Origin of the sequence: Acinetobacter silvestris (assembly GCF_002135235.1) — a bacterium.
GTDB lineage: Bacteria > Pseudomonadota > Gammaproteobacteria > Pseudomonadales > Moraxellaceae > Acinetobacter > Acinetobacter silvestris.
Genome location: NZ_NEGB01000007.1, coordinates 1 through 57,671 on the forward strand (window position 1 = coordinate 1; position 57,671 = coordinate 57,671).

48 protein-coding genes, 1 tRNA gene and 1 riboswitch are annotated in these 57,671 nt (G+C 39.8%); of the genes, 14 read left to right on the forward strand and 35 right to left on the reverse strand.

Annotated elements, in window-relative coordinates:
* Positions 1 to 195, reverse strand: a 195-nt coding sequence (locus tag B9T28_RS11685; RefSeq protein ID WP_143222616.1) for a transposase, incomplete at its 3' end; no start/stop codon positions are given.
* Between the two features lie 431 nt (positions 196 to 626).
* Here B9T28_RS11685 and B9T28_RS11690 point away from each other — a divergent pair.
* A tRNA-Thr gene (locus B9T28_RS11690) sits at positions 627 to 702 on the forward strand.
* A gap of 82 nt (positions 703 to 784) precedes the next feature.
* Here the strand turns inward: B9T28_RS11690 and B9T28_RS11695 are convergent.
* The 3 genes from B9T28_RS11695 to B9T28_RS11705 all read right to left on the reverse strand — a co-directional run bounded on the left by B9T28_RS11695 (position 785) and on the right by B9T28_RS11705 (position 4,304).
* Positions 785 to 1,612, reverse strand: a complete 828-nt coding sequence (locus tag B9T28_RS11695; protein ID WP_086204169.1) for an SAM-dependent methyltransferase — start codon at positions 1,610 to 1,612, stop codon at positions 785 to 787.
* A gap of 6 nt (positions 1,613 to 1,618) precedes the next feature.
* Positions 1,619 to 2,917 carry an FAD-dependent oxidoreductase gene (locus B9T28_RS11700; RefSeq protein ID WP_213032975.1) on the reverse strand — a complete coding sequence of 433 codons (1,299 nt, stop codon included), beginning with the start codon at positions 2,915 to 2,917 and terminating at the stop codon, positions 1,619 to 1,621.
* Positions 2,918 to 3,425: 508 nt separating this feature from the next.
* Entirely contained in the window at positions 3,426 to 4,304 is an 879-nt protein-coding gene (locus B9T28_RS11705; RefSeq protein ID WP_086204171.1) for a pirin family protein, read from the reverse strand.
* 342 nt (positions 4,305 to 4,646) lie between these two features.
* On the opposite strand from B9T28_RS11705, the gene ycaC reads away from it, so the two are divergent.
* Both ycaC and B9T28_RS11715 read left to right on the forward strand, forming a co-directional pair.
* Complete coding sequence (gene ycaC, locus B9T28_RS11710; protein ID WP_086204172.1) at positions 4,647 to 5,273, forward strand: isochorismate family cysteine hydrolase YcaC; 627 nt, start codon at positions 4,647 to 4,649, stop codon at positions 5,271 to 5,273.
* A 113-nt stretch (positions 5,274 to 5,386) separates the two neighbouring features.
* Entirely contained in the window at positions 5,387 to 6,310 is a 924-nt protein-coding gene (locus B9T28_RS11715) for a LysR substrate-binding domain-containing protein (RefSeq protein WP_086204173.1), read from the forward strand.
* Between the two features lie 60 nt (positions 6,311 to 6,370).
* Here the strand turns inward: B9T28_RS11715 and ahpC are convergent, their stop codons facing one another.
* From ahpC to B9T28_RS11730, 3 genes are all read right to left on the reverse strand, one after another.
* Positions 6,371 to 6,934, reverse strand: a complete 564-nt coding sequence (gene ahpC, locus B9T28_RS11720; RefSeq protein ID WP_086204174.1) for an alkyl hydroperoxide reductase subunit C — start codon at positions 6,932 to 6,934, stop codon at positions 6,371 to 6,373.
* Positions 6,935 to 7,363: 429 nt separating this feature from the next.
* Positions 7,364 to 9,199: a DUF1302 domain-containing protein gene (locus B9T28_RS11725; protein ID WP_086204175.1), complete on the reverse strand. Its 1,836-nt coding sequence runs from the start codon at positions 9,197 to 9,199 to the stop codon at positions 7,364 to 7,366.
* A 212-nt stretch (positions 9,200 to 9,411) separates the two neighbouring features.
* Complete coding sequence (locus tag B9T28_RS11730) at positions 9,412 to 10,005, reverse strand: RBBP9/YdeN family alpha/beta hydrolase (RefSeq protein WP_086204176.1); 594 nt, start codon at positions 10,003 to 10,005, stop codon at positions 9,412 to 9,414.
* 303 nt (positions 10,006 to 10,308) lie between these two features.
* Here B9T28_RS11730 and B9T28_RS11735 point away from each other — a divergent pair, with 303 nt between their 5' ends.
* The gene (locus B9T28_RS11735; protein WP_086204177.1) at positions 10,309 to 11,319 is read left to right on the forward strand and encodes an AraC family transcriptional regulator; all 1,011 of its coding nucleotides are present in this window, start codon (positions 10,309 to 10,311) and stop codon (positions 11,317 to 11,319) included.
* 177 nt (positions 11,320 to 11,496) lie between these two features.
* On the opposite strand, the gene B9T28_RS11740 is transcribed toward B9T28_RS11735, so the two are convergent.
* The 10 genes from B9T28_RS11740 to B9T28_RS11785 form a co-directional block, all read right to left on the reverse strand.
* Positions 11,497 to 12,507, reverse strand: coding sequence for a YeiH family protein (locus tag B9T28_RS11740; RefSeq protein WP_086204178.1), 1,011 nt, complete (start codon positions 12,505 to 12,507; stop codon positions 11,497 to 11,499).
* Position 12,508: 1 nt separating this feature from the next.
* Complete coding sequence (locus tag B9T28_RS11745; RefSeq protein WP_086204302.1) at positions 12,509 to 12,808, reverse strand: Rieske (2Fe-2S) protein; 300 nt, start codon at positions 12,806 to 12,808, stop codon at positions 12,509 to 12,511.
* 14 nt (positions 12,809 to 12,822) lie between these two features.
* A complete protein-coding gene (locus B9T28_RS11750) occupies positions 12,823 to 13,467 on the reverse strand; it encodes a DsbA family oxidoreductase (protein WP_086204179.1) in 645 nt (214 codons plus the stop codon).
* A gap of 2 nt (positions 13,468 to 13,469) precedes the next feature.
* Positions 13,470 to 14,798 (reverse strand): MFS transporter, encoded by a 1,329-nt coding sequence (locus B9T28_RS11755; protein WP_086204180.1) that lies wholly within the window; start codon positions 14,796 to 14,798, stop codon positions 13,470 to 13,472.
* 176 nt (positions 14,799 to 14,974) lie between these two features.
* Positions 14,975 to 16,069, reverse strand: a complete 1,095-nt coding sequence (locus tag B9T28_RS11760; protein WP_086204181.1) for a beta-keto acid cleavage family enzyme — start codon at positions 16,067 to 16,069, stop codon at positions 14,975 to 14,977.
* Between the two features lie 61 nt (positions 16,070 to 16,130).
* The gene (locus tag B9T28_RS11765; RefSeq protein ID WP_086204182.1) at positions 16,131 to 16,979 is read right to left on the reverse strand and encodes a TauD/TfdA dioxygenase family protein; all 849 of its coding nucleotides are present in this window, start codon (positions 16,977 to 16,979) and stop codon (positions 16,131 to 16,133) included.
* A gap of 80 nt (positions 16,980 to 17,059) precedes the next feature.
* Complete coding sequence (locus B9T28_RS11770; RefSeq protein ID WP_086204183.1) at positions 17,060 to 18,046, reverse strand: quinone oxidoreductase family protein; 987 nt, start codon at positions 18,044 to 18,046, stop codon at positions 17,060 to 17,062.
* Positions 18,047 to 18,759: 713 nt separating this feature from the next.
* On the reverse strand, positions 18,760 to 19,344 hold the full coding sequence (gene ssb, locus B9T28_RS11775; RefSeq protein ID WP_086204184.1) for a single-stranded DNA-binding protein: 585 nt from the start codon (positions 19,342 to 19,344) through the stop codon (positions 18,760 to 18,762).
* A gap of 51 nt (positions 19,345 to 19,395) precedes the next feature.
* Complete coding sequence (locus tag B9T28_RS11780; RefSeq protein ID WP_086204185.1) at positions 19,396 to 20,760, reverse strand: MFS transporter; 1,365 nt, start codon at positions 20,758 to 20,760, stop codon at positions 19,396 to 19,398.
* A gap of 139 nt (positions 20,761 to 20,899) precedes the next feature.
* On the reverse strand, positions 20,900 to 21,982 hold the full coding sequence (locus B9T28_RS11785; protein WP_086204186.1) for a DUF475 domain-containing protein: 1,083 nt from the start codon (positions 21,980 to 21,982) through the stop codon (positions 20,900 to 20,902).
* Positions 21,983 to 22,221: 239 nt separating this feature from the next.
* Between B9T28_RS11785 and tenA the strand changes: the two genes are divergently transcribed.
* Entirely contained in the window at positions 22,222 to 22,896 is a 675-nt protein-coding gene (gene tenA, locus B9T28_RS11790; RefSeq protein WP_086204187.1) for a thiaminase II, read from the forward strand.
* Positions 22,897 to 22,957: 61 nt separating this feature from the next.
* Here tenA and B9T28_RS11795 read toward each other — a convergent pair whose 3' ends face one another.
* Positions 22,958 to 23,299 carry a GlpM family protein gene (locus B9T28_RS11795; RefSeq protein ID WP_086204188.1) on the reverse strand — a complete coding sequence of 114 codons (342 nt, stop codon included), beginning with the start codon at positions 23,297 to 23,299 and terminating at the stop codon, positions 22,958 to 22,960.
* Between the two features lie 199 nt (positions 23,300 to 23,498).
* Here B9T28_RS11795 and B9T28_RS11800 point away from each other — a divergent pair, with 199 nt between their 5' ends.
* Positions 23,499 to 23,873, forward strand: a complete 375-nt coding sequence (locus B9T28_RS11800) for a hypothetical protein (RefSeq protein ID WP_086204189.1) — start codon at positions 23,499 to 23,501, stop codon at positions 23,871 to 23,873.
* Between the two features lie 55 nt (positions 23,874 to 23,928).
* On the opposite strand, the gene B9T28_RS11805 is transcribed toward B9T28_RS11800, so the two are convergent.
* A complete protein-coding gene (locus B9T28_RS11805) occupies positions 23,929 to 24,285 on the reverse strand; it encodes a DUF1304 domain-containing protein (RefSeq protein ID WP_086204303.1) in 357 nt (118 codons plus the stop codon).
* A gap of 245 nt (positions 24,286 to 24,530) precedes the next feature.
* Here B9T28_RS11805 and uvrA point away from each other — a divergent pair, with 245 nt between their 5' ends.
* The gene (gene uvrA / locus B9T28_RS11810) at positions 24,531 to 27,362 is read left to right on the forward strand and encodes an excinuclease ABC subunit UvrA (protein WP_086204190.1); all 2,832 of its coding nucleotides are present in this window, start codon (positions 24,531 to 24,533) and stop codon (positions 27,360 to 27,362) included.
* 410 nt (positions 27,363 to 27,772) lie between these two features.
* Positions 27,773 to 28,588: a toxin-antitoxin system YwqK family antitoxin gene (locus tag B9T28_RS11815; RefSeq protein WP_086204191.1), complete on the forward strand. Its 816-nt coding sequence runs from the start codon at positions 27,773 to 27,775 to the stop codon at positions 28,586 to 28,588.
* 178 nt (positions 28,589 to 28,766) lie between these two features.
* Here B9T28_RS11815 and blaOXA read toward each other — a convergent pair whose 3' ends face one another.
* A complete protein-coding gene (gene blaOXA / locus B9T28_RS11820) occupies positions 28,767 to 29,618 on the reverse strand; it encodes a class D beta-lactamase (protein ID WP_086204192.1) in 852 nt (283 codons plus the stop codon).
* A 1,135-nt stretch (positions 29,619 to 30,753) separates the two neighbouring features.
* Here blaOXA and omp33-36 point away from each other — a divergent pair.
* Positions 30,754 to 31,641 carry a porin Omp33-36 gene (gene omp33-36 / locus B9T28_RS11825; protein WP_086204193.1) on the forward strand — a complete coding sequence of 296 codons (888 nt, stop codon included), beginning with the start codon at positions 30,754 to 30,756 and terminating at the stop codon, positions 31,639 to 31,641.
* Positions 31,642 to 32,002: 361 nt separating this feature from the next.
* Here omp33-36 and B9T28_RS11830 read toward each other — a convergent pair whose 3' ends face one another.
* Both B9T28_RS11830 and B9T28_RS11835 read right to left on the reverse strand, forming a co-directional pair.
* A complete protein-coding gene (locus B9T28_RS11830) occupies positions 32,003 to 33,718 on the reverse strand; it encodes a cation acetate symporter (protein ID WP_086204194.1) in 1,716 nt (571 codons plus the stop codon).
* 1 nt (position 33,719) lies between these two features.
* Entirely contained in the window at positions 33,720 to 34,052 is a 333-nt protein-coding gene (locus B9T28_RS11835) for a DUF485 domain-containing protein (protein ID WP_086204195.1), read from the reverse strand.
* 185 nt (positions 34,053 to 34,237) lie between these two features.
* Here B9T28_RS11835 and B9T28_RS11840 point away from each other — a divergent pair, with 185 nt between their 5' ends.
* On the forward strand, positions 34,238 to 37,729 hold the full coding sequence (locus tag B9T28_RS11840) for a hybrid sensor histidine kinase/response regulator (protein ID WP_086204196.1): 3,492 nt from the start codon (positions 34,238 to 34,240) through the stop codon (positions 37,727 to 37,729).
* 408 nt (positions 37,730 to 38,137) lie between these two features.
* Positions 38,138 to 38,905, forward strand: a complete 768-nt coding sequence (locus B9T28_RS11845; protein WP_086204197.1) for a hypothetical protein — start codon at positions 38,138 to 38,140, stop codon at positions 38,903 to 38,905.
* An 80-nt stretch (positions 38,906 to 38,985) separates the two neighbouring features.
* On the opposite strand, the gene B9T28_RS11850 is transcribed toward B9T28_RS11845, so the two are convergent.
* Positions 38,986 to 39,636 (reverse strand): response regulator, encoded by a 651-nt coding sequence (locus tag B9T28_RS11850; RefSeq protein WP_086204198.1) that lies wholly within the window; start codon positions 39,634 to 39,636, stop codon positions 38,986 to 38,988.
* Positions 39,637 to 39,894: 258 nt separating this feature from the next.
* Entirely contained in the window at positions 39,895 to 41,838 is a 1,944-nt protein-coding gene (gene acs / locus B9T28_RS11855) for an acetate--CoA ligase (protein WP_086204199.1), read from the reverse strand.
* A gap of 367 nt (positions 41,839 to 42,205) precedes the next feature.
* On the opposite strand from acs, the gene B9T28_RS11860 reads away from it, so the two are divergent.
* The gene (locus B9T28_RS11860) at positions 42,206 to 43,183 is read left to right on the forward strand and encodes a mechanosensitive ion channel family protein (RefSeq protein ID WP_086204200.1); all 978 of its coding nucleotides are present in this window, start codon (positions 42,206 to 42,208) and stop codon (positions 43,181 to 43,183) included.
* Here the strand turns inward: B9T28_RS11860 and B9T28_RS11865 are convergent.
* From B9T28_RS11865 to prfB, 5 genes are all read right to left on the reverse strand, one after another.
* Entirely contained in the window at positions 43,166 to 43,879 is a 714-nt protein-coding gene (locus tag B9T28_RS11865; protein ID WP_086204201.1) for a 16S rRNA (uracil(1498)-N(3))-methyltransferase, read from the reverse strand. The two genes, B9T28_RS11860 and B9T28_RS11865, sit on opposite strands and share 18 nt — an antisense overlap.
* Positions 43,880 to 43,906: 27 nt before the next feature.
* The gene (locus B9T28_RS11870) at positions 43,907 to 45,187 is read right to left on the reverse strand and encodes a 3-deoxy-D-manno-octulosonic acid transferase (protein ID WP_086204202.1); all 1,281 of its coding nucleotides are present in this window, start codon (positions 45,185 to 45,187) and stop codon (positions 43,907 to 43,909) included.
* 94 nt (positions 45,188 to 45,281) lie between these two features.
* Complete coding sequence (locus B9T28_RS11875) at positions 45,282 to 46,361, reverse strand: alkene reductase (RefSeq protein WP_086204203.1); 1,080 nt, start codon at positions 46,359 to 46,361, stop codon at positions 45,282 to 45,284.
* Between the two features lie 58 nt (positions 46,362 to 46,419).
* On the reverse strand, positions 46,420 to 46,719 hold the full coding sequence (locus tag B9T28_RS11880; protein WP_086204204.1) for an ArsR/SmtB family transcription factor: 300 nt from the start codon (positions 46,717 to 46,719) through the stop codon (positions 46,420 to 46,422).
* A gap of 158 nt (positions 46,720 to 46,877) precedes the next feature.
* Positions 46,878 to 47,988, reverse strand: a protein-coding gene (gene prfB, locus B9T28_RS11885; RefSeq protein ID WP_143222617.1) for a peptide chain release factor 2 whose coding sequence is annotated in 2 segments (ribosomal slippage) — positions 46,878 to 47,900 and positions 47,902 to 47,988 — 1,110 coding nt in all. Because the reading frame shifts where the segments join, the coding sequence is not laid out codon by codon here.
* 168 nt (positions 47,989 to 48,156) lie between these two features.
* Here prfB and B9T28_RS11890 point away from each other — a divergent pair.
* Together B9T28_RS11890 and B9T28_RS11895 are read left to right on the forward strand one after the other, a co-directional pair.
* Positions 48,157 to 49,026, forward strand: coding sequence for a putative porin (locus tag B9T28_RS11890; RefSeq protein ID WP_086204206.1), 870 nt, complete (start codon positions 48,157 to 48,159; stop codon positions 49,024 to 49,026).
* Positions 49,027 to 49,337: 311 nt separating this feature from the next.
* Positions 49,338 to 50,105, forward strand: coding sequence for a putative porin (locus tag B9T28_RS11895; RefSeq protein ID WP_086204207.1), 768 nt, complete (start codon positions 49,338 to 49,340; stop codon positions 50,103 to 50,105).
* Positions 50,106 to 50,161: 56 nt separating this feature from the next.
* Here B9T28_RS11895 and recJ read toward each other — a convergent pair whose 3' ends face one another.
* The 6 genes from recJ to B9T28_RS11925 all read right to left on the reverse strand — a co-directional run bounded on the left by recJ (position 50,162) and on the right by B9T28_RS11925 (position 57,324).
* Positions 50,162 to 51,868, reverse strand: coding sequence for a single-stranded-DNA-specific exonuclease RecJ (gene recJ / locus B9T28_RS11900; RefSeq protein WP_086204208.1), 1,707 nt, complete (start codon positions 51,866 to 51,868; stop codon positions 50,162 to 50,164).
* Positions 51,869 to 52,525, reverse strand: a complete 657-nt coding sequence (gene pdxH, locus B9T28_RS11905; RefSeq protein WP_086204209.1) for a pyridoxamine 5'-phosphate oxidase — start codon at positions 52,523 to 52,525, stop codon at positions 51,869 to 51,871.
* Positions 52,526 to 52,545: 20 nt separating this feature from the next.
* Complete coding sequence (gene glmM / locus B9T28_RS11910; protein ID WP_086204210.1) at positions 52,546 to 53,880, reverse strand: phosphoglucosamine mutase; 1,335 nt, start codon at positions 53,878 to 53,880, stop codon at positions 52,546 to 52,548.
* Between the two features lie 107 nt (positions 53,881 to 53,987).
* Entirely contained in the window at positions 53,988 to 55,454 is a 1,467-nt protein-coding gene (guaB, locus tag B9T28_RS11915) for an IMP dehydrogenase (RefSeq protein ID WP_086204211.1), read from the reverse strand.
* Between the two features lie 326 nt (positions 55,455 to 55,780).
* On the reverse strand, positions 55,781 to 56,578 hold the full coding sequence (locus tag B9T28_RS11920; protein WP_086204212.1) for an oxygen-binding di-iron domain-containing protein: 798 nt from the start codon (positions 56,576 to 56,578) through the stop codon (positions 55,781 to 55,783).
* 170 nt (positions 56,579 to 56,748) lie between these two features.
* Positions 56,749 to 57,324 (reverse strand): TMEM165/GDT1 family protein, encoded by a 576-nt coding sequence (locus B9T28_RS11925; RefSeq protein WP_086204213.1) that lies wholly within the window; start codon positions 57,322 to 57,324, stop codon positions 56,749 to 56,751.
* 90 nt (positions 57,325 to 57,414) lie between these two features.
* Positions 57,415 to 57,558, reverse strand: a riboswitch (yybP-ykoY riboswitch).
* Positions 57,559 to 57,671 lie beyond the last annotated feature (113 nt).

Sequence of the window (57,671 nt, forward strand, 5' to 3'; positions counted from 1 at the left end):
AGCAGCAAGTTCAGGGGAATATTGTTGTGTTCCAACTAATGTTCCAGATTTAGCTTTGCTGTACCAATTGGAAAGCGTTTGCATGGATATGCCAAGCTGTCTTGCTGTTTCCGAAACATTGCCTTTATTTTCTTCAATCTGTTTTATAGCTTCAGCTTTGAATTCCGCTGTATAAAACTTTGGTTTTTTGCTCATGGTAAACTCCTGATGAGTACGTTTAGTTTACCAAGTGAAAGCTTCCGTTTTTATCAGCACACATCAAATTGGGGGTAAGTTAAAAAATAATAATCAAGCTTATAGTTTAAATTCAATTATTTAAATTAAAAATATGAATCCCTCTTTCGCCAAATTCGAAAGAACTGCAATCCAAGCAGTTAAAAGGCTTGAATCTTAAAATTTCAAGCCTTTTTTATGCCATAAACAAAAGTTACTCAACGTGATAATCCATCAAAGCCATACAACGATTGCTTATTCTCAAATCAGTTTTATTTAAAAAATACATTAGAAAGCACCCAAGCAAACTGCTAACCAATTTTTTATTTAGAAGACCAAAACGATCACCTGAATCAACTGCTTGTTTTTTGGCTTGTGTTTTTACAGATTTTCTGTAAAATTCTCACCAAGTTGCCGGCATAGCTCAGTTGGTAGAGCAACTGACTTGTAATCAGTAGGTCCACAGTTCGAATCCGTGTGCCGGCACCAACTTATACTTAGGTTCACTTGTTAGTGAGCCTTTGTTGTTTTTGAAAATTATAAATATCAGTCTACTCAAAAATTGATTCTTTTATTTCTTCACCGCACTTATTTGTACATAACGCACGATTCCATCTTGATATAACTTTTTACAAAGCCAAGCCGTCATTCGTATTTTTAAAAAATCCATCTGGTTATTTTGTCCAGAATTCATAATAGTCTGAAAATAATCAGAAAATCCATCCAAAACATGTTGCGAAATATCAATGATTTCAATCTGCTCAAAATCATGCTGCATTAAAGTTGTCACATATTTATGCTGTCGTGCTAAATTCAACACATTCACATCGGCTGCTTTTAATAAATATTGATATTTTTTCTGCTGCATCCAATTTAAATTTTGTGCTTGTTCAGACCACATTAAATAATGAAAACCCAAACGACCTTTTACATTTAAAACGGTACTCACCGAACTTAAAAAAGAATTTAACCTGCTGTGATATGCAGCATCGATGCACAGTACAACATCGAATTCACCGTGAAATGGCATCAAGTTTAAATTTAAAAAAGATTGCTGATAGATGGATACTGAGTCTGAAAAGTACGTTTGAATGTGCTCTACACACTCAAACTGTAATTCAACAGCAGATAGCGTTTGAATATGATAGTGCTCAAGCCAATATTTTAAACTTGCTCCTTGCCCACAACCCAAGTCCAGCAACTGGTCATTTGAGTTTAAGGCAACCGCCTGTGCTAATTGGTCAGCTAATTGCTGACAGGCTTGTGGATAGGACACTGTTGCAGCATCCCAAAAGCCCAAATTACTCCAAGCACATTCGGCAGAATCACCTAACAATTTTGCATTAATCGCATACTTATGTGTAGGAAGCTTTTTCCGAAAAGCTTGAAGCCATTTCATCGTAATTTAATAACCCAGTTCTGGAGCGACTTCAACTTTAGGTTTTAAGCCAACAAAGGGCAAGGGTGCACCAAAAATTTCTGCAATGTGCATCGCTGATGTGACTGCCGACTCTAAAATAGGCAAGCCATCACATGACCACGAACCACAATAGAAAACTTTACGATTTGCACTTTTATGACGCTCTTGTAACTCTTTATTTAAAGCCAGCGTTTTTGAATCGACCACGGCGCGCGTTAAAGTCACAGATGCAATGACTTTTTTAGGGTCAATTGCTATGACTGGACGCCAAGTTTGAAATACTGGGGTTTTACCCACTAAACTTGGCTCAACCGAATTTAACCACACCGTAAATTGTTGACGGGTAAATTGACGATCCATCATATAACTGAGGACTGCCCAGTCTTTACGTTTGGGTGGCATTACAATTGAGTCAGTATGAATAACCAATTCGCCTTGTTCAAATTTGAACTGTTTTAATAATTCCAAATCATCTTTAAATTGTTGTTGATTTAAGAATTCTTCAATTTTGTGAGTTGGCGTTGCGACTACAACGCGGTCAAACTTAAATTGTTCAGCATGTGCATTCTCAACCAAAACATGATCTGCTTGCTCTTCTATTTTCTGGATGGCCACACCGCTACGAATATCAATCCCTTCAATGAGCTTATCCACCAGTGCAGGTGTACCGCCCTGAAGACGCAATAAAGCATCACCATCCGTCAATTGTCTTAAGAAAATCAATAACGGTTTTGCTGGCCATTCACCAATTGTTTTTGGATCACAGGTACAAATGGTATACAACACCGGCATCACTGCACCATGCCAAAACACTTCTTCAATCTGATTATGATTCATAAATTCAGCTAAAGAAATTTCTTGATTATTTGATTTAAAGAACTTATGGATGGCTGTTTTCAGTTGCAACATCCCTTTAACTAAGCGCCAACCATATTGCTGAACGCCTTTCCGATTATTAATAATTGGAAAGTTACCAATGCGGGTACGCGTGGTGGTGAGCCATGTTTCCGTCTTATCTTCAAACAACCAACTACATGCCATAAAAGTGCGCACAGGAAAAGTTGGAATATTGAGATAAGCAGCAAGGCTCAAGGTATTTTTCCATAAATGTGGATTCATGACACGTAATGGCGCATCAATTAAACCACCTTCAAACTCAATACTATGACTATCCATTCCACGCCCTGGAAGCGCTTCGAAAATAGTGATGTTATGCCCTGCATCTTTAAGAATTCTTGCTGTAGCGAGCCCAGCCATGCCACTACCAATTACTGCAATATCCAAAGTTATTTTCCATGCGTCGACTATTTTTCTCATTATGAATGAAGATTTTTTAAAACACCGTATTAAAAAGTTCCAGTTTTACTATTTTTTCACCAATATTTTAAAGCAAACGATTATGCTCGACTTTTATTTTTAGGCGACCAAAAATCAAACAATTAAATACAATACAAATGTATAAAAAATGACTATTTATTATATATTTATAAAATTTCCTTTAAAAACAATATAGATAATTTCACCATTTCCGTATAAACCACATTTACAAACCAAGCTGTTTTTATTATTATTTAGGCTATAAAAGCTAAAAACATCATAAAATAACAAGAAAAATAGATAAAAATAATCTCTAAAAAAAAGAAATTACAGCGTAAAGGATCTCTATTGTGTAGATAGAGATCCTTTTATTTTGCGAATCGATCTTCTAGTTTTGTTCAATTTAAACGCTAAAATACTAATCTTATGCGAATTCAGCCCATAAAAAAGCGGATCTAACGATCCGCTTTTTTGATTATGCAGGGTTCGCAATTTCACCAAATTTACCACTGTTAAAATCATTAAACGCTTGAACAATTTCATCTTTAGTGTTCATGACAAATGGGCCATAGCCTTGAATTGGTTCATCTAGTGGCTGACCTGTGAGCACTAAAAATTTTGCATCACGTACGGCTTCTAGTTGAATTTCAGAATCGCCATCTTTATCAAACATCACAATTGAACTGTCCAACACTTGTTGGGTTCCATTCAACAACATTTCACCTTCTAGCACCACAACAAGCGCATTATGCCCCACAGGAACGTGGACATATTCAGCGGTATGGCCTGCTTTTAAAACACCATCCCAAACATTCACTGGACTAAAGGTATTGGCTGGGCCACGATGATCTGCATATTTACCGGCAATAATACGCAAATGACCTGCATCATCATCAAACTGAATAACGGGTATATCTTGGGCTTGAATACCTTGATATTGGGGCGCAGTCATTTTGTCTTTAGCCGGCAAATTGACCCACAGTTGCACCATTTCAAACAAGCCACCCGCTTGCGCGAATGCTGCAGAATGAAACTCTTCGTGAACCAAACCTGCACCCGCAGTCATCCACTGCACATCACCTGCTTGAATGGTTCCGCCACCGCCTGCAGAATCTTGATGCGTCACTTCACCTTGATACGCCAGTGTGACTGTTTCAAAACCGCGGTGCGGATGCGAACCCACACCATGCTGTTCGGTGGTCGGTTTAAACTGATACGGCGCAGCATAATCTAACAATAAAAATGGGCTAATGGCCTGTCCTAATCGATCATAAGAAAATAGATTTTTTACAGGAAAACCATCTCCGACCCAATGCATACTTTGATTACGGTAAACACCAATGACTTTTTTCATCTCTTAACTCCTATCTCTCATAGGATGAATATGAAATAAATATTATGCTTTTAAGCGCTCATCGCATAGAGGCAAAGTAATATTGTAAATCTCATAAACGAGACAATAAGCAATTCAAATTGAATCTAATGATTAAAAAAAGAAGAACCACCTCTAAATCAAAATAACATCCCATTGAATTCAAAAATATCTCATATTTGAGATTAATATTCTCGTTAAAATGACTAACTTTATCTCATTTTTAAAACTATCATCATTACTGCAATTCATGATCAATCCAGACTTTCAAGCCATGGATTGTCAATCAATCGTATTTTTTAATAGCATCATGAGGGAAATAAAATGGGTAAACCATACGTTCGTTTAGATAAAGACAATGCAGCCGTCCTCTTGGTCGACCATCAAATAGGTCTACTTTCGCTCGTCCGTGATATTGATCCTGACAAGTTTAAAAATAATGTATTGGCTCTTGCCGCCGCTGCAAAATATTTTAATCTTCCAACCATTTTAACCACAAGCTTTGAAGATGGCCCAAATGGCCCTTTGGTTCCTGAACTTAAAAATATGTTCCCAGATGCGCCTTATATTGCCCGCCCAGGTCAAATCAATGCATGGGACAATGAAGACTTTGTAAAAGCCGTCAAAGCGACAGGTAAAAAGCAATTAATCATTGCAGGCGTTGTCACTGAAGTCTGTGTGGCCTTCCCAACGCTTTCTGCATTAGCAGAAGATTTCGATGTCTTCGTTATTACAGATGCTTCGGGCACTTTCAACCCTTTAACACGTGACTCTGCATGGGATCGTATGTCTCAAGCAGGTGCTCAATTGATGACTTGGTTCGGTGCATCTTGTGAATTACACCGCGACTGGCGTAATGATATTGAAGGTTTAGGTGCATTATTTGGCGCGCATATTCCTGACTACAGTAACTTAATTCAAAGTTATATTAAAAACACTGAAAAGAAATAAGTTTATTGCACTACAGAAAGCGATCTTTGGGTCGCTTTTTGCATTTTATAGCATCTTATATTCACGTATGATCGAACACAGAAAAGAAACTCGCATTGCTATTTAGGTGATCTATGCATTCATTTGACGACTACTATTATTTTTATCTCGTGGTAAAGCATGGTGGGTTTAGCGCTGCAAGTGAAGCCTCGAACATTACCAAATCTAAATTAAGTCGACGTATTTTAGATTTAGAAACCCAATACAATATCACCCTCATTCAACGTTCAACGCGGCATTTTAAAGTCACCCCCTTAGGCCAAGAGTTTTTTGAAGCCTGTAGTAAAGTGATTGAGCAAGCTGATAGTGCTCAAAATGTGTTATTAAAACAAAAAAATGAACCTCAAGGACTGGTTAAAATTAGTTGCCCACCGGTCATGATGGAACACCAAATTCGTCCTTTACTGACCCAATTTCTAAAAGATTACCCTCAAGTGACTGTTGAAATGGAACTGTCCAGTCGCCGCATCGATGTATTGCATGATGATATCGACCTTGCCATTCGAACCAATTTCAGCGCCAATGAGGATTCCAGTATTATTGTTCGCGACATTATTAAAACCACTCATTGCTTGGTCGCTAGTCCTGAACTATTACAAGGCCGTACCCTTGAACATATTACTGAATTATATGAATTTCCAAGCATTGTCCTGAGTACTCAAAAGCAGCAATACCGTTGGCATTTACACAACTTAAAACAACAAGAAGAAATTGATATTCCCCTACAGCCCCGGATTAAAAGTAATGATTTAATGGGCGCATATTTTGCGGTACTTGATGGTTTAGGTATTGCAGATTTACCTTATTTGACTGTAGAGCATGACATTCAGTCAGGTAAATTGGTTCACCTATTTCCCGATTGGTGTTCCAATGTCGGTACGGTACAACTCGTTTATGCGTCTAGAAAAGGCCAACGTCTGGTGATGGAAAAATTAATTGATGTATTAATTGAAGGTCTGCGTAGCTTTGCAGCTAAAAGCGATGGATATTTAAATTAGACAAAAAAACCCAGCAATCAAATGCTGGGTTTTGTAGATTAAAAAATCGTATGTTTTAAATTAAATTTTACCGACAAGGTCAATTGAAGGTGCAAGTGTTGCATCCCCTTCTTTCCATTTCGCTGGGCAAACTTCACCTGGGTGTGCATGCACATATTGCGCCGCTTTTACTTTACGAAGCAGTTCAGATGCATCACGGCCAATACCACCTGCGTTAATTTCAACAATTTGGATTTTACCTTCTGGATCAATCACAAAAGTCCCACGGTCTGCTAAACCATCTGCTTCAATTAACACATCAAAGTTTTTCGCCAAAGTCCATGTTGGGTCACCCACCATTGGATATTGAATTTTTTTAATTTCATCAGAAGAATCATGCCAAGCTTTGTGCGTGAAATGCGTATCTGTTGAAACAGAATAGATTTCAACACCCATGTTTTGGAATTCAGCATAATGATCTGCAAGATCGCCTAATTCAGTTGGACATACAAAAGTGAAATCGGCTGGATAGAAAAATACTACGGACCATTGACCTTGGAAATCTTTTTCAGAGATTTCGATAAATTCACCATTTTTATATGCTGTAGCATTGAATGGTTTGATTGCTGTATTGATTAAACTCATGAGATATTCCTCTAGCTCGTTTCTGGGATTGCTTAAGTTATGAAGCTAGAATACACAACCTTTTAGAATTGGTAAAACCGTACTTTTTCATAAAAACAATCGAAAAAATAGATTAAATATTTCACTTACTTTTACCAAGTTAATCGTAAAACTCAATTCACCTACCCATTAAACCGAAGGCAATACATTGATAAATCATAGGAAATCTGAGCTTTATTTTATCAATGAGCATGAATCAAGCATTTAATAAAAACGCCATCTGACTGAGTATCAATAAAATTGAAAGAATTTTCTGAGAAGTGTCATGATCGTCCAAGATCTAATGCAAAAGTGTTTACAAAATGGGGGGAACCGTTCAAGGTGACTTTGATTCGCGACATTCATATGTCTAAATCAAAGTCACCTCACATTGAAAGTATGCTATTTAAATTAAAAATTAACTTTGAATACCAATGAAGCAAAGTCCCGGTCATCTAAAATAGAAAATTCATTTGAACCAAAGAAATTAGTATATGAAAGTTCTGTCACATACTTCTTTTGATATATTGCAGAGACTCCTGCGCTAATCGCCATTTGCCCTTGCTGAAAGTTTGGACCGTAGCCTTTGACATCATGACGGAACATCAAACTTGGGGAAACCGTTGTTTGTGCCAGTAAGTTGTTATAACTCAATGCACCACGTAAACGATAACCTAATGACCACTCTTCATAGAAGCCCTGATCATTACAGTATTTTGCATTCAAATCACGGATTTCTTGATCCGATAATTGTCCCGTTTTAGGAGCAGTACAATAGATTGCCAATTTTGATGGATCATAAGCACCAGTCGATAAGCCACTGCGACCGAACGCACCACTCCGACCAAAATGATAATTACCTAAGTCACCAATATGATTGATGCCAAATTCACCCACTAAAGATAAAGCGCTTGCCCCCAATATATTCGGAATTGTATTTGCAGCACCAAGCGTAAACTGAGTTACAGGCACGCGAGCAAAACCATTAATTCGCTCACCTAATGCTAAGGTTTCACTAGGTTTAGTCAACGGCGTATCAGGATATAGAGCCTGCGCATAGACCATATCAGTACTGTTAAAGTGCAGTGGCATATTCGGCTTATAATTTAACTCACTAAAAATAGCGGTCTTACCCACTTTACCCGTTAAACTTAAACCATACATTTCAATATTTTCAGGATAAACTGAAACAATTCTAGCGGTATGATAGTTTGTCGCACCCGGTGCAGAAACAACAACACCGTCAAAATGTAAAATACGACTATGATAATTTGCATAGTACGCCCCAAGTTCAGCATTATTTAAACTTGGAATGATTTGCTTAATGGCAATACCATATTGACCACTATTTTTTGCATATTCACTGGGTAAACGCGCCACTGTAAAATCCAATGGACCATTCATCGCTTGATCTGTTGTAAAGCCTGGACCACCAATTAAAAGTGGCCCACAATTTTCTGAAAAAACATCGGATACTTCAAAGAAAGTACCGCAACCATCAATCACCGAAGGTCTGAATTTAAATTGATAAAAACCTTCAACTTTAAGTTTGTCATTTAATCCCGCAACAAAAGAGAACATTTCCACGGGAATGATGCGTTCTTTAACATCTCCCCCTGGACGGTTCATTGCAGCATAATCAAAGGCACTAACCGAATTTAAACCATTTTGGAAGAATTGCGATTTCCCCCAATTCAATGCATGTTTACCTAATTTCAACTCTAAACTTTTTGAATTTTCAAACTTAAAATTTTTCCAAATATAGGCATCCCAAAGGTCGATGCCTTTAAATTGAACTAAGCGCGGCCATGTTGAATCATCAAAGCTTGTAAAATCACCTGTTCCAGTTTCATAGGCATGGTCATACCAATATTTAGCGCTAATCACTGCACCTTGTTGTTGACCATTTAAACGAACTTCCGTTAGACCTTTAATGATCTGAGAAATTGGATCCCCTTTATCAAAGTTGGCACGACCATTATCACCATTAATGTCGATGCTTGATCCTTCTTTACCAATGCTGAGTGCATCTGGTTTATACAGCAATGCAGCATCAGGATTTTGTGTACTCCAACTTTGACCAAGACTTAAACTGGTATTTGTTTCAAACTTCCAATCGTCATTGATATCGAAGCCAACTGCTGTCGCATTTGAAATTGATAGGATTAAGCCCAAAGAGACACCAACGCGTTGAACAAATAAAATACGACTGTTTTTCTGATTTAAATATAGGTACTTATTCACCATATCATCTCCATATAGATATGATTTATTTTGATTAACTTGCTACATCCATAATTCATTGGATGAATAGAAGCGTGAATTATTGTTTTATAAAATCTATTTACAGCTAATATCGCTAACCAATGAGCAAAAGCTGAAAACGAAGAGATTACAAAATTAAGGCTTAAACCAATGTCATACTTGACTTTAAAACCTTGAAAAATCTATCTACTTAATCACGATGCAGACATCACACAATCATCAACCAAATCGAGCTGTTGAATAAACTGTTCAGCCTGTGGCCAAGGACCAAAACCAGCAGCAGGATTAAGATGACCAACAGCACCTAAGTTAACCAATTGACTGCCCCATGTTTTTGCCATATCCGCAACAGCAGCATAACCAGCTAAAGGGTCATTGGTACTAGCAGCAAGAATACTTGGGAAAGGCAGCACTTGGCTTGGCAAGGGACTCCAGCCCTCTTGTCGAAGTGTGTCAGAGCTTGGATAATTTTCTGGCCAGCTTTGTGTCAGATCAGGAGGAGCAACCAGCAATGCACCTTTAATGGCGTGCTGATACTTGGCTGCCCAATGAATCGTCATCAAGACACCAGCACTGTGTGCAACCAAAATCACAGGCCCTTCTATTTTTTCCAGTTCCGCCTGAATCCGAGCAACTCGTTTCGCACAATTCAATTTGTCCGTTTCTACAGGGGGTACAGAGCGCACCTTAACCAAACGTGTCTCGAGTATTGTTTGCCAATGTTCGGCAACGTGATCACGTAAGCCTGGAATAATTAAAACAGTCGCCTTGGTCAGTATTTTTTCCATCTCTACGCCTTTGAACTGAATGCTCGCTGAGGATAATGAGTGATATAAATTTCATATCCACAATAAGGTGTCGGTTTTTCAAATGATGCACTTTAGGTGACATGCTCTTTTCATTTGATGACAAATCGTTTAAAACTATCTCCTATACAGCAAAAGGTTTTTGAGTACTCAAAGAAGTTAAAAACAAATCAATAAAGATAGATCATTACCTGACTAGAAAAAGGCACTTATTGAGTACTTAACATCTTGCTGATAAATAAAGACTGACCGGGAAGGTTCATTTAAAAACAGGGAGATAAAAAAGTGGTTCCTCTAGCGTATACCGCTGTTCTAAAAAACTATTTGGACGTTACCCAACAATTAGACATTAATCCTTATCCGTTATTAGCGAGTGTTGGGCTCAGCCAAAATCAGTTAACGGATACTAAACAGCGTATCTCAGTAAACAAAGCGATTACGTTGTTGGAGAAGTCTGCCCAAATCAGCGGTTGTGAGACATTCGGTTTACATATGGCAGAACAACGTAAGCTCTCAGATTTTGGAGAAATTAGCTTATTGCTGAGTTATCAACATACCTTACGCGATGCTTTGCAAACACTGGTGCGATACCGGAACTTACTCAATAATTCACTGGCGATTTATATCGAGGAGGTTGGCCATACCGTCATCATTCGCGAAGAAGTGATCACCACTGCCTCTCTGTACAGCCGTCAGGCAACTGAACTTGCGCTTGGAATCATGCACCGTTTCTGCGCCGCACTATTGTCTCAGAAATGGCGTCCATTAAGTATACATTTCACCCATAGTGCACCGCATGACCTCTCGGTGCATCGACGCATTTTTGGATGCCCATTAGAGTTTGGCAGCGAATTTAACGGCATCGTCTGCACAGCGGCAGAACTTGATACCGCGAATCCGCAAGCCAATACAGCGATGGCCGATCATGCACAGCGTTATCTAGATATTTTACAAAATGATAATGAGTCTTCGATTATTTTTGATATTCGCAAAAGTATTTATCTGCTTTTACCGATGGGTCGCGCCACCATTGATCAAGTTGCGCAAATGCATGGTATTAACGTGCGAACATTACAGCGTCGTTTAGAAGCATCTCAAACCAGTTTTAGTGATTTAATCAATGATGTCCGTCGAAACCTCGTGTTTCGTTATCTGAAAAACCTCAATTACTCACTGGGGCAAGTTTCTGATATTTTGGGTTATTCAACACCAAGTTCCTTTACCCGCTGGTTTATCAGTCAATTTGGAATAGCACCAGTGAATTGGCGAAATACCAATAAAGCCTTACTCGATTAATGCACTTTATGAAATATACAAAAACAAAAATTCCAGATGTACTCTTATTGAGTACTGACTGGAACTGATGATTTGGGACAGATAAAAATCAATTTTGAATCGATTAAAATGCTCAATAAGAAAGGGACTTACATCTGTGCAAATAACAAAAAAGTCCCTCTTGTGATGATTTCGGTACTAAAACCACCAGTGCATCAGCGTCAATACCAATAGCACGAGAAAAACACTTTCACCCACCATCAAAAGAATCGGCTTGATCCCTACAGATGCGAGTTCCTTCAATTGAGTCTTCATTCCCAAAGCACTGATTGCAATCACTAAGCACCAACGTGATAACTCATTTAATCCGCCTTGTACGACAACGGGTACCCATCCAGTACTGTTGATACAAGCTAACAGTAAAAAACCCACTGCAAACCAAGGCAGTAATGGTGGACGCTGCCCCGTTGAATCAGCACCTTGCATACGTGTAATCATTGCTGCACAGACAATGACAGGAAGTAACATCGCAACCCGCATCAACTTCACCACGGTTGCTGTATCACCTGTTTCTGTGGACATGCTATAACCCGCACCCACCACCTGTGCGACATCATGAATGGTGGCACCTAAAAACACACCCGCGGCTTGTGGTGACAATTCGAGCCAGTTCGCAATCATCGGATATACAATCATGGCTAAGGTCGAAAGCGCAGAAACACCAATGACGGTAAATAAAGTGGCTTTTTCTTTTTGCGGATGATTCGGAAATGCAGCCGATAATGCCAGTGCTGCTGAAGCACCACAAATTGCGGTAGCCCCACCCGTCAACATACCAAAAAGCCGCTGAAAACCCAGCATTTTAGCAGCCACAACTGAAACCGAAATCGTCACCACAACCAGCGTTATCACTAAAGCAATCGGCTGCCAACCCAATGCCGTAATCTGCCCCAAAGTAATCCGCATCCCGAGCAAAGCAATACCAATACGTAATACTGTACGTGCAGTGAACTCAATACCCGCCTTACACTTACTGTCTGCGGCAAGAAAGTTCAGTCCCATTCCTAACAGCAACGCAAATAACATCACGGGAGCACCATAGTGCTCAGATAAAAAACTCGCAGCAGCAGCGACAACCACACTCACGATAAAGCCCGGCAGCAACTCACGAGATCGTAGATTCAAACCCACGAACATAGAACTATTCATGCTACTCTCCTTGCTTCATGACAATAAACACTTGGTCGTCAATCACCTCTACAGGATATGAAGCAACCTTGAGCTGAGTCGAGTTAAGCAAGTAACCACTGACTAAATCAAAACGCAAACCATGTGCACAACACTGGATCACTTGTCCTTCCAGTTTCCCACCAAATAACGAAGCGCCCTGATGTGGGCAACTGTCATCAATCGCATAGAACTGCGCAGCGACATTGAATAATGCTAGGGTTTTATCTCCAATCTGAAGAAATGCTCGTGCACCTAGGGCAGGTACTTTCTCTTGCGGCACTTGAAAACGAACGGTCATGTCACCAATCCTTGTGTTGCCAGTACATCCAACATAGTTTTATAGAGCACCTCTGCTGGATGCGCGCCCGCTAATGCTGAGCATCCATCAAAAATAAAGTAAGGTACGCCATTACCACCAGTATCAGCAGAGATAAAAGGTTCATCCAAACCATTCCCTAGAATCTCAGCTGAAAAGCCACAAAACTCTGCAATTTTCAGTAGAACCGCCGTATCTCCAATGTCTTCCGAATGATGAAAGTACGCTGCAAATAATCGTTCTAGCAGCAGATCGCATTGTTCTGGATGCCCAATTTTTAGGGCATTTTCCAACAAATGATGTGCTTTAGCCGTATTGGGCATCCGTTTAATACGATCAAAATCAATATCCACACCCACGGTATTCGCTGCTTGACGAACTTGAGCCTGTCGCATACGCACGGAGGTCGCACTGCCTAATCTTTTTAGATAAAAAGCCTGAAAAGGAACCCCTTCAACAGGTAGTTGTGGAATGAGCTGTACCCCATGCCACAACAGTTTCACCTCAACATCAGGATCACTTCGATGCAGTTGATTTATAGCCGCCTGTAACTGACGCTTTCCAATCAAACACCAAGGGCAAATAAAATCAAAAAATACATCTATATTCAACTTACGCTTCATCTTCACTTATCTACGCTATGTTCACTGTTGGGCTGCCATACAACCTGCCCGTTTAATCGTTCCATATCTCGGTGATAATGGCATTTGGCATAAAACAACACTGCGGCTGCCACAATGCTGATCAGCGGCATCAATTGAAATGCATTATGCAAACCAATCACATCAGATACTTTACCAATCACCAGTGGTCCAAGGGCTAATCCGAGTAAATTATTGGCTAAGGTTAAGGTTGCAAAAGCAGTACTATGCACAGAATGGTGAGTCAAATTGGCGACCATCGCACTGGTTGGACCGTTGGTACCTATCGCAATAAACATGCCGACACCAATCAGTACTAATTGCGCAGGACCAGCTGACAAGGCAAATGCAATTGATAGCAACACACAACCACCCAAACAATAGCCGATAGCCAAACTCACTTTACGATCAGGACGATCACGACCAAGACGATCGCACAGCATGCCGCATAAAATGGTACCCACTGCACTGCACAGAACAATAATTGCTGCCGTAATCCCTGCGGTATCGGTGCTCATACCATAATATCGATTTAAATAACTCGGCAGCCAAACAATCACTGAGCCCCCCACAAACAACTGCAAACCACTACCAATGTAGGTTGCAACAACAGAACGACTGGAATAAATCGTTTTTAACGGTTTGTGGTTCTGAACCGATTTTTTCTCAACAGAATGAGTTAAATTTGGTGAAATAATTCTTTTTTCTTTGACAACAATTGGATATAAAAATGCCAAGACCAAGCCAAACAAAGCCATGCCACCAAAAGCCCAACGCCAACCAAAATGTTCAGCCATGACGCCGCCCAGCGCCATGCCTAAGAACGAACCAAATATGCCACCTGCCATAAAGGCACTTGCCAGTGTTGCACGCATTTCTCGAGGAAATACTGCCACGACAACAGCGATACCGACACTGCCATAAGCAGCTTCACCCACGCCGACCATAAAACGGGCAATCAACATATGCTGATAATTTTCTGCAAGTGCACAGCCTAAAGTCGCTACGCTCCACAATATAGCCATCAAGGTTAAGCTTCTGACTCGACCAAATCGGTCTGCCAAAATGGACAAAGGTAAGGTCAATAAACCCACCATCAATGCCACAATGCCACTTAATAAACCCAGTTGACTATCACTGAGTACCCACTCACTTTTGATGAGCGGAAAGACAGCATTCAGCACTTGTCGTGACATGTAATCTGAAATCAGTAAACCAAATGTCAAAGCAAATATAAACCATGCATATTGACGAGGAATACCAATCGATGTATCTACACCACTCGTATGTGCTGTAAATTGATGAGCACCCATACGACCTCCTTGTGTGTTTTTATAATTTCTATATCTATCCAGTGCAGGATCGCGTTACGACTCGTAAAGCTATATACGTTTGGGCATCCATATGCCCCTTATATTTTTATAATTTCAATCTAGCTAGTACAGGGTCAGGTTTCTACCTAGAAACCTGACCCTTACGCTTACACAACTTATGCTGAATACTTAAGTTTAGATTCTTTTGTACTCACGATATCACTACGCTGAGGAACACCCTTTTGTCCTGGTTGACGATTCGGTGCCATACCATTGGCCAGCAAGGTTTCTTCAATGCTGTCGTACTGCACACCAATACGATAAATTTCACGTGCTTCTTGACCTGATGCGATTTCACGACCCAACTCATGCGCAATACGCACGGTTTGCTCAATTTGTTGTACTGATGAAAAACGCTTGCCATGCTGATCAATAATGGTATCTTCATTCCCCACGCGCGCATGCATGCCCATCGCCATTGACATGGTATTAAAAGGCAATACATTTTTTAACAATGATTCAGAAGTCAACGTACAGCCATCTGGTACACGATGAATAAAATTAAAGAAGTTAAATGGGTTTGGACCATCAAAACCACCACCAATGCCAATCCAAGTTAAGTTCAATGGACCCATATACAAGCCTTTACGCACCATGCGCTCTAAGGTTTCTAGACCATGCATCCCCGTTAACTGGAAATGCGGTTGAATACCGTTTTGACATAAGCGCTTAAGATGTTCAGTCAGCCAAGCGGGGCCTGCTGGAACTGTCATCTCGGAATATGCTGCCTGTATCGCAGGATGTTCCAACGAAGTTCCTGCTAAATATTCAGGATACAGTAGCTCCATGATATTCATTTGTGTGGTATTGACAGCAACTGTAACTTGATCTGGTTTTGGTGTTAATTCAGCTAGCATATGTCGAGCTTCATCACTTAACCACAGTGCAGCCTCACCTTCGCTTTCCGGTGCAAAGGAAATCGAACCACCCACTTGGATGATCATTTCAGGCACAGCTTCACGCACACCAGCAATCAGCTCGTTAAACTTTGACAAACGTTTAGAGCCTTTACCGTCAAGCTCACGAACATGTAAGTGCAATACCGTCGCACCTGCTTCGTAGCAATCCACCGCTTTTTGGATTTGCTCTTCCATAGTCACTGGAATATCTTCTGGAAAATCTTCTGGCATCCACTCTGGCCCATAAGGCGCAACCGTAATCACCACTTTTTCCATATTTTCAGGGTGCAAAGAATCATCAAAAAATTGCATGCGTATTTCCTATTCTATTTTTCACATTGTTTAATTAGATAGCGTTGTTCAACCCATTAATTTAGTAGGTTGCATCACCAATAATGCCTGCTCGTTCCATTTTTCGATGACAGGCTGGATAATCCATTACGGCATAATGTTGCGTGCTGCGGTTGTCCCAAATCGCAATGCTGTTTGGCTGCCAGCGCCAACGCACTTGAAATTCTGGAAGAGAGGCTTGGGTAATGAGGTAACGTAGTAAGTCACCTGCACCGGGATTCGCATCTTGTCCAAAACGTACTCGCTCTTTGGTGTGGTAATTACTAAAGTGCGTGGTAAATCCATTCACATACAGGATTTTCTCTCCTGTTTCAGGATGTGTACGCACTACAGGGTGCTCCGCATCAGGGAATTGCGCCTTTAAAGCCAAGCGTTTTTCAATAGGCATTGCAGCACCAAAACTAGCCTCAATACTATGATAGGCACGCAACTCTGCAATTTTCACTTTAATATCTTCAGGCAAATTTTCATAAGCCGATACCATGTTCGTCCACATGGTGTCTCCACCAACTGGCGGACATTCAACACAACGTAACACAGCCCCCATCGGTGGGACTTTGCGCCAACTGGCATCGCTATGCCAAGCATTTTCATAACGATCAACGGGACTATCTGGATGCTTATAAATCTGTACTAAACCCGGATGATCAGGATGACTACCGACTGCTGGATGATCTTCCAACGGTCCAAGACGTTCCGCAAATTCGACATGCTCAGCCCGAGTCAACGTCTGATCTCGTAAGAATAAGACACGATGCTTAAGCAGTTGCGTGCGAATTTCAGAAAACAAATCATCATCATGAATTGCATCTGCCAGACTGATACCGCTCAACTCCGCGCCTATATTGCAAGTTAACTGTTCAATTTGCATAAGAAATCCTTTCCAATTACAAAGATTGAGAAACCATCGCTTTACATGCTTCTAAATCACGATGCACTTTCTTGCATCGCTCAAATGACAAAAATAGATGAACCTATCGTTTTACGTGTTTCTAAATCATGATGCGCTTGTACGGCATCTTTCAACTCATAGCGCTGATTAATTTCAATTTTGATGCGACCATGGCGAACATGATCAAATAATTCATTGGCTAATTCCCTTTTCTCAGCAGGGTCAGCAATATAATCAGCCAAGGCTGGACGGGTGATAAACAATGAGCCTTTCATTGCCAGCAACACAGGATCAAAAGCAGGAATTGGCCCAGAAGCCGTACCCACACAAACCAATAAGCCACGACGTTTTAGCGAGTCAAGCGAACCCATAAAGGTATCTTTACCCACGCTATCAAAAACGACGTTGACACCCACACCATTGGTTAACTCACGTACACGTTCAGCAACATTTTCATGACTGTAATTAATCACATGATCACAACCATGTGCTTTTGCAACCGCAGCTTTTTCTTCAGAAGAAGTTGTGCCTATGACAGTTAAACCAAGAAGCTTTGCCCATTGCGAAACAATTAATCCAACACCGCCCGCTGCTGCATGCAACAAAATAGTGTCACCTTTTTTAAAATCATAAATACGGCGCATTAAATAGGCTGCTGTTAATCCACGCATGGTCATTGCTGCAGCAGTTTCACATGAAATTTCTTCAGGCAATTTAATCAATGCATTTGCTGGAATCAGCCGTTGGGTACTATAAGCGCCTAAAGTATTTAAAAATCCAGTGTAAGTGACCCGATCACCCACAACAAAATCGATCACGCCTTCACCCAGAGCTTCCACAACCCCTGAAGCTTCCACACCCATACCATTTGGCATTGGAATTTTATAAGTACCATTACGGAAATAAGTGTCAGCATAATTCAACCCGACAGCGACATGACGAAGGCGTACTTCTCCCAATCCAGGGGCACCCACTTCCACATCTTCATAGCGCATCACGTCAGGTGTTCCTGTTCCATAGAAACGTATAGCTTTAGTCAATGTCATTTTCAAATCCATGTTTTGGTTATTATTCAGTGCCTGCAAAAGCATTCACTAAAACTACAATACTTGGATCTATGCCACTTCACATTTGACGACACACACTTAGCATTTTACGACAATGCATTTTTTAGAAATTCTAACGAGGATGATCAGCAATCAACTGACTTTAAGAGGATATGATTAAAATCAAATTGTTGTGTACTTTGATCTGCAAAAGTAAATAAAAATTATTTTTAAATAGAATAGATGATGCTGAATGAAGCACAACAACTTGCATCACTAAAGCACAGTGAGAATATATTTCATCAGCATCTGCTCAAAATATTGCAAAACCGTATGCATCACAATTATAGATAAATAATTTCAGTCTGCTGCAAAACAGAACCTTACAATTTAAAAATTAAATACATGATTAAAAACATAATTTTTATTATAAAAGATAACAATCATTGAATTAATATTTAATTTTTTGTGATGCAGATGGTTGTACAACGTTTAGGATACGACATAGCAAGCCATCTTCGTCAACTAAGACTGTATACATCTCTTGTCATTAGACATTCCAATTTTTTATTTTAATTAAACTTCATATTTTTATTATATAAAAAAATAGCTTCTCTTATTTACAAAATAAAAGAAGCTATTTTTCATTTTAAGTATTTGAGTTTTATATATTAATAACTAAATCAACTTAACAGATTAACTCTATATATGATCTAAAACGGTAAGTCATCATCCAAATCCGCAGGTGCTTGTACAGGCGCAGCAGACTGTTGTGGCTTAGGAGATTGGAAACCTTGGTTGACATTACCACTCGGATTGCCATATCCACCTTGGTTACTGCTCTGTTGCTGATTAAAACCACTATTCTGTTGCTGACCATAACCACTTTGTTGATTATTGTTATTATTAAATCGTGGTTGGTTAAAACCAGCATTATCGCCAGAATTTTCACTTTGTTGACGATTATTTGAATCTAACATTTGCATTTGTTCACCACGGATTTCTGTAGTGTAACGCTCTTGACCATTTTGATCTGTCCATTGACGAGTGCGCAATGAGCCCTCGATATACACTTTAGAACCTTTACGCAAATATTGCTGTGCAATTTCACCTAAACGGTTATTCAATACAATACGATGCCACTCTGTTTGTTCTTTGCGTTCACCGCTATTTTTATCAGTCCACGATTCGCTTGTAGCGATAGAGAACTGCGTCAATGACCCACCATTTGGGAAGGTTTTAGTTTCAGGATCTTTACCCAAAGTTCCCACTAAAATTACTTTATTTACGCCGCGCATGAGATGTCATCTTCCTATTCAATTCTATGTTTCACTTTATAAGAGTTATGATTAAATGGCTACCTCTTTGCCTAACAAGTGCGTTAAATGTTGTCGCGCAGCATCATCTATTTGCTGTTTATCAACTTTTACATAAGCCACTTGCTGCTCAGACATCACCACAACCTCTTCAATACCACGAATTGCCAATAATTGAGAAGTCCATTCATCTGTTTGTTTGGCTTCTGGTAAGCGTAATACAATTGAAGATAAATAACGTGGTTGAGCCAGTCCAAAACTCACCAATAACCACACAATGGCAATGACAGACAAAATACTCCAGCCAATCGCTGTATGTTGTAACACCAATAGTTGCCCACCTAAAATGCCTCCACAGAAAGCACCTAAAAACTGCCCACTGGCATTCACGCCCATAGCAGTCGCTTTAGATTGAATCGGGGCAGCTTTAGACAACCATGACGGCAATAAAGCTTCCATCACATTAAAGGCAATAAAGAATAAACCTAAACCTAACAACAACAGGTATTTAGACTGATAACCAAAAATCAGAATAATTAAACCAATAATAATTCCACCAATGGCGGTTAAGAAAATACCGCGCATTTGGCGATATTTTTCTGCCAAAATAATACTTGGAAAAGCAAAAAATAGACTAATCAGCAATAAAGGCAAATAGACAATGCCATGCTTCGCTAAAGGAATATCTGCGTATTCAATCAATTGTGATGGGATATAAACAAACATTGCCGTAAGTAATAGATGCAATGAAAATACTGAAACATGTAAGCGATTTAAATCCGCCATTTTCAAGACTTGTTTCAGTTGTTTTAAATAACCCTGCTTATAATTTTGATGATGGCGAGTGGTTTTTGGCACCATAAATAACATCAAAATGGCCAGTAACCCCATGATGGTCGTGACCCAAAATAGTCCTGAAATTCCAACCAAGCTGGTCAACCAAGGCCCTAAACTAAAAGCAATCACGAAGGATAAGCCAATGCTCATTCCCATAATTGCCATGGCTTTAGTCCGCTGTTCTTCACGTGTTACATCGGCAAGTAATGCCATCACCACAGCAGAAACTGCACCTGCACCGGCAATCGCACGACCAATAATCACACCATAAATGGTTTCAGACATAGCCGCGACTGCACCACCCAGAGCAAAAAGCAATAAACCAAACACAATAAGTGGCTTACGGCTAAATCGATCTGCCCACAGGCTAAATGGAATTTGTAACAAGGCTTGGCTTAAGCCATACACCCCAACGGCTAATCCAATCAAAGCTGGAGTTGCATATTGATATGACTGTCCAGCCACTGCAAATACAGGGATGATCATGAACAATCCCAACATGCGTAAGGCAAAGATACTGCTTAAAGCAAAGGTTGAGCGGCGTTCTAAGGCATTCATCATATCAACAAACTTATTAAATTATGTTCAATTCATCACTGGCAACATCATCGCATATTGCAGCAACTTTGTGGTATTTTACATGAATAAAAAGGGTGCATGTTATTGCACCCTCATTGTAAACATATAGCTTAAAAAATAATTAACTTTGCGATTCACTTCGTTTGTTATATTGAATAGATGCAATCACTGCCCAGACAATTAAGGCGACACCGATTAAACCCGTCACAACTTCTGGTACATGTACACCAGTACCACTTGCCAACATGATGAATGCTAAAGCACCAATCGCATAATGCGCACCATGCTCAAGGTAGATATAAGCATCTAATGTCCCTTTCTCAACCAAATAAATAGTCATCGAACGCACGAACATCGCACCAATGGCTAGGCCAAGCATGATAATCACGACATCTGAAGTAATCGCAAATGCACCAATCACCCCATCGAAACTAAAGGATGCATCTAAAACTTCAAGATAAATAAAGCCGCCAATACCTGCTTTAATAACACCCGTCGGTGCTCCATTCGCATCATGTCCTACCGCATTCCCCTGCTCATCCAACTCAGGTTCACCACCTAATAAATGACTTAGAACTTGAACGCCAATATAAACTACGATTCCCCAAATACCCGCCATCATGACCACTAAGCGCGTCGCTTCTTCAACATTCATCGCCATGATGAGCAATGCAATTAAAGCAATAAATACCGACATTGCAGGTACATTTGCCAGACTGGTCAAACGACGCTCTAGCCATCTGAACCAATGTGTGTCCTTGCCATCGTCTAAAAAGAAATTCAGGAAAACTAAAAGTAAGAATGATCCACCAAATGCTGCAATTTCAGCATGATGAGCCATCAGTTTTTCTGAATAATGGGCTGGATCATTTATGGCCATTTTGACTACTTCCAGCATGCCCATATCTGCTGTGACTGCAACAATCACAATAGGAAAGACTAAGCGCATACCAAAAACAGCAATCACAATACCCACAGTTAAGAAAATCATTTTCCAAAAATGATCCCAACCACGTAGTACCGAGGCATTTACAACCGCATTATCAAATGAAAGAGACACCTCCATCACAGCTAAAATAGCAGTAATGGTGAGTGCTGCGAACATGGTCTGTAAACCTGCTTCTGGACCATGGGTATAACCCCAATATGCAGATATTGCCAAACACACGATCGTAAAAAATATAGAGAAACCAAAATGTTTCATGCAACGACCTATGGACAAGGATTTATATAAAGAATTCGCTAGAACGGAATCATAAAAGTTTAAAATTTAATGCACACAATTATGACCACTTTTTCACATTTAGCCAAAGCACTTCGTAGGATTTTTTGAAATAGGTAATAAGCACAGTGCAGCAGTATATCTTCTATATAGAACTCCTGATTCTTGATATAGTCCCATCATTCACCCATTTTTCTTTTTATTGTCGATAGGTATTTGACATGAGTTTTTCTCAAGATGTCTGGCAACGTAACTCAGCTTTATATCAAAAAACACTCGCACTTCCTTTTAATCAAGAACTTGCCGCAGGGACTTTAAGCAAAGAAGTCTTTTGCCATTATGTGGTTCAAGATGCACATTACCTGGTGGCATATGGACGTGCTTTAGCAATTTGTGGGGCAAAAGCATTTGAAGCGGATGATATTATTCAGTTTACCCAAGGTGCTAAAGAAGCGATTGTGGTTGAACGCAGTCTACATAATGGTTTTATGCAAAACTTTGAGATTAGCAAAGTACAATTTGAAACCACCCCTTTAACCTTGGCCTGTCATCATTACACTTCATTTTTAACCGCAACAGCATGGTCTGAAAGCTATCCTGTCGTCCTCGCTTCGCTATTACCTTGCTTCTGGATTTATGCAGAAGTTGGGAAAGATATTATTGGCAATTCTGTACCCAATAATCCTTTCCAAGCATGGATTGATACCTATGCGGGTGAAGAATTCAATGAAGCGGTGCGTAAAGTCATTCTCACAATTGATAAAGTTGCAGCACGTTGCGATGCCGATACCCTTGAGAAAATGCATCAGGCCTATACCAAAGGTGCTGAATTAGAATGGTTATTCTGGGATGGTGCGTATCATCAAAGACAATGGTTAGGTTTGGATCAAAGCTAAAAATCTCTTTATAACCATCTGAGGCAGGTCCAAATTAAAAGCACAAAATTCTGTGTCTAATTTATTGCTGAAATAGCTGCCATCCATAAATTAGACCTGCCGCCGCAATCACCCAACATACTGTTGCCAAACCTAGACATGACCACATTGACATTTTAGGTGCAAATACATACACCATGAATAAATAAATAGCATATGGAATAAGTGACCATAACCCAAACAGTGCTGTTTTACGCAGAGCTTCTGCACCTTGTTGCTGTGACACAATGACATGGGCAATTAAGGCAAACGTCGGAAATAATGGAACTAAACCCGCAATATAAAAAGCCTTACTTTTTGAAAGTACAGAAATAAGAACAACAACGATAGCCCCTAAGATGCATTTAAAAAACAAAGACAACATGCTTCATCCAAAATTCAGTGAATCAAAATGCTTAGTCTACGCCGATCAACTTATTTTTAAAGCGAAGATCAGGATAAATCCTCTTAAATTCCTGTGTATTTGTAGCTAGACTTTAATGATAAAACCATGCATTATAAATAATAATAATTATCATTTACAATCTAACCTTTGAAGGTTGTTTAGCGCGAGAGACAATAAGATGCAAGCACGTAACCTAGGGACTGAAGCCATTCGCGCATTTTTCACATTACAATGCTGTTGGCGCAATAGTGAAGAAATTTATTTAGAAAAAGGCTGCCAACATTGTGGTTCTGCGGCCACCTATTTAATCTATTTCACCAACATCCATATTCAAAAGTTAATGCTCCAATTTATTCAGCAATATAATTGTCATTTATCTAAAGGCCTAGATTTACTTGATTTGCATGGTTTTGAAGCAAGCTATAATGGCTTTTTACAAATTTTAGAAAATGAAGTCAACTTCTATGCACGAAGACATTATGACGTCCGATCTGACGTAGCATTTGAGCAGATAGAATCTATTTTTGAACGCTCATTCCGCATGGCCTGCTAAACAATTTTAATCCTTATAAGTTAAGACTGAAGTTATTAAGCTGCAATGATTCAACTCATCCAATAAAATTGACCATGATTAAAGCAACCAAAGCAGGTAAGGCTTGAATATACAAAATCTTTTTACTTGCCGTGATGGCACCATAAATACCTGCAATTAATACACAGGCTAAAAAGAAATTAGCCAATTGAATTGAGAATGGTGCCGATGCAATCAGTGCCCAAATTAAACCGGCAGCAAGGAAACCATTATATAAACCTTGATTTTGTGCCAATACTTTTGTGAGTGCAGCCTTTTCTGGATTATGCGCAAAGGCTTTCATGCCCATCGGTTTATCCCAGAGGAACATTTCCAACACTAAAAAATAAATATGGAGCATGGCGATTAGTGCAATTAAAATTTTTCCAATGATCATGTGATAGCCTTTGTTTTTATTGCATAGATAATCACCATTCTAAAGCTAAATACCACGCAAGACTGATTTTCAGTTTCAAAATTTCTGACTTGTAGGTCGACACCGTGCCTATTACAGTGACATTCTTTAAAATCGGACGCAAACCGACACAAAATGTCGTTAAAAAACGATTTTATACAGCTTGAACAAAATTAAACCGCTATCATATATAACCTTTAATTTGCACATTACTGAGATGTTTTATGAGCCAAAGTCATATCCGTATTCGAGGCGCACGTACCCATAACTTAAAAAATGTGTCACTCGATATCCCACGCGACAAATTTGTGGTGATTACGGGACTCTCAGGCTCAGGTAAATCCTCCCTTGCCTTTGATACTTTATATGCCGAAGGTCAGCGTCGCTATGTAGAATCTTTATCTGCCTATGCGCGCCAATTCCTATCACAAATGGAAAAACCCGAAGTGGATTCCATTGAAGGTTTAAGCCCCGCGATTGCCATTGAACAGAAATCGACTAGTCATAATCCACGCTCCACCGTGGGAACCATCACCGAAATTTACGATTATTTGCGTTTATTGTACGCGCGTGTCGGGACTCCGTACTGCCCTGAACATGACTTACCCATGGTTGCGCAAACCATTTCTGAAATGGTTGATGCGGTTAAAGGACTTGAAGAAGGCACAGCACTGATGCTGCTTGCACCCGTGGTGCGTGATCGTAAAGGTGAATACACTAATCTATTTGAACAATTACAAAGCCAAGGTTTTGTCCGTGCTCGTGTCGATGGTGAAGTGATTGATATTGATACACCGCCAGAACTGGATAAAAAGAAAAAACACACCATTGAAGTGGTGGTCGATCGCTTTAAAGTCCGTGATGATTTAGGCAACCGTATTGCAGAAAGTTTCGAGACTGCACTGCGTTTGGGAAGTGATATTGCTATTTTATCGTGGATGAATGCCGAACATCCAGATCGCGTATTCTCTGCCAAGCACTCTTGCCCAGAATGTGAACGTGCTGTGGGTGAACTCGAACCGCGTCTATTTTCGTTTAACAACCCATTCGGCGCTTGCCCGACTTGCGATGGTTTAGGCACACGTAGCCATTTCAGCGCAGACAAACTGATTCCGAACAATGAAGTTTCGATTAGCCAAGGTGCGATTCATGGCTGGGACAGACAACGTCCGTATTACTACAGCATGATCGAAAAAGTTGCAGCACATTTTGGCTTTTCTTTAGATACGCCGTGGAATGAACTGGATGCCGAAACCAAAAAGAAATTTCTTTATGGCACAGGTAAAGATAAAGTCGACCTCAGTTATATCGACGAACGTGGCCGTTCACATAAACGGGTTCAACCCTTCGAAGGAATTTTGCCGCATCTAGAACGTCGTTACCGTGAAACCGAATCGAACTATGTACGTGAAGATTTAGCACAATACTTGTCGAATGCAGCCTGCGATGCTTGTGATGGTTCACGTCTGAATGAAATTTCGCGTAACGTTAAAATTTTAGACAAGACCATCGCCCAAATCACTAAAATGTCGATTGGCGATGCGGAACAGTATTATCAAGATGTACATCTTGACGGTGCAAAAGGCGAAATTGGCGATAAAATCTTTAAAGAAATTCGTGAACGATTACACTTTCTCGTTTCTGTCGGTTTGAACTATTTAAGTCTGTCTCGCTCTGCTGAAACCCTATCTGGCGGTGAAGCACAACGGATTCGTTTGGCTTCGCAAATTGGTGCTGGTCTCATGGGTGTCATGTACGTGCTGGATGAACCATCGATTGGTTTGCATCAACGAGATAACGATCGTTTGCTGGAAACTTTGGTTCGCTTACGTGACTTAGGCAACACCGTACTGGTGGTTGAGCATGATGAAGATGCCATTCGTGCTGCCGACCATATTATTGATATTGGCCCCGGTGCAGGTATTCATGGTGGGCATATTATTGCCGAAGGGACTTATGAAGAAATTCTGGCTAACCCGAATTCACTCACAGGGCAATATTTGTCAGGTAAGCTGAAAATTGCGATTCCTGAAGTTCGTACCCAACTACCGAAACCTGAAGAACAAATTAAACTGATGGGGGCTTGTGGTCATAACTTACAACATGTCGATTTGACTATTCCTTTAGGCATTATGACCTGCGTCACAGGGGTTTCGGGTTCGGGTAAATCTACCCTGATTAACCGTACCTTATTACCTCTTGCAGCAACGCAACTGAATGGTGCAACCACGCTTACAGCGGAAAAATTTGATTCAATTGATGGCTTACAATTTCTTGATAAAGTCGTCGATATTGACCAAAGTCCAATTGGACGTACCCCACGCTCCAATCCTGCAACCTACACCGGTTTATTCACCCCAATTCGTGAACTTTTTGCACAAACACCTGAAGCCAAAGCACGTGGTTATGCTGCGGGTCGTTTCTCGTTTAACGTCAAAGGTGGTCGCTGTGAAGCCTGTGAAGGGGATGGCATGATTAAAGTCGCAATGCACTTCTTACCCGACATGTATGTGCCTTGTGATAACTGTCATGGCGACCGTTATAACCGTGAAACTTTAGAAGTCGGCTATAAAGGCAAAAATATTTCGGATGTTTTAGGCATGACCGTTGAAGATGCGATGCATTTCTTCGAGGCGATTCCTGTGATTCATCGTCGTTTAGAAACTTTGCATCAAGTGGGTCTAGGTTATATTCGTTTAGGTCAATCAGCGACCACGCTTTCAGGTGGTGAAGCGCAACGGGTAAAATTAGCACGCGAACTGGCGAAACGTGATACAGGTAAAACCTTGTATATTCTGGATGAACCGACCACAGGTTTGCATTTCCACGACATTGCAAAACTACTGGATATTCTGCATGAGCTGCGCAATAAGGGTAATACTATTGTGGTGATTGAGCATAATCTGGATGTGATTAAAACTGCCGATTGGGTGATTGATTTAGGCCCTGAAGGTGGTGCAGGTGGCGGTATGATTATTGCCGAAGGTACACCGGAAGACGTTGCGAAGAGTGAAGTTTCACATACAGCGAAGTTCTTAAAGACGATGCTGAAGTAATGATATAAGGGCTCGCAAGAGCCCTTTTTAGTTATCTAATCTTGAAATTAAATAGTCCATATAGTTTTTATAGAACTCAGATTCTTGCCCTTTTTCTTTATATATTTCGATAATCATTTAAAAAACTAAGATATCTTTGTATCTTTAAATATTAAGGGTCAAATTTTAATCCCACCTTCGGAATTTCAGCAGTTGAATGATAATTTTCAATATTGCTATAGATCTGCATGTTTAAATACCTTAAAGATTCCAAAGCAAATAATGGAACCTAGATATATTTACAGTTTAAAGGCATTTTCTTTTTTCTTGAATATTTCTATTATATAGATTACAAAAATCATCGTGACCGCTATCAAAACAAATGCTGTCTAAATTTTCAATAAATTAACTTTTAAGAAAACTCCAAAATAATGAATAAAATACTTTTAACCACAATGATTAGCTTCTGCTCACTTCATACTTTTGCCAATGGTTATATGAATGAAAATATGATTATTTTCAGTTCAGAATCGGATGGTAGCAATAATCCTTGGCAGGGAAAGCCCAAATGTATTCCAGTCATAAAAAATGGCGAATCCACTAAAACATGGTCTGTGCAATATACCTATCTAGATCACACCCCACTCACCTCAAAATACCTCACCACACAAAAACCTTCGACTAAACCAGTTGAATGCGAACATCAAATTCATTTTCCAGATGGCATACAAGACTCAGGCATCTTTGAAAGCTTTTATCCCAATGGAAAACCACGTAGTCGTATTGAATATACAGATGGTACTTATAATGGTGATCTCAAATTTTGGTTCGCCAACGGCTTAAAAGAACAGGAATCTACTGTTCGTAATGGTGCCTCGAATGGCGCGTACCGTATCTGGCATCCTAATGGTCAATTGGCACTTTCCATGGGCTATAAAGATGATATGCAAAATGGTATGAAACAACGCTGGTATGAAAATGGTGAACCATGGACTTATGTCCGCTTTGAAAATAATAAAATGGTCGGTGAATTGAAACAATGGTACAGAAATGGAAAATTAGAACGCTTGGGTGCATACAGAGATGGCGTGCGTCATGGCACGTATAAAACTTGGTATGCAGATGGCACCCCTGAAGCGGTTTTAAATTACCAAGCAGGTAAAATCATGGATGCCCAATGTTGGGATGAATCCGCTAAAAGCATCAGCACCAAAAACTGTATATCCAAATTCAGTGGTGAAGATTAATTCAAATTTAATCCATCGTTAAATTGATACGTTGATGAAGGGTGAACCCCCCCCCCTTCAACTGTATTTTCCCTTTTGCTTTTACCTTAAACAAAGACTGATCTGCTTTTTCTAAGAGAACTATCAACGAAGCCACAACGACACAAACATTTTTAAAGTGTCGTTCTATCGCTTTGCTTTAATACAGATAGAAAAATAATCCTAACTTATCCAAAATATCTAAGGTCAATTGCTTACGTTCACCCACATCATCACCATCCTGCATCTGCATATTTAAAGAAAATGCGGTGATTTTTCCATTCGGTTGCTCTACCCAACCTGTATACCAACCCACCTGAGGCTGCTGCTTTGGACTGCCCCAACCGCTTTTTGCATACAGCTTTACATCACCACGACGCTCTATATAAAGCATATCTTTGACTTGTTGCTGTACAGTCGCATCAAAAGGCAGTTGCTTCATTGCCAATTGATAAACAAAGTTCGCTTCTTGCTTAGGTGTTATGGTTAATGGGCCATCAAGCCAAAAACGATCGACCTGTTGACCAATCTTCTGATTGCCATATTGAACGCTTTTGATTTCCTGACGCATCACATCTAGACCAATACGCCGAGCCAGCTCCTGATAAACAGGAACCGCTGAAACCTGCATGGCCTCAGCCAAAGTCATGTCTTTTTCCCATGCTGGAAGTGCTCTCGGTTTACCATCCCATTTAAACACTTCTGTCGTGGTGACTTTTTTATGTTGTAAACCAATTAAAGCATTTAACATTTTAAAAATTGATGCCGGTACATAAGCCGTTTGAGCACGAATAATATCATTGCCATAACTGTAATAATTTTGACCATCAAATGTCACAAAAACAGCCTGCTTTCCTGCTTCATCAAACAGCTTTGGAATGTCAGCGCTTCGACTATCGGCCATTGAATGCTGTAGTTCTAATGGTGAGTGATGCTGCATAATTAAATCGGAAGTACTGCAAGATGCTCCGCCTATGGCAACCCAAAATATGCCTAAAAACCTTAGTTTCATCCTCATTTTAATAACTATACCTTCTCTTTAATCGCGCATTCCATCTCATATAAAAACATAGAATTTCCTTTCTATCATGAATTGTATTTCTTATTTTTGAAAAAATATGATGGCGAGGCTTAAAAGTAAATATTTACATACGCATCAAATAAGTGCATAATGCCCCTCATTAGGGCACAAATAGAATCATTCCTCAGCAGGATTTCTATTTTTGTCTCAGATTTTAGAAAAAACCCCAGTTTTCTTTGAAAACTGGGGTTTTTTTATTGAATATTTCTCAATACTTCATCATTTTTCTTGCAATATTGCACAATATTGGTGCAAATATATCCTATCTATCCCCTATTGCTTATTCTTCATTTTTGTTAAAGACTTCAATTCATTAAAAAAGACAAGCATTCAAACTACATATATGCCGCTTTAAATAGATGAATTAAGACTTTAAATTATTATACATCACGCCAATACAATTAAATTTTCATTCTCCACCCTTCTGACTCAACCTATAAGATGTACATTTTATTGAGAACAAAAAAAGCCCAACTTTGGGGAAAGTTGGGCATATAAAACATTTAAACGTACAACGTTATGGAGAACGTATTCACATAATGTGAATCAATACGATGAATAGATTATGATTTAAATCATTCGTTTTGTAAAGCCGATTGAAATGATCAGATTTGATATATCTATCACAAAATATCATTTAAATTGATATATTTCATAGCAATATGCAATATCAATGCAAAAATATAGACACAAGTGATACAATTTTTATTATTTGCGAAACAAGGCACACTCTTACTTATTAATATTAATTAAGATACATTTTAATGTAGCTGCACTAATTATTAATTCAGATAAAAAACTAAAAGTTAATCCAATTTAACAATTAAAAAATCAATCTACAATCTGATATTTGAGGCAAATTAATCACTTTTTCACACCATACCTAATTGTTCTGTTTAAAGTTTTTAATAGGTTGACGATTAATCTTTCATTTGATTGATTTTCAATCAAACCTATTTTATTTCAATAATCAAATAATAATATTGTTAAACATCATTGATTTAATAAATTGTTACAATACAATGACGCATGTTTAACCCATTTCAACCTATCTCTGGAAATGTTCATGAAAAAACTCGGTTTAGCCTCTGCTTTATTATTAGCCATGACTGGTGCACAAGCTTATCAATTCGAAGTACAAGGCCAATCAGAGTACATTGATAGTACTGTAAATGACAAAAACTTTACTGGTTCTGTTCAAGGTACTTATTACCTCAAAAATGTAGACTCGACTAAAGGTCCTTTAGCTGAAGCAGCATTTTTAAACCAAGCATCTAATGTTGCTCTTGCATACACTTATGCGCCTGTTGATCTAGGTGATGTCATCAGTATTGAGTCACATACTTACGGTGTAAAAGGTGAAGCTTATATTCCAACTAAATTTGTTCCTGCATATGCAAGCGCATCTTATAACCACACTAAATTAACTTTAGATGCAGATAATGATACATTTAAAGACAATGGCGACCGTTATGCAGTAGAACTTGGTGCTGTTATTGTACCTAACTTCTTGGTTGCAGTTGGTTATACCAGCGTTGTTGATACTATTGCTTTAGATGCTTTTGGCATCATGAACAATGGTATTGCTAAAGCTGTTGGTGAAGCTGCAACTATTGCTGATGACCAAGATGCAATCACTGCACGTGTTAAATATGTAGGTGCTATTGATGGTACTAACATGGCAATCGGTTTTGAATCTGGCCTTGTTTATGGCGAAAGTACAGCTTACCAATTAAAAACTGATCTTTACTTAAACCCACAATTAAGCGTTGGCGCTTCATATGCTGAATCAAGCTATGATGACGTACTTCCAAACAAAGCTTGGGGTGTAAACGTAAATTACTTCATTACTCCAGCTGTTGCAGTTGGCGCAAGCTATGTAAATGCAAATGCTGAAAAAGGTTCAGTACTTGATACTCAAACTGTTGGCGTAAATGCTAAATTCCGTTTCTAAGTTATTTTAGAAACTGAATCAAAAAAGGACTCATATGAGTCCTTTTTTATTGTCACTAATGCTCGAATGGACATACCCTTAATTTAAATCTTGAACTTAACTTAATTGCTCGTCTCACACTTAAGTTCAAACGACTTTAATCAATGATGATAAAAGTATCTTTTCTCTTTCATATTAAAGCCATTACTCCACAATTCTCGATTGCATCCAAGTGGATCAAAACGAACTTCTATCAAATTTCTACTGACTCAAAGACTTAATCCAAAATAGTGCAACTACACATACACAAAATTGCATTTTCCATGCAAAAAAAGCCCCAATTGGGACTTTTTTAATATAAACGATAATTTTAAATAATTACTTAGTGATCCGAAGCACCTGAAATACCAATACCTGTTTGTGAACGTACAAACTGTGCATCAAATGCTTTGCGTTCTGCTTGCGCACGTGCTGAGTTATCAGTCACAGAGAACAACCAACAGCAGAAGAAAGACAATGGCATCGCAAAAATTGCAGGTCCATTAAATGGATTCACTGCTGTATCCGAGATTTTTAAAGTATCCACCCAAACAGCTTTAGATAAGATAATTAAAGTTACGGCTGTCACTAGACCTACAACACCACCAATCACGGCACCACGCGTTGTTAAACCTTTCCAGAACATCGAAAGTACAAGTACTGGGAAGTTTGCACAAGCAGCAACCGAGAATGCTAGACCAACCATGAATGCAACGTTTTGTTTCTCGAACAAAATACCCAAAATCATCGCGAAAATTGCAAGACCAAGTGTTGCTATTTTCGACATACGTAATTCAGATTCAGGAGTCGTTTGACCTTTTTTAATGACGTTTGCGTACAAGTCATGTGAAATTGCTGAAGCACCAGACAATGTCAAACCAGCAACAACGGCAAGAATCGTTGCAAATGCCACGGCTGAAATGAAGCCCATGAACAAATCACCGCCAACAGCATCACTTAAGTGAACTGCAGCCATGTTGTTACCCCCCACTAGCTCTAATTTGCCAGTGACTGCCATTTTTGCAACATCAATAAATTGTGGATTGTTTGAAACGAATAGGATCGCGCCAAAACCAATGATGAAAGTTAATAGGTAGAAATAACCAATAAAGCCTGTTGCTACAACTACTGATTTACGTGCTTCTTTAGCATCTTTAACGGTAAAGAAACGCATTAAAATGTGCGGTAAACCTGCTGTACCAAACATCAGTGCCAAACCTAAAGATAAAGCATCTAATGGATTTGCTGCTAATTTACCAGGCCCCATAATATTGCCAGCTTCTGCTAGACCAATTTTATGCACTTCACTGAACACTTGAATCGATTGTTCAAACATTGTAGTGAAGCTAAAACCGACACCTTTCATTACCATAAAGGCCATGAAAGTTGCACCTGAAAGCAACATCACTGCTTTAATGATTTGCACCCAAGTGGTTGCCAACATACCACCAAAGATCACGTAAGCCATCATCAGAAGGCCAACGATCACCACAGCAATGTTATAGTTCAAACCAAATAGTAATTTGATTAGCTGGCCTGCACCCACCATTTGAGCGATCAAATAGAATGCCACCACAACCAAAGAGCTAATCGCAGCCAAGGTACGCACTGGTTTTTCTTCCAAGCGGAATGAAACCACATCAGATAAGTTGTATTTACCGAGGTTACGTAAACGTTCAGCCACCAAGAATAGTACGATCGGCCAACCAACCATAAAACCAAGTGAATACAGTAAGCCATCAAAACCTGAACTAAACACCAATGCGGAAATACCGAGGAAGGATGCCGCTGACATATAGTCCCCTGCAATTGCGAGACCATTCTGGAAACCAGAAATACCACCGCCTGCAGTATAGAAATCTTGAGTACTGGTCGTTTGTTTTGCAGCCCACTTGGTAATCACCAAAGTAAACGCTACAAAAATTACAAACATGATAATCGCATGCCAATTTGTGGCTTGTTGCTCTGCAACACCTAAGTCAGGGCTTGCTTGAACCAATGTCGACATCAATGCTGTAGAAGCAATCAATGTCTTGGTTTTTAATGAATTCAATTTCATCTTAGTGGTTTCCTTTTTCATGGGCAATTGCTTCCACTTCTTTCATGGCTTCTGCATTGAGTTGATCCAATGACCGGTTAGCAATAAATGAATACACACCACATAAAACAAAGGACAACACAATAATTCCGAGACCTAACGGAATTCCCCATGTTATTACACCACCATCAAACGAACTCTTTAAAAACGCTTTGTTATAGCCCACTAAAAGCATGAATCCAACGTATACAAACAACATAATTGCCGTAAGTGTCCAGCTCAATTTACTCTTTTTAGCAACCATTTCTTTGAACTTTGGATTTTGTAGAATTTGCTCTACCTGTCTCTCATCCATAACCATGCTCCATAATAAGCGACCAGTCCACTGGTTGCTTTTTTAATATTTTTATTACGTATCTAACGTTAACAATGTTGTATAGCTCTCGTAACTTAGACTTTGGTCGTTAAATTTTGATCAACATGAACGTGTCAGTTCATGTATACGCTATTATAGGCACAGAATTTTAAACCGTAGTCCTTATGAACAGTTGGTTGATTATTGGGGTTCTGGCCCTTTATATCTTAGTTTTATTTGTTTGCGCATTTTACGGAGAGAAGCACGCGAGTCGCTTAAGTACGCGTGGGCGGATGCTTCTCTTTAGTCTAACACTGGGTGTTTATTGTTCATCTTGGACATTTTATGGTGCAACAGGTGCCGCTGTTCGGGAAGGTATTCTATTCTTACCGATTTATTTAGGCCCCTTATTATTCGTTGGACTAGGTTATGATATTTGGCGACGTTTAGGTCGGGTCAGACGACATCATGCCATTTCTTCTATCGCCGACTTTGTAGCTGCACGATACGGCAAAAGTGGCACGCTGGCATCCTTAGTGACCATTCTGGCTGTCATTGCCATTATTCCTTATTTGGCTTTACAACTGCGGGCAATTGCACTCAGTGCTTCAGTGATGCTACAGCAAAATACGCAAGTGGCTTCAGCCACTACCAATGGTGTTTTAGCCCTAACTGCGGTATTGGCCATTTTAGCGATGATGTTTGGTACGCGGCAAATTGCCAATACGGAACAACATGGTGGCTTAATGTTAGCCGTCGCATTCGAATCCTTCGTCAAACTTTTTGCCTTACTATGCGTTGCCCTGTTCTTTATCTTTGAATCTCCACAAAATATTATTCAAATTTCGCATGATGTCAGTAAAAGCTTTCATGATGTGCAACGCTTTGGCGTACCAGAAACATTTTGGGTACAGACCTTATTGGCGGCTTTAGCGATTATTTGCTTACCCCGTCAATTTCACGTTGCTGTGGTCGAATTACGTGATGAAAAACATATCCGTGGTGCACGACGTTGGTTTGCTGCTTATTTAGTGTTAACGATTTTTGCCATTATTCCGATTGCCAGTTGGGCCTTACATGCTGCGCCAGCTTATCTTTCTATTCCAGATGTCGCAGTTTTATCTTTACCGCTGAGTTATAACCAAGAATGGCTCACCTTATTGGCCTTCCTCGGTGGCTTCTCCGCATCGACAGGGATGTTATTGGTTTCATCTGTTGCACTTTCCATCATGCTGAGTAATGACTTAATCATGCCTGCATTATGGCGCTTCAATTTATTATCACGGCATGATAAACGCTTACCTCAGGTGCTTAAATTTACCCGACGCGTCTGTATTTTGGCGGTGATGTTTCTCGGCTTCTTATTTTTTCACTTCTTTAATGATATTGACCAACTTTCGACTTTTGGCCTATTGGCCTTTAGTGCCGTTGCACAGTTTTCACCGGCACTCATTGGTGGTTTATATTGGCGCGGTGGCAGTCGACAAGGCGTTTATGCTGGCTTGGTGGTTGGTTTTGCACTATGGACTTATACGCTACTGCTCCCGACAATTTTGCGCAGCCTCCCAATAGAATATAGTCAATTTTCTCATCAGTTTTTAAGCTTAGGACCAATGGGCATTACATGGTTACGCCCTGAAGCATTATTGGGCTTTGAATCCTTTGCACCACTGACGCATGGTGTAACTTGGGCACTCGGTTTAAATATCCTTTTGTTTATTTGGATCTCTAGACTTTACCGTCCAAGCATTGCCGAACAAATCCAAGCGGAAAGCTTTTTTTACTACGAAACCAAACCCTTGCCAGCTCAAAACACCTCGACGGATATGAACTATTTGCATCATGACGTGGCACGCTTAAAAGTGGGGGATTTAATTACATTGGCGAAACGAATTACTGGTGAAGGGCCAACCGTACATGCGTTTCAGCAATTTTGTAATATGAACAAGGTGGTACTGAATGAAAATAGCAGTGCCAATGGCATGTGGTGGCGCTTTACAGAACAATATCTTGCTGGAACTATTGGTGCAGCATCAGCACGAACCTTACTCACCACAGCGATGGTCAATAATGGTTTAGCCTTGGGACAAGTGGCGAATATTCTAGACCAAGCTTCACAATGGCAACGTTTTAATCAAAACCTGATTATGACCATGATTGACCATATGACTCAAGGTGTCAGCGTAGTCGATGAAAATATGTGCTTGGTGGCTTGGAATAACCAATATCTTAAACTTTTTGATTATCCAAAAGATTTAGTTTATGTCGGCTGCCCTATTTCAGATTTAATTCGTTATAACGCTGAACGTGGCGAATGTGGCCCCGGTTCCATTGATGAGCATGTGCGCAAGCGTATGCATTGGATGAAAGTCGGTAGCGCACATGAATTCGAGCGAATTCGAAAAGATGGTCGCGTCATCCAAATGCGAGGCAATCCAATTGAAGGGGGTGGTTTTGTCACGACCTTTGCAGATATTACGGCTTTCCGTGAAAATGAAGCCATTCTTGAAGCCCGTGTTTCAGACCGAACCCAACAATTGGCCAATGCTTTATCTGAGCAACAATTAGCACGTGAGCAAGCGGACCGTGCCAATATGTCAAAAAGTCGTTTTATTGCAGCAGCAAGTCATGACTTATTACAACCAATGCATGCGGCTCGACTCTTCAGTACCGCACTGGAACAAAGTGTACAATCTGAAGAAGATCGAAAAACACTACAGCAATTGGATCGTGCCTTACATGGTGCGGAAAGTATGCTCTCTGCTCTCTTAGACATCGCACGTTTAGAAGGTGGCAGCCTACAGCCCAATCGCCAAGCTTATCCGCTACATGACTTACTCCATGATTTAGAATTGCAATTCAAATCCATTGCTGCACAACGCAATATCCAATTTAAAGTGCATGATGTGAAATTTTGGATTAATACCGATCCACAATGGATTCGTCGTATTATTCAAAATTTCGTCAGTAATGCACTACGCTATACCGCCAAAGGTCGCGTTGTTGTTGGTGTATTACGCTCATCTCAACATCCGAATCATATTCGTATCGGTGTTTGGGACACAGGTCCAGGCATTGCAGAAGAGCAACGAATTAAATTATTCCAAGAATTCGAGCGTTGCGGTCATACATCGCCATGGGGTGAGCAAGGTCTTGGGCTCGGTTTAGCGATTGTGCAACGTATGACTGGTTTATTGGATTATCCCGTCAATGTCTATTCGGAACTGGGGAAAGGTTCATGTTTCATGATCGAAGTTCCAATTGTAGAAGCACCCAAAGTCGTTGCGGCACCTGTCCAAGCGGTACCCTTAAAAACCAAAGCCTATAAGGTTTTATGCTTAGATAATGATGAAAACATCTTAGATGGAATGTCTACATTGCTGACCAAATGGGGCTATCAAGTTTTTAAAGCCACTGAACCGGAACGCGCACTGCAATTGATTCAACAAGAAAACATTCAAGTCTGGCTGGTTGATCAACATTTAAATCAGGGGAAAATTGGTTTAGATTTTATTTTAGAGCACCGTCAAGAAAATGTACCGGTAGCATTAATTACTGCCGATTCTGATCCTGAATTACCACAGCGTTTGAAAGAATTAAATGTAGTGCTATTAAGGAAACCTTTAAAACCAGCATCATTGCGCTCATGGCTATCTGGGTTAAAAATTTCTAAATAATCCATTCTGCGAAACATAAAAGAAGCGCATGTCTGCAACAGAACATACGCTTTCTTTATACATAAATTGACGTAAAATGCAGTGAAATAGCAATTTATTTCCTCGTTTAGGCAAAAGTTTTCAAGATTGAACTCTTTTCAGCACTTTTAATTGACCAAAAAAATCATCACATTGTTTGCTATGGCAAATACAATCAAAATAGAAAGTGCACACTTGTACACTTAGTTACAATTTCATAAGATTTTGTAATTTATATAATTAAATACAAAAAATAGCACTATAGAACTTTAGTCGTATTCCTATTGCTTCTTAGATAAATCATAAATAGGTCATTATTGATTCATTTTTAAACGCTCAGGGATGTTGCGATAAAAATTGAAGCAAAACGATTAAAATGAGGCGCTCAAAATGAATATTTCAAATACTACCCCTGCATCCAACCATCAATCTCAACAACTACATCGTCAATATGGCGTTAATTCAATGTTGCCTGCAATTAATTGGTCAGAGCTTTTTAAAGACAGCAAGCTGAATGCCACTCACCTTCAAGCTTTAGACACGCTTTATCGCAATGCTGTTCCTTTAGCACTGCAAGTGTTTGATGAACTCAAATTTGATGTATTTACCCCGACTGCCTACCAACCACAAGGTTTGGGATTATTCGATAAACTTGCACAGCAAGAAGAAAAACTGATCCAATTACTGGAAACAGAATGCCGCGGTCTAAATGAAGAAGTGCGACATCAGATTTGGAGTATGTTGCTACGTGGTGGTGCTGTTCTCGTTTTTAAAGCTTGGTTGGGTAAAGTTAAATCTGGCAATAATGAATTGGACATGACCCACTTTGACGAGCTTTCAGATTTATTATTTATTAAAACAGCCCCGCAAACGTTAGCCAATCGTTTAGCGGTCAATGTACATGAAAACTATGACCATATTTTCTTAATGTATGGTAATGATATTTTCCTTGATCGTTTTAATAGTCTTGAAACTGCTGCACTATTTGTCGATTTAGGCGTTTATGATGCCGCATTTTTGAGCTTAAGAGATGATCGCGTTGCCAACTATTTAAAAGCAAAAGGTTATGTCACTCAAGAGCAAATTGATGATCTACAATGCGCTTTAAATCCATTGGGTTGTCCTGATTTAATTGCAAAACAAGATTGTTTAGCTTAAACGCTGAAAGTTACATTCTGTTAAATTTCAACCATAAAAAAGACCTGAATTCAGGTCTTTTTTAACATCTGCTATTTTGCTTAAACGCGTCTTTCTTCAATATTCAATGCACTAATGGCCAAAACAGCTTGAGTTCGATTTTGTACACCCAATTTACGGAATATAGCGGTGACATGTGCCTTAATGGTTGCTTCAGACACATCCAACTCATAAGCAATTTGCTTATTCAACAGACCTTCAGCCACCATCATTAATACACGGAACTGCTGTGGTGTCAGAGATTGAATTCGCTCAGCCAATGCCGTTTCATCTGCTGCACGCGGATCAAAGTTCATATTAGCAGGTAAATTGGGTGGTAACCAAATATCCCCTTCTAGCACATGACGAATTGCTTCACCAATATGGCTCGGATGAGCTGATTTTGGAATATAACCCATTGCACCATGTGCAATTGCACGTTGGATAATCGAGGAATCCTCATGTGCAGAAACCACAATAATAGGTAACGAGGGATACTGCGCACGAACGTGAACCAATGCCGAAAAACCAGATGCACCGGGTAAATTCAAATCGAGTAAAACTAAATCTGGTTCAGGACCATTCTCTAAACGCTCATAAAATTCATTCACTGCTGCAGTTTCATGAATTTGAGCCTGAGGAAAACTATAACGAACCGCTTGAATTAAAGCGTGGCGAAACAGCGGGTGGTCATCAACGATTAAAATATTCATAAGCGAAGCGAGATATCTCTAGCACAGAGTTTGATTCTAACCGCACTATTGCCATTAAGGATACGTAAATATTCACGATTTTTTAAATAAAGTACTGGCTTAAACTTTAATTCCCTCTATTTTCTAGGGAATTTATGCAATTTTAGACCAGAACCGCTAGAACGTGTCTAACGGTATCTAAATTTAATGATATCGATCCAATAAAAATGAGAGATCACTCCCCAAAATTGGTATTGCTAACTTCCCTACATTCCGATGCTATGAATTTGCCTTCACCTCAATAATCAATTGATCAACAACACTTGGATCTGCCAATGTCGAAGTATCTCCTAAACTGTCTAGTTCATTGGCTGCGATCTTACGTAAAATCCGGCGCATGATTTTCCCAGAACGCGTCTTGGGTAAGGATGGTGCCCAATAAATGGCATCTGGCGTTGCTACTGGCCCTAACACCTTGCGTACCCAACCGACCAATTCTTTACGTAATTCTTCTGTTTCAGCTTCACCCGCTTGTAAAGTCACATATACCGCAATGCCTTGACCTTTGATTTCATGTGGCATACCAACCACCGCAGCCTCAGCGACTTTTTCATGTGCAACCAATGCACTTTCAATTTCAGCAGTACCTAAACGATGCCCAGATACATTCAATACATCATCGACACGACCTGTAATCCAGTAATAGCCATCCTTATCACGGCGCGCACCATCTCCAGTAAAATAATTTCCGGGATAGGTTAAGAAAAATGCATCGATAAACCGCGCTGGATCACCCCAAATGGTTCGCATTTGACCCGGCCATGAATCTTTAATAATTAAATTCCCTTCCGCCTCACCCTCTAATTCATGACCTTCTGCATCAACTATTCCTGGCTGTATCCCAAAAAATGGACGCGTCGCCGAACCGGGTTTTAACGCAGTTGCGCCAGGTAATGGTGCAATCAAGATTCCACCTGTTTCCGTTTGCCACCATGTATCCACAATTGGACAACGACTTTCACCTACAACTGTGTAATACCAATTCCATGCTTCTGGATTAATCGGTTCACCGACTGAACCCAATAAACGCAAACTACTGCGATCACTTTCGCGTACAAAAGCATCGCCTTCACGCATCATGGCTCGAATCGCTGTCGGTGCTGTATATAGAATCGTAATATTATGCTTATCTACAATATGCCCAGTACGTGCCCAAGTTGGATACTGGGGAATACCTTCTGACATTACCGTGGTTGTCCCATTAGACAGGGGTCCATACAGCACATAGGAATGCCCCGTGATCCAACCGACATCTGCTGTACACCAAAACACATCATCTTGTTTTATATCAAAAACTTCACGAAAAGTGCTATTCACATAGGTGAGATATCCACCTGTGGTATGTAACACCCCTTTCGGTTTACCCGTCGATCCTGAGGTATAAAGAATGAACAGAGGATCTTCGGCATTCATTGGCTCAGGTGGACAAATATCATTTACGCTCATGATTTCCATGTGATACCACAAATCACGACCAGCCTGCATGGAAATAGGATTACCTGTCCGATGAACCACAATCATATTTTGAACTGAACCAGTACCGGCTAATTTGAGAGCAGCATCTACATTTTCTTTGAGTGGTAGACTTTTACCACCACGCATACCCGAGTCAGCCGTAATGACCAATTTAGCTTGACTGTCATCGATACGACTGGCCAGTGAATCTGGGGAAAAACCGCCAAAGACCACACAATGTACAGCACCGATTCGGGTACAGGCCAACATCGCAATTGCTGCTTCTGGAATCATTGGCATATATAAAACTACACGATCACCTTTACTGATCCCATTTTTCTTTAAAACATTGGCAAAACGACAGACTTCATCATGCAGCGCTTCGAAGGAAATAATTTTATGCCGTGATGGATGATCACCTTCCCAAATAATGGCAGGTTTATGCGGATGTTCTTTTAAGTGACGATCTAAACAATTACTACTGACATTCAATTGACCATCTGCAAACCATTCAATTTTAAAATTATCTTTATCAAAATTGGTATTTTTAACCTGTGTAAAGGGTTTAATCCAATCAAGTTTGTTTGCCGCTTCTGCCCAAAATCCATTTGGATCAGCGATGGATTGTTGATAACGCTCAAAATATTGTTGCTCATTGGTCCGTGCCGTTTTTGCAAAGACCTCTGGTACTGGATATATTTCTTTCATATTATCGATCCTTCATGATGTATCTCATCTCGAGATGTATGCTTAAGTTATTGATTTTATTTCTTGCATAGCTCTAATATCACGATTACGAAAATTGCTGAATAATTGTACTTTTGTCGTAGCCGTTGAGGTCATTCAATCGCTTATATTGAGCCTATGGATATTCGGAATTATTTTAAATGTTGGTCATACTGTTGTTTTTTTAATCTTATATTTTATCTAGAGAGAATCGTAGCCTTTTTTTAGAAATTAACATTTCCTTACCGAATTGGCCTATCGCGTGAATGCGAGAGGAAATACATAAGATCATCCTTTATTTCACCAAAAATTCAGGCAAAATAGCGCAACTTTTTTATTGGATAACATTGTGGCTGAAGAAGCAAATACCTTAAGTGAGGTCGCTCAAGGCACCACACAATTGATTCATACTGCAGGTGAAAAAACTGCAAAATCAGTCATTGAACACACTGCAAAATATAATGATGCTTATACCACGATTGATAAATTCGTCGATGGATTTTGGGAGCGTATGCCCTATTTATGCATTGCCCTTATCGTGCTCTTTATTTTTTGGTTACTGTCTAAACTGTTCAAACTTTTTGTCCGTAAAACTCTAGAAAATCGTTCTTATACCCGACAAAATTTAGTCTTGGTGTTGAACCGTGTCGGTAGTACTTTTATTATTTTCTTTGGTTTCTTAATTGCGATGGTCATTGCAATTCCAGGGTTTACACCAGGCCAATTGATGAGTGCTTTAGGCATTGGTTCGGTTGCCATCGGTTTTGCATTCAAAGATATTTTTCAAAATATGCTTTCAGGCATTCTGATCTTGCTCAGTGAACCATTCCAAATTGGTGACAGCATTGTTGTTAACAATATGGAAGGTACGGTTGAAGATATTCAAATTCGTGCAACCTTCTTACATTCACCTGATGGTCGTCGTATTGTGATTCCCAATGCCACTGTCTATACCAGTGCCGTCACGGTCAATACAGCCTATCAACGTCGTCGTTGTGAGTTTAGCGTCGGGATTGGCTATGAAGATGACATACAGCAAGCCAAAAAGATTATTCTACAAATTTTAGATAAAGACCAAACTATCTTGAGTCAACCCGGTTTCAGCGTCAATGTCTCCGCTTTGGCTGACTTTTCGATCAACTTAAAAGTCCAGTGGTGGGTAGACACTACGGAAACCTCAACCTCAGCATCTATCAGTGAAGTTCAGGAACGCGTATTGGAGGCCTTTGCGAAACATGATATTTCAATTCCATATCCGGTGCAGGAAGTGAAAATGTCTCGTACTGATTCATCTATTGAAGATACTTATTTAACACGTGCTAAATAATCGTCCTAAAACATAAGGAATTACGGTTTCAGTGCGGATAATGCGGTTGCCTAAGCTTAATGCATGGCAGCCGTTTTTGATGAGCAGGTCAATTTCATAGGGAATAAAACCGCCTTCTGGGCCAATCACAATACTACAGGGATGATTAATTCCGGATGGCATGCTTTGCTCTACATAAGGATGCGCGACATAAGCGGGTTGCTCTGCTGAAATTAGTGTGGGTAATATATCTTCAACAAAAGGTTTAAATCGTTTATACACTTCAATTTTAGGTGCAACCGTATCCCCAGCCTGTTCTAGGCCGAGCGTCACATAATGTTCAAGCTGCTGTAAAAAGGGAGATTGCCAATAACTTTTATCCACCCGATAACTGTGGATCAATATAATTTTATTTACACCTAAAGTAACACTATCCATAATCAGTCGGCGTAAAACCTTGGGCCGAGGTAAGGCCACGATCAATGTGACGGGTAATTTGGTAGGAACTGATTCTTCTTGGATTGGTTTAATTTGGATAGCGTGCTCTGAAATAGAAACAATTTCAGTTAAATAACGCTTAGCCTCACGAATACCAACTCTTAAAGTATCCCCGACTTGTATATCTACATGTGTTTTTAAATGCTCAATTTGGCGTTTCGATGTAATAGACCACAACGCGGATTGAGTTTGACGAGCGTCTAAAAGAACAATGTTCATTGCATATATACCAGTTTTTACATTGAATTAAAGGTATTGATCAATTACAGCAATATGTTTGTGTAATGCGCCTTTATTACGTTCTAAAACCTGCATTGCATGCTGAGTTAGCGTCTGCGCAAAACTCGAATCTTCAAGACATTGCACTAAAATGTGTACAACCTCTTCTGCAGACTGACCAATTTTGATCGCATCTGCTTGTAAAAATTCATGCACAATCGCTTGAAAATTTACATAATTTGGCCCAATCACGGTAGGTACATTCAGCACCATCGGCTCTAAAATATTATGTCCACCACCGGGTTGATTCAAAGAACCACCGACAAAACAAGCTTGGCTTAATGCATACCACAACCAGAGCTCACCCATACTATCCGCCAAATACACTTGCGTATCAGTATGAATAACTTGCCCTAAACTGCGGCGTTGGGTTGTTAAATTTAAACTCTTCGCGATCTGAAAGACCTCATCAAAACGTTCAGGATGACGTGGTACAACGATACACAGCATATCAGTATACTGTTCTAAATAAGGCTTAAGCGCAGTCAACACTAATTGTTCTTCAGGTGCATGGGTACTGGCAATGGTTATAATTTTACGCTTTACTAAATTCCAATCCTGCTTTAGTTGTTGTGCTTGTTGAAGCACGATATCTGGTGCCGAAATATCAAATTTAATACTGCCCAAAACTTGTGTTTTCTCTGCGGGCATACTTAAAGCAATAAAACGTTGTTGTGTTGCCAGATCTTGTGCCAATAAATGATCTAATTTTTGTAGCATTGGCGCTGTCAAACTCGGTACTTTCCCATAACCTTGCGCGGATTTTTCAGAAAGACGCGCATTCACCAATAAACACGGCACGTGAAATTGCTGAGCTTGATCGATTAAGTTAGGCCACAACTCCGTTTCAACTAAAATTAAAATTTTAGGCTGATATTTTTGATAAAAAGCTTGGATTAAATATTTCTGATCAGCAGGTAAATATACAGCTTGAAATAAATCTGCATACGGTGCTTTTAAGAATAATGATTTAGCCCGTATTTGCCCAGTTTTGGTGGTATTGGTGACCAGAACGGCATGACCTAATTTCAAATAGTGTTCAATTAAAGGTTGTGCCGCATTGGTTTCACCCACTGAAACAGCATGAAACCAGATCGTATTTTTATTCTTAGCTGCTTGAAATGGACCAAATCGCTCAAGACATTCTTGTTGATATTGTTCTAAATTTAAGGCGCGCTTTTTAATCCGCCATTGATACAAAGGCTTAATGATTGCTAATGCTGCATTGTACCAGAAAGGAGTAGCCAAACACGTGCCCTACAATGAATTCAATCGGCAAATATAACAGAGCATTATTCAGTTGTTAATGAATAATGCTCATAAGATGCAAGAGTTTGTGTCCTTACTCTGAAGTGACTAAACTTTCAGCCAAGGTTGGATAATCGATATAGCCTTCCGCTACATCTGTTCCAATCATATTATCAAATACCAATTCATTCAGTGGTGCATCTTGTACTAAACGCTCATACAAGTCAGGATTAGAAATATAGTCTTTACCAAAAGACACCGCTTCCGCCTGACCTGATGCCAACAATTCCAAGGCATCTTCACGGCTTAAACGCATATTGGCAATATATGGCACACCATTTGAACGCGCTTTCATATCAAGGCTGATGCTTTCAGCGTCAATATATTCACGAGTAAAGAAGAATGCGATCTGGCGTTTGCCCAATTCTTGCATGACATAACCAAAAGTTTCTTTAGGATGATCATCACCCATATCATGCTCATCGCCACGTGGTGCCAAATGCACACCAACGCGTCCCGCACCCCAAACTTCAATCAAGGCATCCATAACTTCAAGCAATAAACGCGCACGATTTTCTACTGAGCCGCCATATTCATCTTCACGCTGATTGGTCGAACTTTGTAAAAACTGGTCAATCAGATAACCATTGGCTGCATGCAATTCTACGCCATCAAAACCAGCCTCTTTTGCACGAATTGCAGCCTGTTTATATTGCTCTATAATGGTTTTTATTTCAGCAATTTCAAGCGGACGTGGAACAACATATTCGCGTTTTGGGCGTAATAGGCTCACATAGCCTGCCTGTTGAACTGCACTGGCAGAAACAGGTGTATCACCATTCAATACATCTGGATGTGAAACACGGCCGACATGCCACAACTGTGCAACAATTAAACCATCTTGATCATGTACCGCTGTTGTGACTTTCTTCCAGCCTGCAACTTGTGCATCAGTAAACAAGCCTGGCGTATTGAAATAACCATTGGCTGCTTCAGAAATGACCGTCGCTTCAGAAATAATTAAACCTGCACTTGCTCGCTGTGCATAATAAGTAGCCATCATTGCTGTTGGAATGCGATCAGCTGTTGCGCGACTACGGGTGAGAGGTGCCATCACTACGCGGTTTTTAAGATGTAAATCGCCAAGGATCAGAGGAGTGTTAAATTCAGCCATATATGCCTCATGACTCACGTATTGAACAAACCCGTATAAATAAGTTGAGTGATTTGTTTTAAAGTGAGTTTTTCAGATATTCAATGTATTGCTGAATAAGCACTTCATTGCGAGAAAAATAAGACCATTGTCCATATTTTTCCGCTTGAATTAAACCTGCCTGCTGTAATACAGATAAATGATTAGACATGGTCGACTGAGAAACATTACCGAGTTTCTCGATATTTCCTGCACAAACACCACGATTAAAGCCTCGACATTGCTCTTCCGATAAGAACTGTTCAGGTGATTTCAACCATTCCAATATTTGTCGGCGAGTTGGATTTGCTAAGGCTTTAAAAATTAAATCGATATCCATAGTCCAGACACATTTAATGAAACATTTTAAAAATGAATCGGCAAAGCGCTATTCAGCATCTTGATACCAATATATCGCATTTTTACGATTTTAATATCGTTTTATTTGGATATATTTGTAAAACACTGATAACACTTTGCTTCTGTTATAAATTTAAATTACAAACCTTGTTTCAAGCTCGCTTCAATAAACTTATCTAAATCACCATCCAGTACAGCACCCGTGTTGGAACTTTCTACACTGGTGCGCAAGTCTTTAATGCGTGAGTCATCAAGCACGTATGAACGAATCTGACTGCCCCAACCAATATCTGACTTGGTATCTTCAAGTGCTTGTGCTGCATCATTACGTTTTTTCATTTCAAGCTCATAGAGCTTAGCACGTAATTGTTTCCAGGCATGATCACGGTTGGCATGTTGCGAACGTTGGTTCTGACACGCCACCACAATACCTGTCGGCGCATGCGTTAAACGTACCGCAGAGTCGGTTTTGTTAATGTGCTGACCACCTGCACCTGATGCACGATAAGTATCCGTACGAACATCGGCAGGATTAATATCAATTTCAATATTGTCATCGACTTCTGGTGAAACAAAAACGGCTGAGAATGACGTATGACGGCGGTTACCTGAGTCAAAAGGCGATTTACGCACGAGACGATGCACACCTGATTCGGTACGTAACCAGCCATAGGCATACTCACCTTCGACACGAATGGTAGCCGATTTAATCCCGGCCACATCACCGTCAGATTCTTCCATCAACTCGGCTTTAAAGCCATGACGCTCAATCCAACGTAAGTACATACGCAACAACATTGAAGCCCAATCTTGTGCTTCTGTACCGCCAGAACCTGCTTGAATTTCGACGTAACATGGATTCGGATCCATTGGATTACTGAACATACGACGGAATTCAAGTTTTGCTAACTCTTCTTCAGCCGCTGTTAACTCAGCTTGTACATCTTCAAGTAGACTTTCGTCATCCGCTTCAACCGCCAAATCAAGTAGCGCTTGTGCATCATCCAGTTGAGTAGATAAACCCTCTAAAACGTTCAATACGTTTTCAAGTTCACCTTTTTCTTTCGCCATCGCTTGCGCACGGCTTTGGTCATTCCAAATCGTTGGATCTTCTAACTCGCGGAGAACCTCTTCTAAACGCTCTTTCTTTAGATCGTAGTCAAAGATACCCCCGTAGTGTTTGACCACGGTCATTTAAGTCTTTTAATTGGATTAGATAAGGATTAATTTCCACGAGTGTTGATCCCATAAAGAACAGTTTTTAATTCGAAGGCATTCTATCACAGAGCGAATCAACTTGAGATATGGCTTTTAAATTGATAAAGCGATTGACCGTCCTACTTTTTTTATGAAAAATACGCACAAATTTTAAATATTATTACAACTTTTACTATAAAACTTTGAAAGGGGATATAACATGAAACGTACTTTAGTGACTTTAGCTCTGACAACCATTGCGAGCTCAAGCTTTGCCTACAATGCACAATTAGATGGTGGTATCACTTATTTTAACAATAATGATCACATGACCGATTTTCAGGGACAGTTTGATTTAAAAGGGACATATTACTTTGAAGCTGTTCAAAGCAAAGAAGCTCCTTTAAATGAAGCAGCATTCTTAAGTCATAGTAGTAATGTGTATGCACAATACAACTATAACGAGTGGAAAAGTAAAGAATATATAATCTCTTTAGAGGATCAAGGCTCTCTTTACCCATTAGCAAAAGTAAAAGATGAAAGTAATATTCACCATTTCATTGGTGGTCTAGAATATTTTTATGAACAATTCTATTTCGATGCTGCAATTGGTTTTGGTCAAGTCAAAGATAAAACTGAAGTGAAAGGCAGTGATAAAAGCGATTCATATCAACATGATTATGATGTCACAACCTATCGTGCACTCGTGGGTTTTATGCCAATCAATAACTTACTTTTAGCAGTAGGTGTGGATGGTTATCAAGGCAATGATGACCAAGATAATGAAACCAATTTTGCGGTAAAAGCAAAGTATGTCATGCCCATTGGTCAAGCAGGTCAATACTTGAACCTTGATGCTAATGGTACTTTTGGCGATATGAACAATGCTGTGATCGGTGCAGATTATTACTTCAATAAAATCTTCAGTTTAGGCGGTGCCTTTTATCTGAACGATGATGATGTCAGTGATTATAATTTCATCGCTGTTCGCACTAAATATTTCTTTAATCCAAACCTTGCCGTTGGGGGTGAATTTGGTTTTAGTGGCGATTTACAAACCTTCAATGTGAATGCAACTTATCGTTTTTAAGCCGATATTGTTCGTTTAACTTCCTTTTTCTAAAAAGTATTTCACTCAAGAAATACTTTTTTTATTACAAAATATGTATTGTTTTCACTCAACCACTCCAATCTCCATACTATCCACACAGTTTTAATAAAACTAAACATATTAATTAAGCATTAAATATCATAAATTTAAAACAAATAAATTACGCAAAAACACTATTATTACATTCTAGTTACGATCGAACGATTGACGATCTATTTTTTTTACTTAGACTAAGTTGTAACAAAAGATGTAAAAATACATCGAATTACTTCTTTCAGAGGGGAAAAGTTATGAAAAAGTTAGCTATCGCAACTGCATTATTCTCTACTTTAGCTGTTGCTGGTACCGCAAATGCATACCAAGCTGAAGTTGGTGGAACAATCAATGTTATTGATCCAGATCATGCTAATACTACCACTGGTTTTGGTATTGATGGCACTTACTATTTCAACCCTGTTCAAGTCAAAGATGCGCCTTTAAATGAAGCTGGTTTCTTAAACCGCGCAAGCAATGTTAAAGCCAATGTCGCTTATTCGGATAATGATGATCTAAAAATAACGACATTCGGTGGTGGCGTTGAATATTTCGTACCAAACACTGATTTTTATGCAAGTGCTGGTATCCAACACGCTAAAGCAGAATTCCATGATTTTGATACAAAAACCACATCATACAATGCTGAAGTCGGTTATTTACCTGTACCAGGTTTATTAATTGCTGCGGGTATTGTTGGTGTTGATCAAAAAGATGGTGACAACAATGTTGATCCTGCAATCCGTGCTAAATATGTGACTAAAGTTGGTCAATATGACATGAACTTCGAAGCTGCAACAAGCTTTGGTGATGTTGACTATTACAACTTAGGTGCAGATCTTTATTTAGACAAAACTTTCAGTGTTGGTGCAGGTTATAGCGGCACAAATGGTGATTTAAATGATGAAGATGTTTTCTCAATTCGTGCGAAAAAATTCTTCAATCAACAAGTTAGCTTAGAAGGTTCAGTCGGTTTTGGTGATAACTACAACACTTATGGTGTACGTGGCGCATACCGCTTCTAATTGCTCTACATAAAGAAAAACCGCTCCATGAGCGGTTTTTCTTTATGTAAATCATACTAACTTTGTTCTAAATACAATAATTTCAGCTGTAAACTGACCTTACCATTAAATTGATTTTTATCCATTTCATAAACAATGTGTACTTCAGCAATACTTGGGTCAAAAGCAAATTTATCCTGTGCATTAAACGCAATGGCATCGACAGATTGGCCATCGCCCAAAGCTAATTTTAACTTAAGATGAACTTCCTTTAACCAACGGTACTCTAAAACTTGAAAACGACCTTCAAAAATAGGCGAAGGAAATTTTTGCCCCCAAGGCCCCAATTGCTCAATCATATCTACTGTATGTAAATTCAAGGCATGCCTAGGTAATTCGCCATCCGTCCATAAAACAGCCTGAAACAAATCAGCGTCCAGCTCTTGAATCAGCGTTAAAAATACCCGTTTAAACTCTTCAAAGTTTTCCTTTTTAAGAGTTAAACCTGCCGCTGCGGCATGACCACCAAAATGACTTACCAAATGTGGATATTGTTCTGCCACTTTTTCAATCATATCTCGAATATGCACACCATCAATCGAACGTGCGGAACCTTTAATATGTATCCCATCTTGGTCTGCCGCAAAAACAATACTGGGGCGATGGAACTGTTCTTTTAAACGACCCGCAACAATTCCAATCACGCCCTGATGCCATTGTTGATCAAACATCACCAATGCAGCAGGTAAATTTTCTGGATCCACATTAAGATGAGCCAATTCAGTTAAAGCCTGTTGCTTCATTTGTGCTTCAACTTGACGTCGTTCTATATTCAAATCATTCAGTTGCTGCGCCAATGGATAAGCCGTCTGCATATCCACTGCAAGCAAACACTCAATGCCTATGTCCATGGTTTCCATTCGACCCGCAGCATTAATACGTGGCCCTAAGACAAAACCTAAATCTTGTGCTTTTAATTCAGATGGATCACGCGCTGCAATATCCAGTAATGCACTAATTCCTGCTCGACACTGATACTGTTGAATCCGCTTTAAACCAGCATCGATTAAAATTCGATTGTTATAATCCAAACTCGCGACATCGGCATAAGTTCCCAATGCCACCAAATCTAAATATTGCGTTATTTTTGCAGCTGATTTAGCCAATTTTGAACGATAACTGGAAAGATTGGCTAAAAGATAAAACGCCACCCCGACACCAGCCAAAGCTTTACTTGGAAACCCACAACCCAACTGATTGGGATTCACTACCGCTTCTGCTTTAGGTGTTTCTTTGGTGGTCAAATGATGGTCGGTAATAATCACCTGCATACCATGCTTTTGCGCCTGCGCTACACCTGCGTGACTAGAAATCCCATTATCCACCGTAATTAACAGCTCGGGCTGGAATCTTTCAAACGCCAGATCTGCAATCGCTGGGGTTAGACCATAGCCATACTTGAATCGATCTGGCACTAAATATTGCACATTGGCACCCATCTCACGCAGTGCAAGAATCATCAGTGCGGTACTGGTTGCACCATCCGCATCATAGTCACCGACAATGATAATTTTTTGCTGCTGATCAATCGCGGTATCTATAATTTGAATGGCTTGATCCAAATCTTTCATGCTGGGTGGCAGTAAATACTTTAATTTCAAATCAAGTTCTTGCTCAGACTGCACACCACGGCGCGCTAAAATTTCAGCAATAAAGCCTGAAACGCCCTGAAAATTTTCAGGGCGTGTTAAAAATGGTCGTTGTTTAATTTCTATATTTTGCATTTATGGCATCAATCGTTGTAATTTCCAGACACCATCTATCCGCTCAAAAGTTAAACGGTCATGTAATCGATTAGGTCGCCCTTGCCAAAATTCATAATGGTTTGGCACCAAGCGGTATCCACCCCAAAATTCAGGTTTTTCCAAGGTTTGCAAATCTACAACTTGATCCTGTAACGCCTGAAAGCGTTGTACCAGTAATTCACGACTTTCAATGACACCACTTTGTGGGGTACTGATATGCGCTGCAATCTGACTATCTCGTGGACGTTTATGATAATAGTCTGTGGATTCTGCTACTGAAATTTTTTCAACTTGACCACTAATTCGAATCTGCCGCTCTAATTCTGGCCAATAAAATAAAAATTCGGCATAAGGATTTTCAGCTAAATCTAAGCCTTTTTGACTGTCATAATTACTATAGAAATCATAGCCAGCTTCCGTTGCACCCCGTAATAACACAGTACGTACATGTGGTCGACCTGCAGCATCCGCAGTGGCTATAGACATGGCATAGGGTTCATGCAGTTTTGCAGCTAAAGCAGCGTTGAACCAAATCAGGAACTGCTGATGTGGATCTTGAGCCACATGTTCTTCATAAAGTGCATCTTTTTCATAAGTTAAACGAAGCTCACTTAAATCTTTAATGACATCCTGCATGACACCCTACCTTTCAATACTTAAGCGACAGCTTGTTGACGTACCGCATCTGCCAAATGATTTGCCAGATTAGTCACCTCTTGCAAATCATCACCTTCGACCATAACACGGATCACAGGTTCAGTACCCGATTTACGAATCAAGAGTCGTCCACGACCTTTCAGCTGAGCTTCAGCCTGATCAAATGCTGCAACCAATGCAGGCACTTTAAATGGGTCAAACATCTGTTGTAGACGGACATTCACCAACACGTTTGGAAATAATTTAAAGTCTTCGATCAGTTCATCCAACCCTTTACTCTGCTCCACCATCACGGTTAATACTTGCAGTGCTGCGATGATTGCATCCCCTGTGGTACTTTTATCTAGCGTTAGAATATGGCCCGATGGCTCACCACCAATTACCCAGGCTTGTTCTTCTAGGTTTTGCAATACATAACGGTCACCTACATTGGCACGTACAAATGGAACTTGCGCTTTTTCCAACGCCAATTCCAACGCCATGTTACTCATGACTGTCCCGACAATGCCCGCAGGTTTATGTGCTGCCTGTGTCGCAAGTACATATAAAATGTGGTCACCATCGACCAAGTGCCCATGCCGATCAACCATTACAACACGATCCGCATCACCATCAAAGGCAATGCCTAAATCTGCTTCATGCTCTAGGACGGCTTGTTGTAAATGCTCTGGATGCGTCGAACCACAGTTTTCATTAATATTTAACCCATTCGGCTCAACATTAAGCGCAATCACTTTTGCACCCAGCTCACGGAAGACTGAAGGGCCCACGCTATACGCAGCTCCATTGGCACAATCCACCACAATTTTTAAATGACTCAAATCAAAATGGTATGGAAATGTTGATTTACAGAATTCAATATAACGCCCATTGGCATCTTTAACCCGCACACTTTTTCCCAAGTTTGCAGTGTCATCAATCACAATGTCTTTTTCTAATTCTTGATTAATGGCTTCTTGTACAACATCTGGCAATTTTTTTCCTTCAGCCGAGAAAAACTTAATACCATTATCAAAATATGGATTATGTGATGCTGAAATGACAATACCCAAATTGGCATGTAAAGCACGGGTTAAATGTGCAATTGCAGGGGTTGGTAGTGGCCCTAAAAGATGTACATATACGCCCGCTGCATTTAAACCTGCCTGTAGCGCAGCTTCTAAAATATAACCTGAAAGACGAGTATCTTTACCCAGAACAACAATTGGCTTAGATTTCGGACTTAATTGTTTTAATACTTTACCTGCCGCAAATCCTAATTTAAGTGCAAATTCAGGGGTAATTGGAAGTTCACCAAATTTTCCACGAATTCCATCTGTACCAAAATAACTCATTTTTTACCCACTTTTTTATGCTATTTTCTTCAATCGCAATACTGTACACCAAAATAAAAAAGCCGTCATAAACTGACGGCTTTTTTCAATCAAAACACTACCAAAGATTAACCAACACGATAGTTTGGTGCTTCTTTAGTAATCGTTACATCATGTACGTGTGACTCTTGCATACCCGCAGCTGTAATTTTCACAAATTGGGCATTTTGACGAAGATCTTCAACAGTCGCAGAACCGGTATACCCCATTGATGAACGTAAACCACCCATCATTTGGTGAACAATGTTACCCATTGGACCTTTGTAAGGTACACGACCTTCAATACCTTCTGGAACAAGTTTCTCAGCACCTGCTTTCGAGTCTTGGAAATAACGATCCGCAGAACCAGTTGCCCCAGCCATTGCACCTAAAGAACCCATACCACGATAAGCTTTATAGTAACGACCTTGGAAAAATTCAACTTCGCCAGGGGCTTCTTCAGTACCCGCCATGAGTGAACCGACCATAATCGTACTTGCGCCAGCACCAATCGCTTTCGCCATATCACCTGAGAAGCGAATACCACCATCTGCGATTAAAGGAATTTGATCTTTTAATGCATTAGCAACGCTATCAATTGCAGAGATTTGCGGCATGCCAATACCAGCAACAATACGAGTCGTACAGATTGAACCTGGGCCAATACCGACTTTTACCGCATCAGCACCCGCATCCAATAAAGCTAGTGCAGCATCACCAGTCGCAATATTTCCGCCAATGACTTGAACTTGCGGATAATTGGCTTTCACCCAACGCACACGTTCAATTACACCAGCCGAATGACCATGTGCAGTATCAACTACAATTACATCCACACCTGCATCAACCAATGCTTCAACACGTGCTGGTGTATCCAGTCCTGTGCCTACTGCTGCACCAACGCGTAAGCGACCTAAGTCATCTTTACAGCTCAATGGATAAAGTTCAGCTTTACGGAAATCAGTGACCGTAATTAAACCTTTCAATTCATTGTTTTCACCAACCACCAATACTTTTTCGATGCGGTTTTTTTGCAACAATGCTTGAATATTTTCTTTAGACTCACCTTCACGTACAGTTACAAGGCGGTCTTGACCTGTCATGATATTACTTACAGGTTGTTCTAAATTCGTTTCGAAACGTGTATCACGACCCGTGACAATCCCGACAACTTTACCATCTTTAACAACAGGCACACCGCTGATGTTATTGGCTTGAGTAATTGCAATGAGTTCACGAACTGTGGTTTCTGGTGTCACGGTAATCGGATCTTTGACCATTCCCGCTTCAAATTTTTTCACACGGCGTACTTCAGCAGCCTGTGCAGAAATATCCATGTTTTTATGTAGAATACCAATACCGCCATTTTGCGCCATTGCAATTGCCATACGTGACTCAGTCACGGTATCCATTGCTGCTGAAACTAAAGGGATATTCAGATTTATGCCACGAGTCAGGCGTGCCTTTAAGGAGACATCTTTTGGGAGGACAGTTGAATAGGCAGGGAGTAATAAGACATCATCGAAGGTTAAGGCTTCTTGAACGATGGTCAACATAACAGTCTCACTGGTAATTTCCGTGAGCTATTATATACAAATTTCTGTTTAAATTTCATTTTTATTGCTGGGTTTTTTGTTCTTTTCTAGACTACATGGTATTGACGTAGCCTCAAGCGATTTCTACATCAATTCATCAGTATCATCTCTTTCAGATACATCATCACACCAGAACTTGGTTCGATCCTCTTTATTTAAAGTTATTATTCATAAATACGAGATATAGCTTGAAGCAAAGTTTTCCCCCTTTTTTAATTCTCATCGTGAAAATTGATTTTTTTTGACGGAATCTAAAAAAGGAGGCTTTAAACTCAATTTTTAATTGTTTATTCTGGACAAGTGAAAACGGTTTCATCCATTAAATCAATGCCGCATTCTAAATTTTCAATCCAATCTAGAAATTGATTAATCATGTCTTTACCCAAAAATGGCGTACCATGCTGCGGCACAATCATCTCAATATCCATTTGACGCACCATTTTAACCCATAAACGGATCACACGATTAGAACACATATAACGTTGATGGAAACCTTTCATTTTCGGAATATGCGCTGCGAAATTTTCTAAAGGAACAGAGGCATCCTCCACCATCGAAGCCCCCATATCGCCTGAAAACAAAATTTTTGCAATCGGGTCATAAAATTGAAAATTACCGACTGAATGCAGAAAATGCGCCGGCACTACAATAATACGAGATTCACCTAAAGGAATTACACCGCCTTGATCCGGAAGTTCAATTAAGCGTTCCAGCCAGCCACCTTTCATACGATCGCTCATAAATGCTGAGTTTAAGTGCGGTAAGAAACGTGCCCAAAGTTTAGAAGCTACCACTTTGGCATCGGTATAGACCAACCAGCGCGGCATTGAAGTAATAATATCGGGGTCTTGGTGAGAAGCCATGACATAGTCAAGGTTTTGCAAGCGGGTATAGCGATTCAACTCCATGGTCAAAGGCACATAAGTCAAGTCACCACCGGGATCAAGTACAGCAGCACGCTCATGATCTAAAATTAAAAATTGATTGGCCTGAACACCTTCCCCTTTCACCAAACTAGTAAAACTAATGCATTTATGCGTACCATTATCAAATAATACTTGTGATGTTGTGCGCTCAAATACCATGTATACAAACCCCAAAAAATCTTTTTAAAATAAATTATTATGAATCCCATGTAAGATATAAGGAATTAATAAAAGTTACAATAAATAGACCATCAAAATGCAATAAAAATATTTTAACACCAATAAAAAAGCCCAATATCAGTATTGGGCTTTAAAAATTCATCTAACTTTTAAAAGAAATAATAGGTCACCAATGTGGCAATACCCAATATCAGGAAGATCAAGGCACTCACTTTATGAATAGCGGCAATCGGCAGTCGATTCGCAAACTTATCACCAATAAGTACTGCAGGCACATTGGCAATTAACATCCCTAAGGTTGTACCTATGGTCACCAAAACAATACTGTCATATTTAGCCGCTAAACCGACCGTAGCAATTTGAGTTTTATCACCAATTTCAGCTAGGAAGAATAAAATAAAGGTTGTACCAAATACACCGTATTTTTGCCATCTCTTAATACTTGCTGTTTCATCTTCGAGTTCATCGGGAATGAGCATCCAAAATGCCATGCCAATAAACCCAAATGCTAGAATCCAAACCAACCATAGCGGATTAACCACTTCAGTAATCCATTGACCGAGTAATGCAGAAATACCATGATTAATCAGTGTTGCAGCAAGAATAGCTAAAATAATAGGAACTGGCTTTTTAAATCGTACTGCGAGTAACAAGGCGAGTAATTGGGTTTTATCACCCATTTCAGCTAGGGCAACAATGAGGGTAGAAGACAGAAGCTCTTGCATATTATCGATCCAGGCTAGCAAAAATTACCGATGACTTACCCCTCCTGCTAGCCTATTTGAATAGCTTTAACTATCCGATGCGGAGTGATAAATCAAAGGTCTTGCCAACAAAAAATAGCTGAATCAACAGCTAAATTGGTTCTTTGCTATGGTGGCCACGTTCTGTTGAACAATTATGTTGACCATCACCTTTTTACTTTGCGTAAAAAGCGGCTACTCCCCAATGAAGTGTGAATCATTTTAAAGTGCTTGATACTATTTTTCAATCGCTATCAACTTAAAAACAACATTCTAAAAATAAAAAACCTCGCCAAAGCGAGGTTTTTTATTTTTACGATTTAAAGTTT

Excerpts from the sequence above, each read along its gene's own strand:
- B9T28_RS11755 (WP_086204180.1), bottom strand. The coding sequence starts at position 14,798 with ATGGGTGCTCATCAATTTACAGCACATACGAGTGGTGTAGATACATCG.
- B9T28_RS11800 (WP_086204189.1), top strand. The coding sequence starts at position 23,499 with ATGCAAGCACGTAACCTAGGGACTGAAGCCATTCGCGCATTTTTCACA.
- ahpC (WP_086204174.1), bottom strand. The coding sequence starts at position 6,934 with ATGAGTTTAATCAATACAGCAATCAAACCATTCAATGCTACAGCATAT.
- B9T28_RS11830 (WP_086204194.1), bottom strand. The coding sequence starts at position 33,718 with ATGAAATTGAATTCATTAAAAACCAAGACATTGATTGCTTCTACAGCA.
- B9T28_RS11725 (WP_086204175.1), bottom strand. The coding sequence starts at position 9,199 with ATGGTGAATAAGTACCTATATTTAAATCAGAAAAACAGTCGTATTTTA.
- ycaC (WP_086204172.1), top strand. The coding sequence starts at position 4,647 with ATGGGTAAACCATACGTTCGTTTAGATAAAGACAATGCAGCCGTCCTC.
- B9T28_RS11730 (WP_086204176.1), bottom strand. The coding sequence starts at position 10,005 with ATGGAAAAAATACTGACCAAGGCGACTGTTTTAATTATTCCAGGCTTA.
- B9T28_RS11760 (WP_086204181.1), bottom strand. The coding sequence starts at position 16,069 with ATGCAATTTTTTGATGATTCTTTGCACCCTGAAAATATGGAAAAAGTG.
- B9T28_RS11785 (WP_086204186.1), bottom strand. The coding sequence starts at position 21,982 with ATGAAACATTTTGGTTTCTCTATATTTTTTACGATCGTGTGTTTGGCA.
- tenA (WP_086204187.1), top strand. The coding sequence starts at position 22,222 with ATGAGTTTTTCTCAAGATGTCTGGCAACGTAACTCAGCTTTATATCAA.
- pdxH (WP_086204209.1), bottom strand. The coding sequence starts at position 52,525 with ATGCAGGATGTCATTAAAGATTTAAGTGAGCTTCGTTTAACTTATGAA.
- uvrA (WP_086204190.1), top strand. The coding sequence starts at position 24,531 with ATGAGCCAAAGTCATATCCGTATTCGAGGCGCACGTACCCATAACTTA.
- B9T28_RS11795 (WP_086204188.1), bottom strand. The coding sequence starts at position 23,299 with ATGTTGTCTTTGTTTTTTAAATGCATCTTAGGGGCTATCGTTGTTGTT.
- B9T28_RS11845 (WP_086204197.1), top strand. The coding sequence starts at position 38,138 with ATGAATATTTCAAATACTACCCCTGCATCCAACCATCAATCTCAACAA.
- B9T28_RS11875 (WP_086204203.1), bottom strand. The coding sequence starts at position 46,361 with ATGGCTGAATTTAACACTCCTCTGATCCTTGGCGATTTACATCTTAAA.
- B9T28_RS11695 (WP_086204169.1), bottom strand. The coding sequence starts at position 1,612 with ATGAAATGGCTTCAAGCTTTTCGGAAAAAGCTTCCTACACATAAGTAT.
- B9T28_RS11705 (WP_086204171.1), bottom strand. The coding sequence starts at position 4,304 with ATGAAAAAAGTCATTGGTGTTTACCGTAATCAAAGTATGCATTGGGTC.
- guaB (WP_086204211.1), bottom strand. The coding sequence starts at position 55,454 with ATGTTGACCATCGTTCAAGAAGCCTTAACCTTCGATGATGTCTTATTA.
- ssb (WP_086204184.1), bottom strand. The coding sequence starts at position 19,344 with ATGCGCGGCGTAAATAAAGTAATTTTAGTGGGAACTTTGGGTAAAGAT.
- recJ (WP_086204208.1), bottom strand. The coding sequence starts at position 51,868 with ATGCAAAATATAGAAATTAAACAACGACCATTTTTAACACGCCCTGAA.
- omp33-36 (WP_086204193.1), top strand. The coding sequence starts at position 30,754 with ATGAAAAAACTCGGTTTAGCCTCTGCTTTATTATTAGCCATGACTGGT.
- B9T28_RS11920 (WP_086204212.1), bottom strand. The coding sequence starts at position 56,578 with ATGGTATTTGAGCGCACAACATCACAAGTATTATTTGATAATGGTACG.
- B9T28_RS11740 (WP_086204178.1), bottom strand. The coding sequence starts at position 12,507 with ATGAATAGTTCTATGTTCGTGGGTTTGAATCTACGATCTCGTGAGTTG.
- B9T28_RS11835 (WP_086204195.1), bottom strand. The coding sequence starts at position 34,052 with ATGGATGAGAGACAGGTAGAGCAAATTCTACAAAATCCAAAGTTCAAA.
- blaOXA (WP_086204192.1), bottom strand. The coding sequence starts at position 29,618 with ATGAAACTAAGGTTTTTAGGCATATTTTGGGTTGCCATAGGCGGAGCA.
- B9T28_RS11715 (WP_086204173.1), top strand. The coding sequence starts at position 5,387 with ATGCATTCATTTGACGACTACTATTATTTTTATCTCGTGGTAAAGCAT.
- B9T28_RS11780 (WP_086204185.1), bottom strand. The coding sequence starts at position 20,760 with ATGATGAATGCCTTAGAACGCCGCTCAACCTTTGCTTTAAGCAGTATC.
- B9T28_RS11895 (WP_086204207.1), top strand. The coding sequence starts at position 49,338 with ATGAAAAAGTTAGCTATCGCAACTGCATTATTCTCTACTTTAGCTGTT.
- B9T28_RS11765 (WP_086204182.1), bottom strand. The coding sequence starts at position 16,979 with ATGCAAATTGAACAGTTAACTTGCAATATAGGCGCGGAGTTGAGCGGT.
- B9T28_RS11865 (WP_086204201.1), bottom strand. The coding sequence starts at position 43,879 with ATGAACATTGTTCTTTTAGACGCTCGTCAAACTCAATCCGCGTTGTGG.
- B9T28_RS11890 (WP_086204206.1), top strand. The coding sequence starts at position 48,157 with ATGAAACGTACTTTAGTGACTTTAGCTCTGACAACCATTGCGAGCTCA.
- B9T28_RS11770 (WP_086204183.1), bottom strand. The coding sequence starts at position 18,046 with ATGACATTGACTAAAGCTATACGTTTCTATGGAACAGGAACACCTGAC.
- B9T28_RS11840 (WP_086204196.1), top strand. The coding sequence starts at position 34,238 with ATGAACAGTTGGTTGATTATTGGGGTTCTGGCCCTTTATATCTTAGTT.
- B9T28_RS11880 (WP_086204204.1), bottom strand. The coding sequence starts at position 46,719 with ATGGATATCGATTTAATTTTTAAAGCCTTAGCAAATCCAACTCGCCGA.
- acs (WP_086204199.1), bottom strand. The coding sequence starts at position 41,838 with ATGAAAGAAATATATCCAGTACCAGAGGTCTTTGCAAAAACGGCACGG.
- B9T28_RS11925 (WP_086204213.1), bottom strand. The coding sequence starts at position 57,324 with ATGCAAGAGCTTCTGTCTTCTACCCTCATTGTTGCCCTAGCTGAAATG.
- B9T28_RS11750 (WP_086204179.1), bottom strand. The coding sequence starts at position 13,467 with ATGAAGCGTAAGTTGAATATAGATGTATTTTTTGATTTTATTTGCCCT.
- glmM (WP_086204210.1), bottom strand. The coding sequence starts at position 53,880 with ATGAGTTATTTTGGTACAGATGGAATTCGTGGAAAATTTGGTGAACTT.
- B9T28_RS11815 (WP_086204191.1), top strand. The coding sequence starts at position 27,773 with ATGAATAAAATACTTTTAACCACAATGATTAGCTTCTGCTCACTTCAT.
- B9T28_RS11850 (WP_086204198.1), bottom strand. The coding sequence starts at position 39,636 with ATGAATATTTTAATCGTTGATGACCACCCGCTGTTTCGCCACGCTTTA.